The following is a 52,981-nucleotide window of genomic DNA, read 5'->3' on the forward strand; positions in this document are numbered from 1 at the left end:
CGACGACGTGCGCGACCGGCCCCGGCTTGACCGCCGGACTGGTGCGCGCGATGCCTGAGCAAGGGCATCAGGGGACGGCGGATGCGCAACCGGGGCGTGAGCAATCCTGAGCGCAACATGGCGATCTGCGGCGTGGCCGGCGTCGCCGGGATCGTCGCGGTGACGGCCGGCGCGCTTGAGATGCAGGCGCTGGGGCATGAAACCGGGCGCACCGCGGCGCTGATCGCGCTGGGGCTGCTCGTAGGCATCCTCGGCATCGCCTTCTGCTTCAACTTCTGGCGCGCCGCGCGCATCTTTCGCGACATGCGCAGCGGGCGGACCGCGATCGCGCGCTGGACACTGTCGCCGCCTGAGTTCGACCGTTTCCGCGAGATCGACCGCCGCTTCGCCGAACGCGAAGAGGGCAACGACTATAAGCTACCGCGCGCGACACCGCCCGAGGGGGTGGAGGTGATCTTCTCCGAGGACGGGGTGCTGATCGGCGGCGTTTTCTTTGGCCTGGCGACGACCGGGATCGGGCGGTTCGGCAGCGTCCGCTGGATCGACTCCAACCCGCCGATGATCGAATTCGGTACGGTACTGACCACCGCGACCAATCTCGGCGTTGCCCGCATCCACCATATCCATGGCACGCTGCGCGTTCCGGTGGCGGTGTCGGCCGCACAGCAGGGTGATCATGTCGCGCGCCGTTTCCGCGACGTCATCGAACGGCGCTTGATCGTGAAGCCGCATTTCTGGACCTGGCGATTGCGCGCCGGCCTGTGGATCGCCGGCGTCTGCGCCTGCTTCGCCGCGGTTGGTTTCGCGCTGCGGGAACGCAATCAGGAACTCGCCAACATCCCGCTCGTCCTCGCCGTCGCGGGGACGATCATCGCAGTCGGGGGTTTGGTGATGGCTTTCCTGGCCTGGAAGCTGCGCGCGCGGCAGCGCGGCGAATAAGGGGCGCAGCGGACGATACGCTGCGCCCTCTCCGGGTCAGGCCGGTTCGAACAATGTTTCCATCCGGTCGTAGCTTGCCGCCATGCCGTGCTCCATGCCCGATGCCAGCATCGCCGTGCGCGTTTCGGTATCGGGGAGCGTCATGCGCATCGTCATCAGCGTGCCCGCGCCATCGGCCTCGAAGCGCGTCTCGACGCGGTTGTCGGGCGTCGGGTCGGGCAGGTGCATCCGCTCGACATGCACGATGCGGCTGAACGGGGTCAGCTCGACATACTCGCCCGTCAGATGGAACCCGGCGCCGTTGCCGTCGCTCCATTCGTAGCGGATCTGGCCGCCGGGCCGCGCATCGTTGATGCAGACCGGCATCGTCCAGCCGTCGGGGCCGAGCATCCATTGCTGGATCAGCGCCGGTTCGGTGTGTGCGCGATAGACCTGCTCGGGCGATGCCGCGAAGCGCCGCGTCACCACCACCTGCGTGTCGCCCTCGGTCCGGATGTCAAAGCTTCCCATTCGTCTTCTCCTCATCGTCGTTCATGGCAGCGAGGACCGCGTCGAGGCGGTCGTAATTTGCGGAAAGCGCCTTGCGCAGCATCGACAGCCACGCCTCGATTCCCTCGAGCGCGTCGGGAGCCAGCCGGCACGGCCGTTTCGTTCCCTCAACACGCCGCACGATCAGGCCCGCACCTTCGAGCACCTTCAGGTGCCGCGAGATTGCCGGCTGGCTCATCGCGAAGGGCCGGGCGAGCTCCATCACCGTCGCTTCGCCCGCCGCCAGCCGCGCCACAATCGCGCGGCGGGTCGGATCGGCAAGCGCCGCGAAGCTGGTGTCAAGATTGATCATAACATCCTCACTATATAACGAATCAGTTATATAAAGGGGCGCGTGTTGTCAAGCCGGATGCGGCGGCCGCCGCTCGCGCCGCGGCCTCGCGGTCGGTTGGAAGCGCGGGAAAACGGGCTTCAGGGGTTCGGGCTGCGGAGCTCCGCCGTCAGATCGACCGCGGTGGCGAGCGCGCGGGCCAGGAACCGCTCCACGATGGCGAGTTCGGCGTGGGAGAATTGCGCCAGCACTGAGCTCCAGCGCTCGGCACCGGACACGAAGAAGGCGGCGATGGGTCTGATCGCCTCCTGATCCACAGCAACTTGAACCCGGCGCCGATCGGCCGGATCGCGTGTGCGGGACACGAAGCCACGGCGTTCCAGGCGGTCGATCATCGCTGTCACGGCGCCGCTTGTCAGGCCTGTGCCGGCCATGATTTCGCCTGCCGTGCACGGGCCGCTGAGCAGCAATATGTCAAGGCATTCGAGGTCGGTGGGGTGAAGGCCAGCCCGGCGCGCAATCGCCGCGCTGCGCAGGACATTCTGCGCACCCAGACGGCGTGCCAGTTCCACGACAGGCACTTCGGACAGCGAAGAATGGCTCACGCAGCCGCACCGGCCACCAGGGCCATCATCATCGCACCGCCGGCCGCCAGGTCCAGAACAAGGCGCCAGCGACTTCCCCTGACCCAGTGCAAGGCGTGGGTCCGGTCCAGGGTGGGGTCGCCACGTTCGAAGCGCAGGGCCTCCGGAATGAAGCGCAGCGCGGACCAGCCGCGCATCACGGCATGCGCTGCAAGCGCCGCCAGCAGCCAGTTTCGCACGCCGGGAAGCGGCCAATACAGCACAAGGCTAAGGACAAGTGCGAGTTCGAAGGCCAGATGCGCAGGAATCCAGAAGCGCGCGCGCGATATGCCGCCGCGCGCAGGTTGAATCAGGTCGAAGCGGCTCGGCCAGGTGCGATCGATCAACAGCACCTCGTAAAGGCCGCCGCCAATCGAAACAAAGCGCAGGGCGGTCGCGATGGCCAGGATCAGGAGCATGGGGCATCATTATCTTGATCATCAAGATAATCAAGCGCTGAGGCCCTGATCCCGCAGCGCGCGCGGGAGCGGGGCATCGAGCGAGGGTAGTCGCGACCAAGGCGGCTGGCGCCGTACCGGTAAGCTGGCGCTCGGAATGGGAAATGGCGGTATTTGGTGCGCCCGGCAGGATTCGAACCTGCGGCCCCAAGCTTAGCTGATTTGTGCTCTGGGCTGCTTTCTTTGCGTTTCGCGGCGCAGATGCTTCTTCGCCATTGAAATGCGAGGTGCGACTTCGGGATGATCGGCGGCGCGTGGTAAGGTTTCACGCGAATGGACGTGAACTACATCGGGCGACCGCTCGATCCAGAACGTATGAAGGATGGTGCGCGCGGCCTGCAACTCGTTCAGCAGAGCCTGAAGCTGGTAGATACCAACGACCCTTCCTCGGTCCAAAAACTCACGCGACAGGTTGATGCGGGGGCTGCCAGCCTGCTCTGCTCTGAGCATGTCGCGGGCGGCCGACGTGTACACTTCGCTAGGAAATAGCACGAGATCCTGCGGTAGCTCTTTGCAAGTTCCCCAAACGCCGTGTGCTAGTTCGTGCCGCTTTTTGGCGGGATCCGCCACCGCATTCAGGATAGCCCGCACCTCCACCTTGAACTCTGAACCGTGCCGCTCATCCGTTTCTTTGATGTATTGCTTGGTCCGGGCATCCCAGCCCCTTAGTTGCTGGAACTCTGCTAGAGCGGTTTCATCGCCGGCCAGTAGCAGAAACAGGCTATCCAGCCGTGCCTCGATGTCGCCCCATGTGGCGATGATCGGCCCAAAAAAGACCGCGCAGTGTGGACGCTCCACCAAAGCATCGGGGGTTAACACCAGCGAAGGGTTCGGCGGCAGCAAGGAGGAACTGATCAACATCCCGCCAAGTGTGAGATACATGCCAGCCTAAGTCGAGGAGTATGGAGCAGAGGGTCGGTTGCTCGATACGACGGGGGGAGATTACGAGCGATTACGTGATCAGTTTACGCGGTTGCGACATTCTGCTGCGCTGCAACCAAGCATTTGATAAAATGGCGCGCCCGGCAGGATTCGAACCTGCGGCCCCAAGCTTAGAAGGCTCGTGCTCTATCCAGCTGAGCTACGGGCGCGCGCTGGCCGTGCGTTAGCGCGGATTGTGCAGTCGCGAAACTGCATTGATAGTTTCTTTATTCGGAAAGTTTCTATTGAGTGAGCTGGCGTGCCCGGCTAATAGTTTCCAGAATTGGAAACTATATCGAGGCTCACCATGCGCTTCACTCTCTATCTCCATCCCCTCGCATCCTTCTGTCACAAGGTGCTGGTTGCGCTGTACGAGAACGACCTTCCCTTCACGCCGGTGACGGTCGACCTCGGCGATCCGGGCGAAGCCGCGCTGCATCTCGCGCGCTGGCCGGTCGGCAAGATCCCCGTGCTCCATGACGATGCCGAACGGCGGATCGTGCCCGAAACCAGCATCATCATCGAGTATTTGCAGGATCATGCGCCCGGCCCGGTGCCGATGCTTCCGGCCGATCCCGATGCCCGGCGGGAGGCGCGGCTGTGGGACCGGTTCTTCGACAATTATGTCGCGGTGCCGATGCAGAAGATCGTGCTCGACTGGATCCGGCCCGGGGACGGCCGCGATCCGCTCGGCGTCGCCGAAGCGCGCGCGGCACTCGATACCGCCTATGCGATGATCGACGGGCAATTCGCCGCCCAGCCCTGGGCCGCGGGCGACTCGTTCACGCTCGCCGATTGCGCCGCCGCGCCCGCCCTGTTCTTCGCATCAATCGTCCACCCGATTCCGCAGGCGCATGCATCCGCCCATGCCTATCTTGAGCGCCTGCTTGCGCGCCCGTCCTTTGCGCGCGTGCTCGCCGAGGCGGGGCCCTGGTTCCATCTCTTCCCCTATCGCGATGCCATGCCTGCGCGCTATCTGAAGCCCTGAGCGATCAGTGGAGGCAGCGATGGAAGTGCAGCAGCTCGACCGCGTGTTCCACGCGCTTGCCGACCCGTTGCGGCTGACGATGGTCGAGCAGCTCAGCCGCGGGCCTGCGTCGGTGAAGGAACTGGCGGCGCCGCTCGACCTCGCGCTGCCCTCGGCGGTCAAGCATCTCCAGCTGCTCGAGCAGACCGGGATCGTCCGCTCGAACAAGGCGGGGCGGGTGCGGACCTATGATCTGCGTCCCGACGGGCTCGCGCCGGTCGCGGACTGGGTGCGGCGGCGGGAGGCGGCGCTGGGCGCAGCGTTCGACCGGCTGGCACAGGCGATGCGCGACCTGCCGGAGGAGGGTGCATGACCCCCGACCATGTGAAGTTCGCTGTCGAACGCAGATTGCCGGGCAGTCCCGCACACGCCTTCCGTTTCTGGGCGGAGCCCGATCTCAAGCGGATCTGGACGGGCTGCCATGCCGATTGGGAGGAGCTGGAGAACCGATTCGCTTTTGCACCCGGCGCGGTCGAAAGCGTGCGCTGGCGGATGCCGGAGGGGCAGGAGTTCGCCGTCCGCATCCATTATTTCGAGATCCTGGCCGCACAGCGCATCGTCTATGCCTATGAGATGGCGCTCGATGCGCGCTGCATCTCGGCTTCGCTGGTGACGGTCGAGTTCGTGCCCGATGGCAGGGAGACGGTGATGCGCTTCACCGAGCAGGCGGTATTCCTCGACGGCAGCGATTCCGCCACGCGCATCGCAGGGACGCATGAGGGGTTCGACCGGCTCGCGCTGCTGATGGCCGAGGCGCATCACGCCTGAGGCTCTGGCGGCGGATTGCGCGAGCCGCGAACCGCCCGCATAGTCCCGCCGACGGCGAAGGGGTGGGCGATGCACGACGAGGCGGCACCGGTACGGATCAACGCGGGCCAGGTCGCGGGAGGACATTTCCGCTACTATGATTTCGTCATGGCGGCGTTCTGCGTCGTCCTCGTGCTCTCCAATGTGGTGGGGGCAGCGAAAGTCGCGACTCTGGGCGGTCTTACCTTCGGCGCCGGCATCCTCTTCTTTCCGCTCTCCTATGTCCTCGGCGACGTCCTCACCGAAATCTACGGCTACGCCCGCGCCCGCCGCGTGATCTGGGCCGGGTTCGGCGCGACGGTGTTCGCGGCGATCATGTGCTGGGTCATCGTCATCATGCCCCCGGCGTCCGGCTGGAAGGGGCAGGAGGTGTATGAGGCGGCGTTCGGGCAGGTCTGGCGCATCGTCGGCGCATCGGTGATCGCCTTCTGGGCGGGTGAGTTCGTCAACTCCTATGTCCTCGCGCGGATGAAGATCCTCACCGCGGGCAGGCATCTGTGGAGCCGTACCATCGGCTCGACGGTGTTCGGACAGGGCGTCGATAGCCTGATCTTCTATCCGCTCGCGTTCCTCGGGGTCTGGACGACGGAGCAGGTGGTGACGGTCATGATCACCAACTGGGGTCTCAAGGTGCTGTGGGAAGTGGTGCTGACCCCCGTCACCTATGCCGTGGTCGGTTTCCTCAAGCGACGCGAGGGCGTGGATGTGTTCGACGAAGGTACGGATTTCACTCCGTTCCGCACGCGTGTCTGAATGAAGGACAGCCTGTTCCAGATGGCCAAGTTCTGGCTCGTCGATTCGACCGGTCTCGCCAAGGATGCGCTGCACATCCATGTCGGGCTGATCGTCTTCTTTGCCGCGGCGTTGCTGTTCCGCTGGCCGCTGCGCAGCTGGAAACCCTGGGCGGCTGCACTTGCCGCGACGCTGGCGGGGGAGGCGTGGGACCTCTGGGATTCATTCCACGAGGGACGGCGCATCCTGCTTTGGGCCAATTGGAAGGATGTGTGGAACACGATGCTCTGGCCGAGCGCGATCCTGCTGCTCGCCCGCAGCACGCGATTGTTCGGCGCCGGGCGTCGATGATAACCAAATAGGTTTTACATGCACGTCGGTTCGCGGCCGGCATCGAACCGGTGCGTGGAGGATGGCATCCCGTTGTATTTCCATGCCCCGCCACCCGGATTCGGTGGCTCAAACGGGGCTGCCGCCCTCAGGGGTGACCGACGGGATTTGCACCCGCTAGCACCGGAGTCACAGACCGGCCGCGCACTGGATTGCGTTCGGCCACACCTGAAGGCGGCAGAAAAGCTTGGGTTTCTGTTGGTTTGGTCAGGGCGGCGGGATTCGAACCTGCAACCTCCCGCTTCCAAAGTGGGCGCTCTAACGCGCTTGAGCTACGCCCTGATCGACGGGCGCAGTGGGGCGGCCGTCAATGTCGGTGGTGGGACGGTCGCGGTCGCGCGAAGAGGTTCGCAGTAAACATGGGCTGCATATGACAGCATCCAATTCGCTGTGCAAGTGCCTATTTGGTGATTTGTTTGCGGGGCCTGAATTTTGACGGATCGCAAAGCGCGTCGTGACCGGCGGGTGCAAGCATCGGGCAACAAGGAGACTCACGATGCAGATGCCCCTTCACGCTCAGGCCTTCGCCGACGCCGTTCCGCTCCGTCGCAACCGCGGCGAGCATGTCTTCGACCTTCACCCCGCACTCCATATTGCGCTGTTCGGCGGCTTCTTCGCCTATCTCGGCATCATGTGGGCTGCGTTCGGGGAGAAGGGGCTGGCGATCCCGTTCGCGATCTTCGCGATCTTCGCGATCTTCCTCGCCGCTGCCTTCATCGTTCCTGCCTGGTGGGCGCGCGTCGCGCCCGGCGAGGGCCGCAAGCCCGGCTGGAACGAGTTCATGGGCGAGGGTGTGGCGTGCGAGACCGGCCGCCTCGGCGCCGGCGGCGCGATGGTCCAGATCCTGATCATGCCGGTGATGCTGATCGGCTGGGGCCTGTTCCTCGCCGTGGTCCGCGCGCTGGTCTGACCGGCTCGGCAGGCGGGCTGCAATGTTGGAATCCGCCTGCTGCAATCACCACCGGAACGACCGGCCGCTCTTTGAACCTGTCGATCGATTGATTGCCGCCGTTCGGACTCGCGCGCGCGTAGGAGTGTGACTTTTGGGACTTTTGGCCCTCAGGCGGCTGTCGCTTCGAGTGCATCCCGGTCCAGCACCACGATCCCGTGGCTGCCCTCGCGCCGAATCGCGCCTTCTCTTTCGAACGCGGTCAGCGTGCGGCTGACGGTTTCGATCGTGATGCCCAGCAGCTGCGCCATCTCGCCACGGGTCAGCGGCAGCTCGAACGCGGTCTCGTCATGGCAGGGCGCCGGGCTGGCGGCGCGGGCAAAGGCGAGGATGAGCGCCGCGACCCGCCCCTTGGCCTGGCGCTTCGAGATGAGGTCGATCAGCGCGCGGCTCTCGTCCAGTTCGCGGCCGAGTTCGCTGAGCAGCCTTGCGGCAAGAGCCGGCCGCGTGTCGCGCAGTGCCTCGAACTGGCTGCGCGGGAACAGGCAGGCTTCGCTGTCGGTCAGGGCGGTGACGTGCAGTGTCGCGGCCGGCGCGAACATCTGTCCCAGCATTCCGGCGGGATGCACCAGCGCGACGATCCGTTCGGTGCCGTCGCGGTCGATGGTGGACATCTTCGCGGCGCCGCGGGTCAGCGTGACGCAGGCCGTATTGGGATCGCCCGCCGCAACGATGGTCTCGCCCCGGGCGTAGCGGCGATGGGTACCGATCCGTGCCAGTTCGGTGCGGTCTTCGGGCGACAGGACCGAACAGACGGCGCGGTCGGCGACCGGGCAGGTTGCGCAGACAATGGGCGCCGCCTTGCTCAACCTCAGGAAACTGCTTCGAGCAGCCCTTCGAACAAGCGGCGGCCGTCGGTGCCGCCGTGCGCGGCTTCGATCTTGCGTTCGGGGTGCGGCATCATGCCGAGCACATTGCCGGCACCGTTGACGATGCCCGCGATCTGGCGCGCGCTACCGTTGACTTCCTCGCCATAGCGGAAGGCGACGCGGCCTTCGCCCTCGAGCCGGTCGAGCGTTTCCTGGTCGGCGAAATAGTTGCCGTCGTGGTGTGCGACCGGGACCGACAGCGTCTCGCCCGCGGCGTAGCGGCTGGTGAAGATCGTCTGGCTGTTGTCGACCGTCAGTGCGACGTCGCGGCACACGAAGTTGAGGCCCTCGTTGCGCATCAGCGCGCCCGGCAGCAGCCCGGTCTCGGTCAGCACCTGGAAGCCGTTGCAGATGCCGATCACCGGCGTGCCGCGCTCAGCTGCGGCGACCACCGCCTTCACCACCGGCGACCGTGCGGCGATCGCGCCGCAGCGCAGATAGTCGCCATAGGAGAAGCCGCCGGGCAGCGCGATGAGGCCGAGGCCGTCGGGCAGCTCGCTCTCGCCATGCCAAACCATGTGCGGCTTGGTGCCGGTCACGCTCTCGATCGCCACCGCGAGGTCGCGGTCGCAGTTGGAGCCCGGGAAGACGATGACCGCGGACTTCATGGTTTTTCCACCCGGTAGTTCTCGATCACGGTGTTGGCGAGCAGCTTCTGGCACATCGCGTCGATGTCCGCGTCGCTGGTGCCGTCGGCCACGTCGAGCTCGATCAGCTTGCCGACGCGGGCCTCGCCCACGCCCGTAAAGCCGAGTGAACCGAGCGCATGCTCGATCGCTTTGCCCTGCGGGTCGAGCACGCCGTTCTTGAGGGTGACGACGATGCGCAGCTTCATGGATTTTGCCTCCGGGGATTTGCCGCGCCCTATGGGCCGGGTAGCCCTCAGGTTCAAGCCCGGTGTTGGGCTTTGCTTAACCGGCACCGCCCCGCTCCCCCGCCCGGTGCCGAAACCGAACAAAGACCCAGGGCTTCATCGGTCATTTACTTGCGCGTGAGACGCTCGGCGATGCCGAGTCGCGGCCACGGGGCCGGGACCGGGGGGAGTGTGTGTAATGGCGTTTCTTGCGATCGCCCTGTTCGTGGTGCTGATGGCGTTCGGCCGCGACTATTTCGGCTGGACCGATCCTCGTGGGATGACGACGATGGCGCTGATCTGCGCCTTCGTCTTTGGGGTCATCGCCGGGCTGAAAGCCAAGGGGTAGCGGGCCGCACGCGGCCGGGGCTTATTTGCCCCGGCGCTTGCGGTGGCTTTCGAGGTCGAGCACCGCCGAGTCGGCGCCCTCGGGCATCAGGCCCAGGCGGCGCGCGACTTCCTGATAGGCTTCGACTTCGCCGCCGAGATCGCGGCGGAAGCGATCCTTGTCGAGCTTTTCGCCGCTGACCATGTCCCAAAGGCGGCAGCCGTCCGGGCTGATCTCGTCCGCGAGGATGATGCGGCTATAGTCATTGTCGAAGATCCGCCCGAATTCGAGCTTGAAGTCGACCAGACGGATGCCGATCCCGGCGAACAGGCCCGACATGAAGTCGTTCACCCGGATCGCCATGTCGGCCATGTCGTGCAGCTCTTCCTGGCTGGCCCAGCCAAAGCACAGGATATGCTCGTCGGTGACCATCGGATCGCCCAGCGCATCGTCCTTGAAATAATATTCGACGATGGTGCGCGGCAGCTGCGTGCCTTCCTCGATCCCCAGCTTCTTCGACAGCGATCCGGCGGCGACGTTGCGCACGACGACCTCGATCGGGACAATCTCGACCTGGCGGATCAACTGCTCGCGCATGTTGAGGCGGCGAATGAAGTGAGTCGGGATGCCGATATTGCCGAGCAGCGTGAAGATGTGTTCGCTGATGCGGTTGTTGAGTACGCCCTTGCCACTGATCGTGCCCTTTTTCTGGGCGTTGAACGCGGTGGCGTCGTCCTTGAAATACTGGATCAGCGTGCCGGGTTCGGGGCCCTCGTAGAGGATCTTGGCCTTGCCCTCGTAGATCTGGCGGCGGCGTGCCATCGTAGTCGCGGTCCTTCAGAAACACGGTGCCCCGGCGGCGCTTGGGTTCGCGCGGACGCCGGGGCTTCAGGCGGGAGCCTATATCGAAAGGCAGCTCCCGGTGCAATCAATCGCTGGCCGTTGCGGCGGCGGTGGTTGTGCCGGGCCTTGCGCGCCGTATGCGGGGGCGCAGCCAGCGCCACACGAACAGCCCGATCAGCAGCACAAGCGCAGGCGGGCCAAGTACAGCGATCGCGCCGAGCACGAAGGCGAGCGTCGCCTGCGCCGACGCGGCAAGCAGGTCGAGCGAGCTGGTGAGCGGCGCCCCTGCATCGAACCCGCGAACGGCGCGGCCCGAGCGATAGTCGAATACCATCGGCGTGTTGGCGAGCGATTCGCGCTGCTCGCTGGTCGCGCTGCGCCCCGCCTCGATCCGCTGGGCGATCTCGGCGCGCTGCTGCTGAAGCTCGGTGCGTTCACTGCCCGGGAGGCCCGGTCGGGCGAGCGCGCGATCGATCCGCGCCAGTTCCTCCTGCGCGCGGGCGCGCTCGGCGGCAATGCGGCTGATCTCGGCGCCTGCATCGGTTCCGGTAATCTCAGCCTCGATCAGCGTGCCCTCGGCCTTCTGGATCGCGGCGATCCCTTCCTTGCCGAACTGACGGGCGAGGGCTGGATCAAGCTTGAACGCCAGCATCGCGACGATCCGTCCCTCACCCAGCAACTGGTAGCGCAGGCCGGTGATGCGGCACCGCGCAATGCCGAGCTTCTCGCATGCCGCGGCATGCTCCTCCTGCGCGGCGGAGATCCGTTCGGCCGGGAGCGAGAAGGCGTAGTGATAGTTGAAGGCGACGCCTGGCGCCGCCGTGACCGCAACTCCCGCCGGCGCCGATGCCGTATCCTCGAGCAATGCTTCCGCAGGCGCCGCGGCCGATTGTTCGTGCGCGGCTGGCCTTGCCTGCTGAGATCCGCTGCCTTCCTCCGGTGCCCTGCTGCACCCGGCAATCGCAAATGCCAGCACCAGAAGTGCCGAACCCGATGTCCATCGCATGAAGTAGCTCCCTCTCCAGTGATGCCGTTCGTCGCTCACAATGCACGACTCATCGCGAATTGATAGAACATCACATTAGAGGGTATTGGACAATGCCCTTTTTTCGCCACATTTGATTGATGACCAATCCCTATGGATTGTCAACGCGTTGTGCGCCCTGCCTCGGCTCAGCCGATGCAATAGGTCCGTTTGCGTGCCTCGTCGCTGGAATCGGGCGGAATCACGCGACCGAGAAAGCGCCGGAGCGCCTTGCCGATCCGCCGGAAACCCCGAGCGATTCCGTTGCTCAACACCTGATGATTCTCCGCCCAGAAGCGGTCGGCATATGGTTCGTGCATCGTCTTGCTCCCAATGTTCGAGGGCTTGCTCCCGAGTGCTGAAATGGCGAATTCCGTTGCGGAGGACCAACAAAAGGATCGACGTAATACATCATTGCAGATTATGAATTCAGCATGCGCCAGCTTCCGCCTCTCGCTGCCGTCCGCGTTTTCGAGGCTGCAGCCCGGCGCGGCAACTTCACCCGCGCCGCAGAGGAGCTGGGGATGACCCAGGCGGCGGTGAGCAATCAGGTGAAATTGCTCGAGGAGCGGCTGGGAATCGCGTTGTTCCGCAAAAGCGGCCGTGGCGTGGTGCTGACGCCGGCGGGCGAGCGCATCGCGCCGCAGGTCAGCACTGCACTGGACGGGCTGGCCGAAGCGTTCGCCACGGCGCGCGCCGAGGATGAGGCGGTGATGACGATCTCGGCGCCCGGCACCTTCTCCACCAACTGGCTGGCGAGGCGGCTGGGCAGCTTTCAGGTCGCGCGGCCCGAACTTGCGGTGCGCGTGCTCGTCACCGATGCGATCATCGATCTTGCCAACAGCGATGCCGATGTGGCGATCCGCGGCGCACACGGGCCCTGGCCCGGGCTGGTCTCGCATTTCCTGATGCGCATGCCGTTCACGGTGATGGCGAGCCCGGACTTTCTCGCGGCGCATCCACCGATCCGCACGCCGGCCGACCTGCTCGGCATGCCCCGCGTGTCGCCCGACGACAGCTGGTGGCAGCTCTGGTTCGAATCGGTGTTCGGTGATGCGGTGGTGGCGTCGCAGCCAGGTGTCGACTTCCAGTCGCAGGTGCATATCGGCAACGCCGCGGTAGCCGGGCATGGCCTTGCGATGCTGTCCCCGCCAATGTGGCTGTCGACGATCGCCGAGGGGCGGCTGGTGCAGGTGGTGCCGGACATGGTGTACTACAAGAACAGCTTCTGGCTGGTCTATCCCGAGGCCAAGCGCCATCTGACCAAGATTCGCGCCTTCCGCGACTGGCTGCTCGCCGACGTGCGGGCGTCGCTGGGTGACGACCCCTATGGCGCGCTGGTTCCGCCAGCCTAGCTTGTATGGAAATGCGCCGATGGCGCATTTCGCGGTATCGGCCCGCTCCCTCACCCGGCCACCCATCAACATACACTGAAGCGGGTGGCCGGGTGGGGGAGCGGGCCGGTACAGCCTTCAAACAAGCCGTGACGCCCCTCGCAAGGGCGGAATAGCCCTGCTATCGACTCTGGATGTCCACCGACCTTTCCGACCCGTTTGACCAGATCGTCGATGCCCCATTCGATAGCGCGCTGAGCGAACGCTACCTCGTCTATGCGATGTCGACGATCACCGCGCGCTCGCTTCCCGATGTGCGCGATGGACTGAAGCCAGTGCACCGCCGCCTGCTCTGGGCGATGCGGCTGCTGCGGCTCGACCCGAGCCAGGGCTACAAGAAGTGCGCGCGCGTCGTCGGCGACGTGATCGGCAAGTACCATCCGCATGGCGACCAGTCGGTCTATGACGCGATGGTCCGCCTCGCCCAGACCTTCGCACTGCGCTACCCGCTGGTCGACGGGCAGGGTAATTTCGGCAACATCGACGGCGATAACGCCGCCGCCTATCGCTACACCGAGGCGCGGCTGACCCAGGTCGCGATCGACCTGATGGACGGGCTCGACGAGGACGCGGTCGAGTTCAAGCCGACCTATAATGGTGAGGAGAACGAGCCCGAGCTGTTCCCTGGCCTGTTCCCCAATCTGCTCGCCAATGGCGCCGCCGGTATCGCGGTCGGCATGGCGACCAGCATCCCGCCGCACAACGCCGCCGAACTGATCGATGCGGCGATCCTGCTGATCGGTCAGCCCGATGCGGACGACGCACAGATTCTGGAGTTAGTGAAGGGGCCGGATTTCCCCACGGGCGGTATCGTCGTGGACAGCCCCGCCGCGATCCACGAATCCTATGTCACGGGTCGTGGCGGCTTTCGCGTTCGCGCCAAATGGGCCCTGGAGGATCAGGGGCGCGGTACCTGGCAGATCGTCGTCACCGAGATCCCCTACGGCATCCAGAAGGGCAAGCTGATCGAGCAGATCGCTTCGCTGATCAACGACAAGAAGCTGCCGATCCTGGCCGATGTCCGCGATGAATCCGATGCGGAGATCCGCATCGTGCTCGAACCGCGCGCGCGCACGGTCGATCCCGATACGCTGATCGAGAGCCTGTTCCGCCTCTCCGACCTCGAGACGCGCGTACCACTCAACCTCAACGTACTCGATCACACGCGCACGCCGCGGGTGATGAGCCTCAAGCAGGCACTGTCCGCTTGGGTCGATCACCAGTTCATCGTGCTGCGCCGCCGCTCCGAACATCGTCTCGCCAAGATCGCGGACCGGATGGAGCTGCTCGAGGGCTACATCATCGCCTATCTCAACCTCGACCGGGTGATCCAGATCATCCGCACCGAGGACGAGCCCAAGCCGGTGATGATGGAAGAGTTCGGGCTGACGGACCGCCAGGCCGAGGCGATCCTCAACATGCGGCTGCGCGCACTGCGCAAGCTCGAGGAAATGGAGCTGCGCAAGGAGCGTGAGGCGCTGGCCAAGGAACAGGCCGAGCTCGAGGCGCTGCTGTCGAGTGATGCGCGCCAGCGCACGCGGATGAAGCGCGACCTGGGCAAGATCCGCGACCGCTATGGCCCCGAAACGGCGCTGGGCGCGCGGCGGACGCTGGTGGCGGAGGCTGCGCCGGCGCGCGAAATCCCGCTCGAGGCGATGATCGAGCGCGAGCCGATCACGGTGATCCTCTCCCAGCGCGGCTGGATCCGAGCGATGAAGGGGCATGCCGAGCTGTCGAGCGCCGAGACGGCTAAATTCAAGGAAGGTGACGGCCCGTTCATTGCCTTCCACGCGCAGACGACCGACAAGCTGCTGCTGGCCGCCGAGAATGGCCGCTTCTACACGCTGGCGGCGGACAAGCTGCCCGGCGGACGCGGGTTTGGCGAACCGGTGCGGTTGATGATCGACCTGGATGGCGGCACCGGCATTGTCAGCCTGTCGCCTGCCAGCGCATCCGCGAAGCTGATGGTCGCGGCGAGCGATGGGCGCGGCTTCCTGGTGAAGACCGAGGATGTGATCGCCGAGACACGCAAGGGCAAGCAGGTTGTGACGCCGCGCACCGGGGCGCAGCTCAAGCTTGTCAGGCCGGTAAAGTCCGAGGACGACTATGTCGCGGCGATCGGCGACAACCGCAAGCTGGTGGTATTCCCGATCACCGAGCTCGCCGAACTCGCGCGCGGACAGGGGGTGCAACTGCAGCGCTATCGCGACGGCGGGCTGAGCGATGCAGTCACCTTCCGCTTCGCCGACGGGCTCTCCTGGCGGATGGGGGGCGAGCAGGGGCGGATGCGCAGTGAGACCGACCTGGCCCCCTGGCGTGCCGCGCGCGGTGCCGCGGGCCGGATGCCGCCCATGGGCTTTCCACGCGATAACCGCTTCTGAAACGGATGCTTTTGACGGAGGGCCTTTAGCGGCTCTTAACCAAATCGCGGTAGCGCTGCATGGTGATGCTGCTGTCCCGCCGAAGCAAGGACAAGTCCACGCGCCCCTCCGTCCCGGTCGAGGGCGACGAGGCGCGTCTGCTCGGCCCCAGCGGCGCGGCGCAGATCCTCAACATGCTCCCCGTTCCCGCAGCCGTGGTCGAATGGAAGGACGGGGCGTTCGCCTTCGAGACGGTCAATCGCCCGTTCCGTCTTGCTGGGCTGGGCACGATCGCCGACCAATCGCCGCTGATCCGTCTGCTGGGCGGGCGGATCGCCGCGTTCATCGATTCCGACACGACCGAGCAGGAGTTCGACTGGGAGTTGGGCGATGCGGTCGATTGCCGCCGCTTCCGCGTCAAGCTCGCCCGGCGCGCGGCGAGCAGGGGCAGCGGACGTTGCCTGGCGACGCTGATCGACCAGACCTCCGAATTGCGCACCGAGCGCAGCCTGCGCCGCGAGATGCTCAGCGACAGCCTGACCGGCCTGCCAAACCGCGCCGGCTTTGCCGAGCGGCTGGAGGAAGAGATCGAGCGCGGCGGGATGAGCGAGTTCGCGGTGCTTGTCATCAATCTCGACCGGTTCAGCCGCGTCAACGCCTGCATGGGCGGCCTGTCGGGCGACGAACTGCTGATTTCGGTCGCGCGGCGCGTGAAGGGAGCGCTCCGCGCGCACGACGTGCTGGCGCGTACCGGAGGAGATGAATTTGCGATCCAGCTCGCGTTGGACGAGGGGACGAGCGATGCGTTCCACGTCGCAAAGCGAATCCAGAACGCGCTGACGACACCCTTCCGCCTTTCCGATTTCGAGATCCGCGTCGATTGCTCGATCGGCATTGCGGTGGGCGACGAGACGGTCTCAGACGCCGAAGAGCTGATCCGCCACGCGCAGTTCGCGATGAAGCGCGCGAAGAAGAGCGGGCGCACCGAACTCTACCAGACGCTCGCGCTCGATCTGGCGCGCCAGCAGTTCAGCATCGAGACCGAGCTGCGCCGTGCGATCGACAATGGCGGGCTGTCGCTGAGCTTCCAGCCGATCTGCGACCTTGCCACCGGCCGGATCGTTTCGTTCGAGGCGCTGGCGCGCTGGACCACCGAAGGCGGGATGGTAGTGCCGCCAAGCGACTTCATCCCGGTGGCGGAAGAATCGGGGCTGATCGTCCCGCTCGGCCGCTGGGCGATGCACGAAGCGGCGCGCGCCGTTGCGCAATGGGACGCGATCGCGGGCCGGGATTGCGGCGTCAATGTCGCGGTCAATTTGTCGGCGATTCAGCTCCAGCGCGACCAGATCGCGCCGATGGTCGAGGCTGCGCTCGCCGCCAACGGCGTGGACGGCCGCCGGATCACGCTCGAGCTCACCGAAAGCGCGCTGGTCACCGATCCGGATCATATCGCCCGCACGATGCACGCGCTCAAGGCGCTCGGTACCACGCTGGCGATGGACGATTTCGGCACCGGCTACTCGAACCTCGCCTATCTGCAGAAGTTGCCGATCGATGTGCTCAAGATCGACCGCAGCTTCGTCACCGGCATGCTCGCCGACCGCGACAAGATCGCGATCGTGCGCGCGATTCTGAGCCTGGCCCAGGCGCTGGGGATGCGGACCACGGCAGAAGGCGTCGAGACCAACGAGCTTGCCCAGACGCTCGCGGCACTCGGCTGCACCTATGGGCAGGGCTATCTTTACGCGCGGCCACTGCCGCCGGCGGACGCTTATGCGCTGTTGTCGCGCGACAACAGCTCGGCGACCACCGCATCGGCGATCTGACCCGCGCGAGCCGCGTCGGGAAACCCTTCGGCAATCCAGCGATCCTCGATCCGCCGCAGCGCCCTGGCAACGTCGGGCCCTTTTGACAGACCGCGCCCGATCAGCGCGCCGCCGCTCAAGGGCAGGCGCGGCGGCACCCAGGTTGCGACGTCGCGGGCGCCCGCAGCATCGCCTGCCAGCAGCAGCCGGTCAGCGGCGCGATCGGTGCCGATGCGATAGGCCAGCGCCAGCGGCCCCTCGGCGAAATCGGCCCGGATCGCACTGGCGAGCGCCTGACGCTCGGCGTTGGAAAGCTTGAGCCGCGCGCCGACCGCTTCATTTGCAGCAGGATCGGGCGGGAGTATTGCACCGAGGCGGCGGATCGGATCGGGGGCAAGGCCTGCTGCGGACTCGTGCCCGGCGAGCGTTGTGAGCCGATCGACGCCGTGCATGTCGATTTCCGGCACCACGGGCTTCAGAATGTCACGTTCGACCATCAGCCTCAGCACACGGACCGCATCGGGCGCGACGAGCAACTTGAGCAGCTCGTCGCGAATCCGCTCGCGCGAGAGCGCCATCAGATCGTTGGCGCGTGCGGTGCAGGCTTCGAGCGCGGCCGGATCGGGCGTGTCACCGAACCGGGCGAGGAAGCGGAAGAAGCGGAGGATACGCAAATGATCCTCGGCGATGCGCTGCAACGGATCGCCGATGAAGCGGATATGCCGTCGCTTCAGATCGGCAAGTCCGTCGAAATAGTCGAAGATCTCGCCCGTCTGCGGATCGGCATAGAGCGCGTTGATCGTGAAGTCGCGCCGCGCCGCATCCTCGCGCCAGTCGTCGGTGAAGGCGACGGTGGCGCGGCGGCCGTCGGTTGAGACGTCGCGGCGCAGCGTCGTCACCTCGACCACCGTGCCGCTGCTCACTGCGGTGATCGTGCCATGTGCGATGCCAGTGGGAATCGCCTTGATCCCGGCACCTGCCAGCAGATCGACCACATGTTCGGGCGCATGCGGTGTCGCCACGTCGATATCGGTGACGGGCAGGCCGAGCAGCGTATCGCGCACCGCGCCACCGACGAACCGGGCATTGCCGTGGCCGAGCGTCGCGGCGAGCCGGTCGAGACCGGGCTGGTGCCGCCAAGGGGCGTCGGGGAGGGTCATCGCGCCCACCTCAGGCGCCGCGAGAGGTTGACCAGCATCGCCGCCGTCGCGCCCCAGATGCGGTAGCCCTGCCATGTGATCTCATAATAATGCCGGTCCCGTCCCTGCCATTCGACGCTGGTTTCGATATGGTTCGCGGGGTTGAGTACGAAGTCCAGCGGAACCTCGAACACCGCCGCCACCTCGGCGGGTTCGGGTATGAAGACCAGATCGGGCGCGATCACGCCGACCACGGGCTGCACCTCGAAGCCGGTGATGGTGCGATAGGGGTCGGCTTTGCCGACCAACTCGACAGCCTGCGGCAACAGGCCGATCTCTTCGCAGGCTTCGCGGAGTGCTGCCGCAGCCGCATTGGCATCGCCCGGATCGATACGGCCGCCGGGAAAGGCGATCTGTCCGGCATGGCGGCGCAGCGAATCGGTGCGCTGGGTCAGGATCACGCCCGGTGAGGGACGGTTGGTGACGGCGACCAGGACGGCGGCGGGGGTCGGCACGCCGTCGCTGTCGGCGGTCACATCGCGCAGGTCGCCCGATAGCAGCACTGGCGCGTGCTCCGCTGCGAGTGCGGCGCGAAGACGCTCGGCAAGCGTCATGCCGGTTCGATCGGGAAAAAGGCGCTGCGGCTCCAGATGCCGGGCGGGCTCGAGCCGTTGTCGAGCGCCAGCGCCGCGATCTCGTAGTAGAGCGGCCGCGCGATCAACGCCTCGAGCCCGGCGCGGACGTGGAGATAGGGGTGGGGGCCGTCAGCATGTTCCTCGAACCGGATCGCGTGATCCGGCCCGGCGGGGATCAGATCGCCGGTATTGAGCCGGAAGGCGATCTCCGCATCCGGGCCCGCGCCCTCGACCTTCATCTCGACCGCGACGAAGGCGGCGTCCTCGACATCGATGTCGAGCTTCTCGACCGGAGTCACCAGCACATGGCTGCCGTCTGGCTCGCGGCGAAGGATGGTGGAGAAGAGCCGCACCATTGCCGGGCGGCCGATCGGTGAGCCCTGATGGAACCAGGTGCCGTCGCGCGCGATGCGCATGTCGCTATGCCCGCAATGCTCGGGATTCCAGCTGGCGACCGGCGGCAATTTCTGTTCGTCCGCCAGCCGAGCGATCTCCGCAAGGGAGAGGCTGGCGAGATCGGGTTGGGACGGCATCGGCATTGGCATGCCGTTAGGCGCTTTTGCGTCCGCCGGTAAAGGGTCAGCGCGGCCCGACCATCCCCGGACGGTCCGGCGCTTCGTTGCGGGCGAGCAGGCGGTGTTGCTCGAACGGACCGGGCAGGCACCACTGGCCCGTCGCCTGCGCGTCGAAGCCGAACTGGGCGTAATATTCCGGGTCGCCGATCAGCATTAGCGCTTCCCCGCCCGCCATCTCGACCGCCTTCCACATCAGTGCACGGCCGATGCCGATATTCTGGCGCGCGGGTGAGACTGCGACCGGCCCCACCATCACCATCGGGATGTGGCTTCCATCATCGGTTGCGAGCGCGACGGGCCAGCACTGGATGCTGCCGACCAGCGCGCCATCTTCGACCGCGGCGAAGCTGAGCGCGGGAATCGGGGCCATGCCCAGGCGCACGCGATAGGCGGTGCGGCCATGGCGGTCCGTGCCGAACGCTGCGTCGAGCAGCAATTCGACCGCGTCGGCAGACACATCGGCAAGCGGCACCAGGTGGAACAAGCGGCAAACTCCAGCACGCCCGGGGGTGGACGCCGGGGGCGCGCGCCTTTAGCCGCGATATTTCACGGACTCAAAGCGATTCCGATCGGAGACCCGCGATGAAGCTCTATGACGCGCCCTGGGCGCCGAGTCCGCGCCGCGTGCGCATCTTTCTCGCTGAAAAGGGCATCGAGGTGCCGCGCGAGCCGATCGACCTGCGCGGCGGCGAGCAGCTTGGCGACGCCTATCTGCAGATCAATCCGCGCGGCGCGGTCCCCGCGCTCGAGCTCGACGATGGCGAGGTGCTGTGCGAATCGGCGGCGATCTGCCGTTATTTCGAGGCGCTGCACCCTGAGCCTCCGCTGTTCGGTACCAGCGCAATCGAGATCGGGCGCATCGAAAGCTGGACCCGCCGGATCGAGGGTGATGGCTATGCCGCCGCCGTCTATGTGCTGCGCAACACGGTGCCGGCGTTCAAGGACCGTGCGATTCCCGACGCGGCGCTCGCCGTCGTTCAGATTCCCGAACTTGCAGCGCGGGGTGCCCAGATGTGGGACGGCTTCACCCAGGCGCTCGACCGGCGGCTGGCGGATCGGGAATGGATCGCCGGTGGCGGCTACAGTTTTGCAGACATCACAGCGCTGGTGACGATCGATTTCGCGCGCGCGGCGAAGCTGGCGGTGCCCGAGCGGCTGGTGCACCTTGGCCGCTGGTACGCTGAAGCATCCGCGCGGCCGAGCGCGAACGCCTAGAGGCTTTCCGCCGCCGTGCGTTCTGCTATGGGCGCGGCATCCTTCCGGAAGGCATGGTTTCTTGCACGATCTTCTCCAGCTTCAGGTCCGCGATTTCGAGGTTCAGGTTCTCACCGGCATCTATTCCGAGGAGACCCACCTGCCGCAGCCGCTGCGCATTTCGATCACCGTCGATATGACGCCGCCCGCGCATTTCGCGCCCAATACGCCGCTCAGCGCATCGAAGAGCTATATCGATCTGAAGCATGCGGCGTCCGCGGCGCTGCCGGAGGGGGTGCATTTCACGCTGATCGAGGGCGTCGCGGATCACATCGCCGACACGCTGTTCGCGGGTGACGCGCGCGTGCAGCGCGTCCAGATCGAGATCGTCAAGCTCGCCATCGCCGAGGCAGACGAGAAGATCGGCATCACCCTCGTTCGCCACCGGCGCTAGGCTGTTTTTGAGCGCCTGACGGTACCTAAAAGCAAAGAGCTCAGCGCCGGGCCTGCACCAGCCACAGTTCGATGCTCTGTCCGGGCGGAGGCAGCGGGTTGCGCGTGTCGGTGATCCACACAAGCTGGCCGCGCTTGTCGAGAATGCGCGCCGACACCGCATAGGTTCGTCCCGGCTGGATCCGTGCACGATCGTAGCTAACCGCGAAGGAAATCGGCACTTGCTGGCCCGCGGTGGTGATCTGATTCTGGGCGATCGTGACCGATGGCGCGTCCATCAGCGACACGTCGCTGATCGTGACGATCACGCGCGAATCGGGCGGCAGCGCGATCCGCTCGCGATAGGTCACGGTGCCCGTCAGCATCGTTTCATTGGAATCCGACATCGGGACGCAGGCTGCCAGGCCCGCAAGCAGGGGGATGATCGACAATGCTCGCATGGCACTTCTCCTCTCCGCCCAGCCTCAGCGGCGGCAGGCGCCGAGCTGCTGTAGCACGAATGCGTAGTCCTCGCGCGCGATAGCGGCGTTGGCCGGTTCCTCACTCTCGGTGCTCGCACGCGGGAGCGTGCGCGGGAGGCCGCAGGCGAGGCGGTACCAGAGCAGCGTGTCGCGGGGCGGTGGCGCGGCGGCGTCGTCAACCACCTCGCCCAGCGCGACGGCCCAGCGGCGCTGTTCGCCAGGGCGGCGGAGGATCGAGAGCGAGATGGGCGCCCCCGTCGCGGTCTGGACGAAAATCTGGGTCTCACCTTCACCGGGCAAAGTGCCGGGGACGTGGAAGGCATTGCCGAGGCCGGTGATTGCGGGTGGCGCATCGGGCGCCACCACTTCCTGCACCACCCGGCGCGTGAGCGCGTCGAAATCGGCCGACCAGTCGCGCTGCGAATCGAGCGTGGTGAGCTGGACCATCGATGCCTGCCCCGTAACGGGACGCGCGAACAGCAGGACGCGGCGCTTGTTGAGCTTGGGGAGCTTTCCGCGGGCGTCGAGCGGGACGTCGACGACATAGCCGACCCGCGTCGGCATGGCGCCGGGGGCGCGAATCAGCGCCAGAACATCGGCCTCGACATAGAAGCGAACACGGCCCGGAGCGACGTTCGCGGCCTCCGCGCCCTTGATTCGCGCCGCGCTCCGGACCTGCGCATCGAGCAGGACAGGGGAGCCCAGCACCAGATCCGCAACCTCCGCATAGGGCGGAGCGATCGTTGCGGACTGCGCAACGGTCTGTGCGGTGGCGGACGTTAACAATTGCGGCGAAGTTGCGGCAATCGCGGCGGAAAGCGAAATGAAACGGGTCCGGAACATGGCGGGCAGGCTAGGCGATTATGGTAGCGCCATACAGAAATATTTCTGCCACGCGCGGATTATACGTTTATTGCGTCCGACAAAGCGTTTGCGTCACGCAAATCGCCGCGATAGGACTCGCGCCTCTGCCGGTGGTCGTATGACGACCGCACGGTCGAGCCACGCCGATAAAGATGCCAAGGTGCCGGGCAACGGCGCGGCCGAATGAAGGAGTTAAGTTGCTGAATGGCCTACGCAGATCGTGATGTAGGAGGCAGCCGTGTCGTCGCGAGTGTGATCGTGGCGATCATTCTGGCGGCATTGGGTTACGTGTTCGTAACCGGCCTCGCTTACAAATTTGTCAAAGAAAAGGTGGAGAAGATGGACGTCTTCGACATCGAAGAGCCGCCGCCTCCGCCGGAGGAAGTGCCGCCTCCGCCTCCGCCGCCCGACACGCCGGTTCCGCCGCCGCCGACCACGGTCGTCGTGCCGCCCGCCGTCGTTCCGGTGCAGAGTCAGGCACCGCAGATCGCGACGACTACCGTGATCCCGCCGAGCCAGCCGCCGACGCCTCCGGCTCCGCCGGCGCCGCCTGCGCCTCCGCCTCCGCCGCCTCCCCCGGTGATCAGCAAGGCTGCAGCCGCCAAGGGCAACCCGGCGAGCTGGGTGACCAACGACGACTATCCGCCGTCCGCGCTGCGCGCAGGCGAACAGGGTTCGGTCGGCATCTCGTTCAACGTGAACGCACAGGGCCGAATCGAAGCCTGCTCGGTCAGTTCGTCGTCGGGCTCGTCCGCGCTGGATCAGGCGACCTGTCGTCTGGTCGAACGCCGCGGCCGTTATTCGCCCGCGCTCGACGCGGCCGGAAATCCCACCAATGGCGGGCGCAAGTCGCTTCGCTTCCGGTGGCAGATCCAAGAGTAGTTGAACGTGAATCCGGTCCGCCGCCCCCGCGCTGACCAACATTCTTGCAAGGGAAAGAACTAAACATGCTGACGACCATTCTCGCCGCCGGAGCCGCCGCCGGAGCCCCGCCGCCCACCAACTTCGACATCCTGCACGCGATGAACGAAGGCGGCGTGATTGCCTGGGGCACCGCCACCATCCTGACGGTCATGCTCTTCTTCTCGCTCTACATCCTGTTCACCAAGGTGTTCGAGCAGCAGAAGATCCTCAACCAGTACAAGCGCGTCCGCGCGACCTTCTGGAACACCGCCAGCCTGCGCGAAGGCGCGGCGAAGCTCGAGAAGGACTCGGCCTATCGCCAGCTGGTCGACGACGCGCTGACCGCGCAGGACCAGTACAAGGAACTGACCGATCCGATCGAAGCGCATGACTGGCTGCACGGCTCGCTCAAGCGTTCGGAAGACTCGATCAACTCGCAGCTCAACGGCGGCCTCGCGTTCCTCGCGACCGTGGGTTCGACCGCACCGTTCATCGGTCTGTTCGGTACCGTCGTCGGCATCTTCCGCGCACTGATCAAGATCGGTGCGGCGGGTGACGCGTCGATCGGCACCGTCGCCGGCCCGGTCGGTGAAGCGCTCATCATGACCGCGCTCGGCCTCGTCGTCGCCGTTCCGGCCGTGCTTGCCTACAACTGGCTGCAGCGCCGCAACAAGGCGATCCAGGAGCAGATGAGCGGTTTCGCGAACGACGTGCTCGGCTATCTGGCTTCGGACGGCCGCGTGAAGCCGTCGGGCAAGAAGGGTCCGGCCGCCGCACCGAAGGCGCCCCCGGTCGCGACCACCACTGCCAAGGCCTGACATCGACTGACGGCCGCGCGGCCAACACCGCGCGGCCGCCTTCCGGACCCAGGTCCGGGGACAGGATGCGAAAGATAGGATTGCGCCAATGGCGATGAGTACAGGCGGAGGCTCCGCCGAAGACAAACCGATGTCGGACATCAACACGACGCCCCTCGTGGACGTCATGCTGGTGCTCCTTATTATCTTCCTGATCGCGATCCCGGTGGCCATCCAGTCGGTCGAGCTGACCCTGCCCAAGGTGCAGTTCGAACCGAACGAGACCAAGCCGGAGAACGTGCTGCTCGCGGTGCGCGGTGAAGGCACCAAGTGCGAGGTCTTCTGGAACATGGCGCCGATCAACAGCACCGATCTCCTCAAGAAGAGCTCGGACAAGCTGAAGGCCGTCGTCGATCGGCTTGGTGACCAGATCACCCCGGACGATATTCCGGAAGTGCACATTCGCGGCGACGTGAACGCGCCTTATCGCTGCATCGGTGGTGTGATCTACACGATGCAGAGCGCAGGCTTCGTCAAGGTCGGCTTCATTTCGCAGCCGACGCCCGGCGTCCCGGCGCAGTAAAGTTCAGGAGTAGACATCATGGGAATGAGCGCCGGAGGTCAGGACGATGGCCAGCCGATGATGGAAATGAACACGACGCCGTTGATCGACGTCATGCTCGTGCTCCTCATCATGCTGATCGTCACCATCCCTGCACAGACGCACGCGGTGAAGGTCGATCTGCCTCAGAATACCAATCCGACGACGCCGCCGCCGGTGGAGCCGCAAAAGAACAAGATCACGATCGACCCGCAGGGCAACATCTTCTGGAACGGAAGCCAGATCGATCTGCTTACCCTGCGCCAGTATCTGGATCAGAGCGTTCAGATGCGGCCCGAGCCCGAGCTGCACTTCCAGCCCGATCCGCAGGCGCGGTATGAGGTGGTCGATGAAGCGCTCGCGGTGATCAAGCGGTCGGCCGTCACGAAGCTGGGCTTCGTCGGTAACGAGCAGTATCGCAACGACTTCTGATCGCGGTTTCCGCATCGGACTTCGATCAAGGGGCGGCTTCGGCCGCCCCTTTTTTGTTGTCCGGGCGCGTTTCTCGCGCGTGCATCCTCCGCAATCAGGACGCGCCGGATACGAGTCATAAAAGTGCAACATTCGCACTTGCCGGTTTGAAACATCAGTGACACTTTTGTGTCATTGAATTGTAACAAACAGGAGAAGATGTCGTGCGTGTTGCCCTTGCTTCAATTGTCCTTGCCGCGCCGCTGGCGCTGATCCCGGCGGCGCATGCGCAGGTTCGCGCGGACCCCTATGCCAAGGTCGCGATCCAGGCGGGGGACTATGCGACGGCGGAGCGCAAGCTGCTGGCCGAGCAGAAGATTTTCCCGGCCAAGCCCGAAGTGCTGCTTAACCTGGCCGCAGTCTATTCGAAGACCGGCCGTCACAGTGAGGCGCGAGCGATCTATGATCGCGTGCTGGTGCTCGATTCCGTCGCGATGGACGTCGCCGACGGCCAGGTCGCACCGTCGCATCTGGTCGCCAATCGTGGCTTGCGGCTGCTCGACGCCGCGCGTCAGGCGTCGCGCTAGACCCTTCGTGCGGGCGGACAGGCTCCGCCCGCGCTAATCACAACCGGGGCAGGGTAACGCCCCGCTGTCCCATATATTTGCCGGCGCGATCGGCATAGCTCGTCTCGCACGGCTCGTTCCCCTTGAGGAACAGGAACTGGCACGCGCCTTCATTCGCGTAGATTTTCGCGGGCAGCGGCGTCGTGTTCGAGAATTCCAGCGTCACATGCCCCTCCCATTCGGGTTCGAGCGGCGTGACGTTCACGATGATCCCGCAGCGCGCATAGGTGGATTTGCCGAGGCAGATTACCAGCACATCGCGCGGTACCCGGAAATACTCCACCGTCCGCGCCAGCGCAAAGCTGTTGGGCGGGATGATGCAGACATCGGTCTGGCGATCGACGAAGCTGGTCGATGCGAAGTCCTTGGGATCGACTACGGCGCTGTCGATATTGGTGAAGATCTTGAACTCGTCGGCGACACGTGCGTCATAGCCGTAGGAGGACAGGCCGTAGCTGATGCACCCCTCGCGCCGTTGCGCCTCGACGAACGGCTCGATCATGCCGTGTTGCGTGGCCTGTTCGCGAATCCAGCGGTCGGAGAGAATGCTCATCGCCAAGCTCTAGGCGAGGCACCGGGCGGGCGGCAAGATCAACCGCCGATGCCGAGATCCGCCGGGCCGAACGCGTGGGGCAGCAGGTCGGACAGGCGATGCGTTTCATACGCCTCGCCCTCGGCGCCCGCGCAATAGACCGTAAGGTCGCGGCCGCCCATCTGCGCGGCTTCGTTGAGAACCTGACGACAGCGGCCGCAGGGGCGGATCGGGTCGGTGCCGTGGGCGACGCCGCCGCGCATCATCCCGCCGATGATCCCGACCGCGACGATCTTGCGCAGCTTGCCTTCGGCGTTGGCGCGGGCGGTTGCGACCGTCTCGGCGCAGAGCGACAGGCCGTAGCTCGCATTCTCGAAATTGGTGCCGGTGACGATGCTGCCATCGGCCATCAGCAACGCAGCACCCACCGCGAAATTAGAGTAGGGAGCATGCGCGTTGCGCGCGGCCTCGCGCGCTGCCTCGATCAGGGTCCTCGCAATCTCGTCGCTCATGGCGCCACCACATTCCAGTTCACGGGCCGTTCGATCCCATCGATACGGCGGATCGTGCTGCTCTGCCACATTGCCCAGGGGCGTACGAAATATTCCGGGGCGCGGTAGAAGCCGGTGCTCCACAACGGGCGGGGAATTGCGCCGCTGACCTGATATTGTTCCTCGAATGCCGGCGCGATGCGCAGCATGGCGGGCTTGCCGCTATGCGTCTCGATCGTCGCGGCGAGGCGCCGGATTTCGCTCAGCACCACGTCGCGCGACGGGCGAGCAGGGCAATCCTCGTGGAAGCTGAGGTCGATCGCGGCGGGCAGCGCCCCGGGATCGCGGGGGACGGTTGCGACGAAGGCACCGGCCTGTTCGTCTGCGGTGCCGCAGAGCGAGAAGACATGGATCGCGCCGCGGCGGATCTGCGCGTCGCCGGCGCCCGTCCAGTTGGCGGTGAAGCTGGGGTCGCGACTGTTCGTTCCCGAGGTGGCACGGGCATAGGCGAAATCGACGTCCCGCGCTTTGACCATCGCCCAGTCGATCGCGCCATTCTCGCCGGACACGTCGATGCCCTGCACGGCATATTGGGTGCGCGGTGGCGCCCAGCTCACCGCGTACTGCCAGCAGAATATGCCCGTGATCGCCAGGATCAACAGGATGATCCCGGCCCAAATCAGCCCCCGCCGCAACGCTTTCGTCCCCCAGTCTAAGCCTTGATGTGCAACACGCAGATCAGCGTGAACAGCCGCCGCGCGGTCGCGAAATCGATCTCGATCTTGCCTTCCAGCCGTTCGATCAGCGTCCGCGCCGCATCGTCATGGATACCGCGCCGCGCCATGTCGATGGTTTCGATCTGAGCGGGCGTCGACTGGCGGATCGCCTGGAAATAACTGTCGCAGATCGCGAAATAGTCACGGATCGGGCGACGGAAGCGGGCAAGGCCGAGGATCAGCGTCTCGAGCAGAACGTCGTCGGCTCGTTTGATATCGATCTGGAGTCGCCCTTCCTGCACCGACAGGGCAACGCGGTACGGCCCGGCATAGGTATCGGGATAGGCGCGTTGCGGGGCGAAGCTGTTCTCTTCGATCAGGTCGAAGATCGCGATGCGCCGTTCCTGCTCGATATCGGCCGAGCGCCACAGGATGGTGCGCTCGTCCAGCGTGACATCGATGATCCGCGGGTCGCTCATGCCGTGCCATCTAGGGGCGGGGGGGCGCACTCGTCCACATGTTAAACAGCCGCGTGGCGCTTGAGCGCCGGGCCGGTGCGGTAGATAAGGCGCGCATGGCCACGCTTGCAACAATTCCACCCGCTCCGGCGGATGCCGCCCCGCGGCTGCCCCAGAATGTCGAGGCCGAAGCGGCGCTGCTCGGCGCAATGATGATCGACAACCGGCTGGCCGATGACATCGTCGAAGTGATTCAGGACCAGCATTTCTTCGAGCCGGTGCACGGGCGCATCTTCAAGGCGATCAAGACGCTGCGGAAGAACGACATGCTGGCGACGCCGGTGACGCTGAAGCCGCTGTTCGAGAAGGACGAGGGCATGGCGACGCTGGGTGGCCCAGCCTACCTTGCCCAGCTGACCGGATCGGGCGCGGGCCTGATCGGTGCACGGCAATTCGCGCGGCAGATCTATGATCTGGCCCTGCTGCGCGAGTTGGTGACGGTCGGCCGCAACATGGTCGACAAGGCGCTCGACACCAGCGAGGACGTCAATCCACGCGAGCAGATCGACAAGGCGGAGGAGGCGCTGTTCAAGGTCGCGGCCGATGGCGGCACCGCCAACACGGTCAAGACGTTCAACGAGGCGACCAAGATCGCGCTGGAGAACGCCAAGAAGGCGCAGAGCGCGGGCGGCGGCGTGGCCGGTGTCACCACCGGCTTCGATTCGGTCAACGGCCGGATCGGCGGCCTGCACCATTCGGACTTGATCATCCTTGCCGGCCGTCCGGGCATGGGCAAGACGTCGCTCGTTACCAACATCGCCTACAACGCCGCACGGCGGCTGATGGACGACATTCGCCTGGGCATCCCGCCGAAACAGTCGATCGGCGCGAAGGTCGCGTTCTTCAGCCTCGAAATGTCGGCCGACCAGCTGGCGCTTCGCATCCTGTCCGAACAGTCGCGGATCGCGTCGGAGGCATTGCGCATGGGCAATATCAGCAAGGCCGAGTTCGCGCAGCTCGCCGCGGCGGCGGCGGACCTGGAGCAGCTGCCGCTCTATATCGACGATACCGCGGGCCTGACGATCAGCGCGTTGCACAGCCGCGTCCGCCGCCTGCAGTCCAAGCACAATGGCGAGCTGGGCATGGTCATCGTCGACTATCTCCAGCTGCTGCAGGGATCCGGCAACAACCGCGAAGGCAATCGCGTGCAGGAGATCTCCGAGATCAGCCGCGGCCTCAAGACGCTGGCCAAGGACATCAACGTGCCGGTGATCGCGCTGTCGCAGCTGAGTCGTGCGGTCGAAAGCCGCGAGGACAAGCGGCCGATGCTGTCGGATCTGCGCGAATCGGGGTCGATCGAGCAGGACGCCGACATGGTCTGGTTCGTGTTCCGCGAGGATTATTACGTCGCGGCACGCGAACCCAAGCGTCCGCGCGAGGGCGATGATCCCAAGACGTTCGAGGATCACGCCCGATGGGCGCTCGAGATGGAGCGCGTGTTCGGCCTGGCCGAGCTGATCATCGCCAAACAGCGCCACGGTGCGACCGGCAAGGTGCTGTTGCGGTTCGAATCGAGCTTCACGCGTTTCAGCGACTATGCGGGCGATATCGAGGTGCCCTACGGCGACTGATCCCCGCGCGGAAAGTCCCAAAAGTCACACTGCCACGCGCGGGAGTGATCACCAGTGCGGCGGACGAAGTTGACGCATATGCGTGTTTTTCACGCGGATGCGTCAAGCTGGGGGATCGACAATTCAAGGAGCGGCCGAGGTTTCGGCGGCGGAATTGCAGCAGGCGAAATCCAACATTGCAACTCGCCCGCGGATTAGCCGTCGCGGCGGTAGACGTCCTTGCGGAAGCCGATGCCGGTCCTGGTGGGGGTGGCGGTGAGGTAGGTCAGATAGACCGGCACCTGCACGGGTAGTGCCACCGCCTGTTCGGGCTGGCTCGATGAAGCGCGCAAGGGTTTCTGCAACAGCCAGCGGCCCAGCGTTGCAGCGTCCTCGAGCCGGATGCAGCCATTGCTGAAATGGCGGTCGTCCTTCCTGAGCAGGTCACGCCTTGGCGTGTCGTGGAGGTAGATGCCGAGCTTGTTGGGGAACAGGAACTTGGCCTTGCCCATCGAATTGCCCGCCCAGGGCAGTTCACGTACCCGCGGGATGTTGCGGCCCGCGGCGACCGCGGTCCAGTCGATGCTGGAGGCCGGGATTTTCCCGGCTTTGCCGCCCCAGCCGTCGAGCGCCTCCATCTTCATGGATGCGAGCGAGCGCCCCGCCAGCACCTTGGGCGCGACATCGTCGCGGACCAGATAGTCGGGCACGTTCCAATAGGGGTTAAGGACTGCCCATTGCAGCATACCCGCGAGCATCGGGGTCTGCGTTTCCGGTGCGCCGACCACGACGCGCATCGTGCCGACCTGCTTGCCCGCCTGATAATACCAGAGGCGCCCGGACGAGGCATCGACGACGATGTGACGGACGGCGGGGCCGGGGAGAAGGCGTGCGCGATCGAGGTTGAGCGCGAGCCGGTCGAGCACCGCGCGCGCCGCGCCGCTGTTGTGGGCGCGCCCGGTGAGGGTCCGCAGACGTACATAATGCTCGCTCATCCAGCCCATCCCGGTGACATAGGCGGCGAAATTCCTGGGGAAGGCGGCCGCGCGCAGCACCGTGTCTTCCGACAGGTCGCGGGGACGGAGTTTCTTGTCGGCAAAGGTCATTTCCGCATCGCCGGACCTGCGCTGATCACGGACATAGGCGGCGAAGGCGGCGGACAGAGCCAGTTCGGCGCGGGCTACGTCCTGCGGAGTCCCGGCCCTGGCGGCCGCAATGAGATCGTTCAGACGGCGCAGGTCGTAGCTTGCGGGATCGAGTCCATCGAACCGGGCCGATTTGAGATAACCGAGCAACGTCCTTGCCTCCGGTCCGATCCGGCCCGTGGCTGCCCAGAGCGGGCGATAGTTGCGCGTGGCGTAGAATTTCCCGAGCTTGCCGTCGGCCTGGGTCCGGATCGCGGTGGCGACCGGGCCGATCGACGCTGCGGCCGCAGGTGCGCGTTGCGCAGCGGCGGGAGCGGCTCCGGCGGCGAAGAGCAGGGCGGTGGCGAGCGCAAGGGGAATGCGGGTGTGCCGCATTCCCCGGAGATTGGCGGTCAGCCTCGCTCTCCCCGGCGCGTCGGGCGCGGAGGCGGGGGCGGCGGAAGGGCGGGCGCATTCGGGTGGTAGATGCCGTCGGCGGAATAGTAGCCGTCGATAATGCCGTCGCCGTCGCGGTCGGCGGCGACCGACCCGGCGACTGCGCCCGGCGGAGGCGGCGGGGCGGAGGCGACGGCGTCGTCATTCTTCGAGCAGGCAGCGAGCGTGAGCGCGGCCAGGCCCGTCAGAACCAGCGTGGTTTTACGCATAGAATACTTCCCTTTTTCCGTTGCGACGGGGACTCCGGCGCATCGCGGCGGCCTGCCAACGGCCAAGGGAGGATTTGGCAGCAACCCCGGCCGCCGCGCCGCGACCAACGGTGCGCGGCGTGCGATGGCCGGGGAAACCGCGTCAGAAGCGCTGGTGGCGCGCGCCGTCGATCGTGTCGCAGCTGCCGCGGAAGCCGTAATTATAGATTCCGCGAATCTGAATCCTGCCGCTGCGCCGGTCGATCGTCACGCGCGGCTTGTTGGGGCCGTTGAGACGATAGGTGGCGCGGACCTGGCTGCGATCCTGATAGACATCGTACAGATCCCACCAGCCATCACGCGAAGTGCCGCCCGAGTGGATCGGCGGGATCAGCGAACGCGGCAGGCGGATGCGGCCGCCGCCGTCCCAGAGCTGGATCATCACCGACGCGTCGAATTGCTGAGTCGTCAGTTCGGTGCGGTTGCCGAAATCATAGCGGTTGCTGTCCCAGTTCCACTGCCAGCCCCAGCGGTTCGCGGCGGCGGGCTTCTGCCCCTCACCGAAGCAGATCAGCCCGAGCGAGATCGGGCGGCCGCCAGGCCAGCCACCACCGGGACGATCCGGCCGGCCGGGACGGTCATCCCAGCCCGGGCGGTCCGGACGTCCGGGGCGATCGTCCCAGCCGGGCCGGTCGGGGCGTCCGGGCCGGTCGCCGCCCCGGCAATCGGGCGCGGGGGCGGTGACGATCGAATCGTAGCGGCCGTTGCGGGTCACGATCGACACGCACTGGCGACGATCGGCGTTCCACCAGTTGGTCCATGTGCGGTCGCCGCCCGTCTCGGTGCGAACGGCGACATAGCCGCGCCGTTGAAGCTCCGCCTCGGCCTGTCCCGCGCGGGCATAGACCATGTCGCGCAGGTCGTTGGGGATATCCTGCGCGAGCGCGGGGGAGGCAAGCGCGCCGGTGCTGATCGCGGCGGCGGCGAGAACGCTGAGACGGTTCATCGGGATGCTCCTGTGCGAACGGTAACTATTTGAATCTTGTCGAGTCGCGGCGATGCGACGCATGATGATCCTAGAAATGCGGAGGCAGGGGCGAAAGGGGCCGCAGCGATGAACTTCATGGCGATCATCAAGTCGCTCGATGAGCTGCTCTACGAAGTGCTGTCCTGGCTGATCTTCTATCCGATCACCCTTTGGCGCACGCTCACGCGGCCGCTCAGCATGATGGACTATTCAGATCGTGAGCTGGGCCAGACCGAAGAGCAGCAATATACCGATACGCTGAGCCCGCCTTTGTTCCTGATGGTCTCGCTGTTGGTGTCGCACGGGCTGGAATTGGCGCTGATCGGCGACAGCCCGTTGATTGCGAGCAAGCGCGGACTGGCAGCGCTGGTGACCGATGACACCAGCCTGCTGATGTTGCGGCTGGTGGTGTTCGGGGTGTTTCCGCTGGTGTTCGCGGCGCGGATGGTGCGGCTGCAGAAGCACGGGCTGACGCGGGTGACGCTGCGCCGGCCCTTTTACGCGCAATGCTATGCGGTGGCGCCATTCGCATTGGTATTCAGCATCGGCAGCACGCTGGGGCAACTGCACCCGCTGTGGGTCCAGGTCGTTGCACTGGTATTGCAAACGGCGGCGCTGATCACCTTTGGGTTGGTGCAGGCGCGCTGGTTCTCCCAGCATCTGAAGCGCAGCTTCCTGCGGGGGTTCGGCTACGCCTCGCTGGCGATGATCGAGAGTCTGTTCCTGCTGGCGCTGACCACGCCCTTCCTGACCTGAAGGGTCAGAACATCGGCTGGTCGGGATCGCCGTCGGCGACGGGCGTGTGGATGCCGCATTCGGTCTTGTCCCAGCCGGCCCAGCGGCCCGAGCGGGCATCCTCGCCCGGCTTCACCTTGCTGGTGCAGGGCGCACAGCCGATCGACAGATAGCCCTCGGCCACCAGCGGATGCGGCGGCAGATCATGCGTGACGAAATAGGCGTCGAGATCGGCCTTCGTCCAGTCGGCGAGCGGGTTGATCTTGAGCTTGCCTGCACCGTCCACCTCGAACCGGGGGAGGGCGTTGCGGGTCGAAGCCTGGAACGCCTTGCGCCCGGTGAGGCTGGCGTCGAAGCCGGCCATCGCCTTCTCCAGCGGGATCACCTTACGGATCTCGCAGCAGCCATCGGGATCGTAGGACCAGCGCAGGCCCGTCTCGTCCTTCTTCGCGATCGTCTCCGCGTCGGGCGTGACGATGCGCAAATTGGTGAGGCCGAGCAGGGCCGCGAGCTGGTCGCGATAGGCGAGCGTTTCGGGGAAATGCTTGCCGGTATCGAGGAAGATCACCGGCACCGAAGGATCGACCGAGGCGACGAGGTGCAGCAGGACCGCCGATTCCGCGCCGAAGGAGGAGACGATCGCGACATCGCCGGCCATCTGCTCGGCCAGCACGGTGCGCAGCATCTCGACCGTAGGCACGCCGCGGAAGAGGTTGTTGAGGCGCAGTGCGTCGCGCTCCGTGAAGGCCGGAGCCGTATCGATGCGGTCGATCTTGCGAGCCACTGCGTTAGCCATGCCGCCGTTTCCAGACAGGGACGGCCGGATCGGCTGCGGCCTGATAAACATGGTCGTAGCGGGCGAGCGACGCGGCGAGCACGGCTTCGTCCACCGGCGCTTCGGGCGCGAAGCTGTCGAAGCCGCAGCGGCGCATCAGCGGGATCTGGTCGACCAGCACATCGCCCTGCGCGCGCAGCTCGCCGGTATAGCCGGCTTCGCGCAGGATGCGCCCGGCGGAATAGCCGCGGCCGTCGCGGAACTTGGGAAAGCTGACTTCGACCAACGACAGCCGCTCGAGGTGCGGCAGCAGCGCGCGGGCGTCATCGCTCGATTCCAGGCGGACGGCGGTCGCGTTGGACTGGCCGAGGAACGAGTCGAGCGTCACTGCCGGCTCGTCATGCGCGTCGTCGTCGCGGAAGCGGAGATGCGGATCAGCCATAAATGGCCTCCTTGAACGGGGCCATGCCGATACGGCGATAGGTATCGACGAAGCGTTCGCCGTCCTGACGCTCAGCGAGATAGACGTCGGTCGCCTTTTCGACGGCGTCGACGATGCCGTCCTCGCTGAAGCCGGGGCCGGTGATCTGGCCGAGCGAGACATCCTCCGCGCCCGAGCCGCCGAGCGAGAGCTGGTAATTCTCGACGCCCTTCCGGTCGACGCCGAGGATGCCGATGTGCCCGGCATGGTGATGGCCGCAGGCGTTGATGCAGCCGCTGATCTTGAGCTTCAGCTCGCCCAGTTCGCGCTGGCGGCCGAGATCGGCGAAGCGGGTCGCGATCTTCTGTGCCACCGGGATCGAACGGGCATTGGCGAGCGAGCAGTAATCGAGGCCGGGGCAGGCGATGATGTCGGTGATCAGATCAAGGTTCGCCTCGGCCAGGCCGGCTTCGCGCAATTGCTGCCAGACGGCGTAGAGATCGGCCTTCTTCACATGCGGCAGCACGATGTTCTGCGCATGGGTGACGCGCAGCTCGTCGAAGCTGTGCTGTTCGGCGAGGTCGGCCATGAGGTCGATCTGCGCCGAGGAGGCGTCGCCGGGGATGCCGCCGGTCGGCTTCAGGCTGATGTTGACGATCGCATAGCCCGGCGCCTTGTGCGCGGCGACATTCTGGTCGAGCCAGACGGCGAAGTCGGGGTCGGTGCGGTCGAGCTCGTCCGACAGGCCGCTCTCGAACGCCGGGTCCGCGAAATGCGCGGCGATGCGCTGGAATTCGGCATAGGGCGGGTCGATGCCGAGCTTCTTGACCTCGGCGAACTCGGCCTCGACCTCGTCGCGGTATTTGTCGGCGCCGATCTCGTGGACGAGGATCTTGATCCGCGCCTTGTACATGTTGTCGCGACGGCCGTAGCGATTGTAGACGCGCAGGCAGGCTTCCATGTAGCTGACGAAATCGTCGAACGGCACGAAGTCCTTGATCAGCGGCGCGATCATCGGGGTGCGGCCCATGCCGCCGCCGACATAGACGGCGACGCCATGGACGCCGTCGCGCTCGACGATCTGCAGGCCGATATCGTGGAGGCGCATCGCGGCGCGGTCCTCGTCCGCGGCGATGACCGCGATCTTGAACTTGCGCGGGAGGTAGCTGAATTCGGGGTGGAAGGTGCTCCACTGGCGCAGCAGCTCGGCCCAGGGACGCGGATCGGTGAGCTCGTCCGCGGCGGCGCCGGCGTACTGATCGCTGCTGATATTGCGGATGCAGTTGCCGCTGGTCTGGATGGCGTGCATCTCGACCGTCGCCAGCTCGGCGAGGATGTCGGGCGCGTCCTCGAGCTTGATCCAGTTATACTGGATGTTCTGGCGGGTGGTGAAGTGGCCGTAATCGCGGTCATACTTGCGCGCAATGTGGGCGAGCATGCGCATCTGGCGGCTGTCGAGCGTGCCATAGGGCACCGCAACGCGCAGCATATAGGCGTGAAGCTGGAGGTAGAGGCCGTTCATCAGCCGGAGCGGCTTGAATTGGTCCTCGGTGATCTGGCCGGCGAGGCGGCGGTTTACCTGATCGCGGAATTCCTCGACCCGGCTTGCCACGATCGAGTGGTCATATTCGTCGTATTTGTACATTTCAGATCACCCAGCTGCCGGCATTGGGATCGGCGGGTTTGAGCGTCAGGTCCGGGCGCACGGTCGGGCCGAGCGCGCGGATACGGTCCTTGATATGCGCGGGGCGCGGACCCTCGGGCGTGTCGGTCGCGTCGATGACATAGGGGCCGTTGACGCGGCGCGCGCCTTCCTCGGCATGGGCGATCGCCTCGCCTTGATCGCCAACGTCCGCGGCGTCTTCTACGTGGCGCGACCAGCCCGAGCCGGTCCACCAGGTGACGTCGCCCGTGGGCAGGTCGTTTCCGGTCAGCAATTTCACAAGTCGAATCCGTGCATGAGTTCGGCCTTCTTCGCCCAGCCGGCGAGCTTGTCCTGCGCGTCGGAGAGCGCGACGACTTCACCGACGACGATGATCGCGGGGCTCTTGACCTTCTCGCGCTCGACCATCGGGCCGAGATCCGCGAGCAGGGTGCGCATTGCGCGGCTGCCCTCGAGCGTGGCGCGTTCGAGGACGGCGACGGGCATGTCGGGGGCGACACCGTCGCGCATCAGCTTTTCGGCGATGTCGGGGCAGGTGGCGACGCCCATATAGATCACCAGCGTGCGGCCCTTGCCGGCGAGGCCCGACCAGTCCTGATCGGTCAGCCCCTTGCACTGGCCGGCGACGAAGGTGACCGCGCTCGACCAGTCGCGATGGGTGAGCGGGAGCATCGCCTCGGCCGCCCCGCCCAGCGCGGCGCTGACGCCGGGGATCACCTCGACGGGCAGGCCGGCGGCACGGACCGCCTCGACCTCTTCGCCGCCGCGGCCGAAGATGAAGGGGTCGCCGCCCTTGAGACGAACGACGATCGCGCCGGTCTTCACATGGGCGATGATGAGGGCGTTGATGCCGTCCTGAGGCACGGTGTGCTTCGAACGGCGCTTGGCAACCGAGATGCGATGCGCCTGGGGTGCGAGGTCGAGCACGCGCGGATCTACCAGCCCGTCATGGACGAGCACGTCGGCCGCTTTCAGCGCCTCGACGGCGCGCACGGTCAGCAGGCCCGGATCGCCGGGGCCGGCGCCGACCAGAATCACGCGGCCGCGCGCGGAGGGATCGAGCAGAGAAGCCATGGATGGCAGATGGTCTGCGGTGACGTTCGCGGCAACCGATGGTTGCTTGGGGGAAGCCTAGGGAATCTTTGGAGGGCTAGGCGGCCAGTTCTCGCGCGCGCTGGGTGAGACGCATCGCTTCGTCAATCAGCTCGGCAGCAAAGGCGAGGTCCTTCTGCCCCACCGCCAGCTTCAGGCAGTTGGTGGCTTCGCGATGGAGGCGCCGGGCACGCGCAAAACGGGAGGATGCATCGGGAAGGAAGGTCACGCCGCGCATAATCCGTGTGCGGCGCCGGGGTTCCGCGGTTCGTCGCAAGCGTTGCGGGCTATCGCGATTCGCGGCCGCTGCGTTTGTCGATGAACATCTCCGCGTCGGCGAGCTGCAGCAGAACCGCGTTGGGGCGCGGGTCAGTGCCCGCGATGGTGACCGCGCCGAGGCTGCCGCGGACCATCCAGCCGGGTGCGACCTCGATCCGGCCGAGCGCGATCCGCATCCGGTCGAGGAAGCCGGGCACCTGCGCGGGATCGATCGACGGGAGCAGCAGCACGAATTCGTCGCCGCCGATCCGTGCGATGCGGTCGCCGGGCGCGGCGACGCTGCCCAGCGCCCGCCCGACATCGACCAGGCAGGCGTCACCCCGGGCATGACCGAGTTCGTCGTTGATCCGCTTGAACGAATCGAGGTCGAGATAGACCAATGTGAAGGGGGTCTGGTTCGCCCTGGCGGCGGTGCGCGCGCGCCGGAACCGCTCGTCGAAGCCGCGGCGGTTGAGCAGGCCGGTCAGCGGATCGCGCGTCGCGGCATGCCGGGCGCGGCGCATCTCCCCGATATCCTCGATCACGGAGATGAAATAGGCGGGTTGCCCGGCGGCATCGCGGATGAGCGCGACGGTCAACGCGACCCAGACGATGTTCCCATCGGCGGCGATGTAGCGCTTTTCCATGCGGTAACGTGCCGTGTCGCCCGACAGCAGCCGCGTGACCTGAACCATATCCGATTCAAGGTCGTCGGGATGGGTGATCCGCTGAAACCCGTCGGCGAGCAGTTCTTCGCGGCTATGGCCGGTGATCTGCGTGAACTGCGCGTTGACGTCGATGAAGCGGCCGTCGGGAGCGACATGTGCGATGCCGACCGGCGCGTGATGAAAGGTCGCTTCGAACCGGTCATGCGCTTCCGGGGCGGCAGAAGGCGAAAGCGGAGGGCGCGCAGGAAGGCCGGGCTCGAACATTCCCACCGCCTAGAATGCGAGTGGTTAAGGCGGGATTGAGGCTGGCGCGGCGAGCAGGCTTCTATGCGTCGCGAATCCCCACCCCCATCGAAACGCGTGCCTGCTCTGCTTCCGACGACACCACCGGATAGGCGCAATAGTCCGCGGCGTAATAGGCGCTGGGGCGGTGGTTGCCCGACCAGCCGATCCCGCCAAAGGGCGCGGCCGAGCTGGCGCCGTTGGTCGGCCGGTTCCAGTTGACGATGCCGGCGCGAATATTGGCCCAGAATTGATCGTAGAGCTTGGGATCCTGGCTCACCAGCGACGCCGAGAGCCCGTAGCGGGTGTTGTTCGCCTCAGCGATCGCCTCTTCGAAACTCTTGGTGCGGATCACCTGGAGGATCGGGCCGAACAGCTCGACATCGGGTTTTTCCTTCGCCTCGGTCATGTCGATCATTGCGGGGGTGACGAAGGGGCGGCCGTCGATCGGACGCTCCATGTGCCGCAGCGGGCGGCCACCCAGGAACGAGAGTTCGAGGAAGCTTTCGGTGAGCAGGTCGGCGGTATCGTTGTCGATCACCGGCCCCATGAAGGGGGCGGGGTCGGCATGGGGCTCACCGATGATCAGGCGGCCGATCAGCTTGTTCACCTCTTCGAGCAGCGGATCGTAAAGCTTTTCATCGACGATCAGTCGCCGCGCGGCGGTGCAGCGCTGCCCGGCAGAAGTGAAGGCTGACTGGATGACCAGCACCGCAGCCGAATAGATGTCGGGCGTCGACCAGACGAGGATCGGGTTGTTACCGCCCATTTCGAGCGCGAGGATCTTTTCGGGCCTGGATGCGAAGGCGCGGTTGAGCGCGAGACCCGTGCGCGCCGACCCGGTGAACAGCAACCCGTCGATCCCGTCATGCCCGGCTAGCGCCTTGCCCTCGTCCGGCCCGCCGATCAGCAGGCGGATGCAGCCTTCGGGAATGCCTGCGGCATGATAGCATTCGACCAGAAAGGCGCCGGTCGCCGGGGTCTTTTCCGACGGCTTGAATACCACCGCATTGCCCGCGAGTAGCGCCGGGACGATGTGGCCATTGGGAAGGTGCGCGGGGAAATTATAAGGGCCGAGCACCGCCAGCACGCCATGCGGCTTGTGCCGCAGCGCGAGGCGGGTGTTCATCGGCGCGTCGATCCGGCGCTGGCCTGTGCGCTCCGAAAAGGCGGTGACCGAGATATCGACCTTGGCGATCACCGTCTCGACCTCGCTCCGGGCTTCCCAAAGCGGCTTGCCGGTTTCGCGCGCGATCAGGTCGGCAAAGGCATCGGACTTCTGGCGGACGACATTGGCGAAGCGGCGGAGTGCTTCGATCCGGTAGGTGAGCGGTCGCGCGGCCCAGTCGGCCCAGCTCGCGCGGGCTGCAGCAACTTCGGCATCGACGTCGCCGATCTGGCGGCGCCACAGCACTGCGCCGGTCGCGGGTTCGGTCGAAATGATTTCGGATCCGGGCATTTGTTCTTTCTTTGGATTGGACCCCTGAGGATGAGGCTGCTCTAGCACCAAGTGATTGCTGGATTCCACCTCAGCGATGTCCGGTCTGATTGCTCAGTGCGTCGCCCATGCGGCGGATCGCCGCGACCTTGGCGTTGAACGGTTCCCAGTTGTCATCGCGATCGATCGCCGACCAGATCGCCTCGACCTCGTCGATCAGCATCGAACAAGGTTCGGCGTCGGAAAAATAGGAGTGGGCGCGGCCGCCGGGCACCGGCGCATAGCCGGCGAGCGCGGCGCGGACCTTTCGCCATTCCGGGCCGTAACCTTCGGGCAGTTCACCACCGAACCCATCGAAGAAGAAGCGGTCGATCGGCCATTGGGTGGCGATCAGTGCATCGTCGATCGCATCCTTGAGCGCCCAGTCCCGATCCGCGTCGGGTTCGCCCGGCGCGAGGCCGAGGCGGCGCAGAAGGGGAGCGGTGTAATGATGGCGGTAGCGCGGCTCGAACCGTTCCAGCCGCTCGATCAGCGGCGGCGCTTCGCTGATCAGGCGCAGCGACACCGCGAGCTGGGCCACGTCCCACAGGATCGCATCGGGCTGGCGGCCATAGGCATAGAGGCCGCTATGGTCGAAATAGGCGGCGGTGAAGCCGGGGTCGAACACCGGCGCGAAGCGCCAGGGGCCATAGTCGAAGCTCTCGCCCATCACGTTGATATTGTCGGTGTTGAGCACGCCATGGACGAAGCCTGCGACCATATAGCTTGCCGCCAGCGCTGCCGTGCCATCGACCACCAGCTCGAAGAATTGGGCAACCGGATCTTCGGCCGGTTCGATGCCGAACATCTCGGCCAGACAATAGTCGACCAGCCGCCGCATATTCTCCGCATCGCTGAAATAGGCGAGGCGCTGGAAGGTGCCGATGCGGATATGGCCGAGGCTCATCCGGACCAGCACCGCTGAGCGAGTGGGCGAGGGTTCGTCGTTGCGCTGGAGTGCCTCGCCGGTCTCGATCAGCGAGAAGCTGCGCGATGTCCTGACGCCGAGTGCCTCGAGCATCTCGGTCGCCAGCACCTCGCGTACCCCGCCCTTGAGCGTCAGGCGGCCGTCTCCGAAACGGCTCCATGGCGTCTGGCCCGAGCCCTTGGTGCCGAGTTCGATCAGCGCGCCGTCGTTCCGGCGCATCTGGGCGAAGGTGAAGCCGCGGCCGTCGCCCAGGTCGGGGTTGTAGGTACGGAACTGGTGGCCGTGATACCGCAGCGCCAGCGGCTGGGAGAGGTTACCGGCGAGTGGCTGGAAGCGCCCGAAATGGGCGAGCCATTGGTCGTCGCTGAGGTTGTCCAGCCCGATTTCGGCGGCAGCGCGATCGTTGCGGAAGCGGAGGGCCGTCTGCGGGAAGTCCGCCGCCTCCACTGCATCGTAGAAGGCGTCGCCCAATTTCAGGATCGCGGGATCGGGGAGGTAGCTCGGCGCTTGCGGGAAATCGGCCATGGCGCGATATGGGGCGCGATGGCGACTGCACGCAACCTTGCTCCCTATACCGACGGCTATTGGTGGTCGGGTGACGGCCTGAGGCTTCATTATCGTGATTATCCGGGGCCGGCGGGCAAGCCGCCCTTGCTGTGCATCCCCGGCCTGACGCGCAATGCGCGCGATTACGAGGCGCTGGCCGAGCGGCTGGCGGGGCAATGGCGGGTGATCGCGGTCGAACTGCGCGGGCGCGGCGAGAGCGCCTATGCCAAGGATCCGATGAGCTATGTGCCGCTGACCTACCTCCAGGATCTGGAGGCGCTGGTCGTCGAGCTGAAGCTCGAGCGGTTCGTCGCGGTGGGCACGTCGCTCGGCGGGATCCTGACGATGCTGATGGCATCGACCCATCCCGAGCGGATCGCGGGCGCGGTGCTCAACGATGTCGGGCCGGAGATCGATCCGGCGGGCCTCAGCCGCATCCGCGGCTATGTCGGCAAGGCCAACTGGCACCCGACCTGGATGCACGCAGCGCGGGCGCTGGCCGAGGCCAATGGCGACGTCTATCCGGGCTATGACATCGAGGACTGGCTGGCGATGGCCAAGAGGCTTTACCGGTTGACCAGTGCAGGCCGCATCGTGCTCGATTACGACATGAAGATCGCCGAGCCGTTCCGCGTGCCGGGGAACGAGGCGGGGCCGGATATGTGGCGCGCCTTTGACGGGCTCAAGGACAAGCCGCTGCTGGTGGTGCGTGGCGCCAATTCGGACATCCTTTCGGCCGCGACCGCTCAGGCGATGCGTGAGCGGGTGAAGGAATGCGATCTGGTGACGGTGCCTGATACCGGCCACGCGCCCACGCTTGACGAACCCGAGGCGGTGGCCGGGATCGAGCGCCTCCTGACCCAGGTCCGCTGAACGGGGCGGGGAGTGCCCCGCCCGTCCGGCATCAGTCTCCGAGCGTTGTGCGGCGCCTGAGTTCGGCCTCGGTCGGTTCGGGCAGCTCGAACGATCCGGTCTCGACGCCGCCCGTGCGGCGATAGCTGGCGATGATCACGCCGCTCGGCGAGACCTGTGATTCGATCATCTCGAAACTGGCGGGCATCGCGTCGGTGCCGAACAGGCGCTTGCCCTTGCCGAGCGTCACCGGGAAGATGAACAGGCGCAGTTCGTCGACCAGATCGGCCGCCCAGAGCGTCTGGAGCAGATCGCTCGACCCCTGGGTGAGCAGGTCGGGGCCTTCGCCCTGCTTGAGCGCGCGCAGCGCGGCGGCGACATCGCCTTGAAGCTGATCGCTATTCTCCCAGTCGAGATCGAGCGGCGAGCGGCTGGCGACATATTTGGTGACGCGCCGGAACAGCCGGGCGATCTTCGCATGATCCTCCGCATAGCCCTCGCTGCCGGGCTCGGTCGGGACATAGGGCCAGTGCGCGGCGAAGATGTCGTAGGTCTTGCGGCCGAGCAGCAGGTCGACCGGGTTCACGAACATGGCGTCGATCGCGCGCCAGAGCATTTCGTCCCTGCCCCAGTAATTGGCGGTCCAGCCGCCGAATTCGAAGCCGCCGGTGGGGTCTTCCTCGGGGCCGCCGGGTGCCTGCATCACGCCATCGAGGCTGACGAAGGCGGTTGCGTTGATCTTGCGCATCATGGGTCTCCTTCGGTGCGCAGCGCGGAAACACGCTGTCATGATCCCGACGAGCGAGGGGCGGCGGAATCGACAGGTCCGCAGAAATTTTTCGCATGGAGGAAGATTGGGCGTTAAGCACCACGCCCACCATGGCTCTCAATATCCTCCATCTCCATTCGAGCTTCGACCTGGGCGGCAAGGAAGCGCGTGCGGTCCGGCTGATGAACGCGTTCGGCGACAAGGCGAAGCATGTCATCGTCTCCGGGGTCGAGGGCGCCTATGGCGCGCGCGACGCGATCGCGAAGGGCATCCGCTACGAGATCGCGCAGAACCCGCCGCCGCTGACCGGCAAGCCCTCGGTCGCGCGCTACGAGGCGATCGCCAAGTATATGGCGCGGTTCGATCTGGTGCTGACCTATAATTGGGGCGCGATCGACGGGGTGATGGCGAAGCGGGTCTTTGCCAAGAACATGCCGCCGGTGATCCATCACGAGGACGGGTTCAATGCCGACGAGGCGGCGCGGCTCAACCCGATGCGCAACATGTACCGCCGCATCGCGCTGGGTGCGGCGCATGCGCTGGTCGTGCCTTCGCACCTGCTCGAGCGGGTGGCGCGCAAGGCATGGAAACAGCCGGCGGAGCGGCTGCATCGCATCTCCAACGGCATCGACGTCGCCGCCTATGCGAAAAAGCCCGACCCGAAGGCGATTCCCGGCTTCAAGCGGCTGCCGGGCCATGTCGTGGTCGGCACGGTCGCGGGGCTGCGCGAGGTCAAGGATCTGCCGATGCTGGTCCGCGCGATGGGGGGCATGAAGACCCGTGCGCAGCTGGTGATCGTCGGCGAGGGGCCGGAGCGCGAGGCAATCCAGGACGCGATCGACAATATGGGGCTGGAGAAGACGGTGCTGCTGCCCGGCTTCGTGCCCGAGCCGCACCGCTATATGGGGCTGTTCGACATCTTTGTGCTGTCGTCCAAGAGCGAGCAGCAGCCGATCGCGCTGATGGAGGCGATGGCGGCGGGGCTGCCGGTCGCATCGACGCCGGTGGGCGATGTCGCGCAGATGATCGCGCCGGAGAACCGGATCCTGATTTCCGAAGACTGGAACCCGGTGCAATTGCGCGACCGGATCGAGACGCTGGCATCGATGCCCGACGTGCGCGTGTCGCTGGGCAAGGCGAACCAGGCCCGCGCCCGCGAATTGTTCGACGAGAAGTCGATGATCGCCGCCTATGCCGAACTCTATGCAGGCGCCGTGAAACGCCCCGGAATTCTGGGGTAGAATTCGGCGCTGGCTCACGCGCGCATGGGATCGTGGCGTTGAGATGGCCGGATCGCGGCGCAGACCTGATTCCCCTCGCTAAGGGGGCTGATCGCGGCTAAAGTCGCGCGAATTTTTCCGGAGGGACGCGTTGTTCAAGGGTTTGAAGCCGATCATCTACAATGGTCAGGAAGTCTGGCCGCTGGTGGAAGGCGGCAAGGGGGTTGCGGCGACCAATCATGCTTCGGCGGGGGCCTGGGCAGCGGCGGGGGGAATCGGCACCGTCAGTGCGGTCAACGCGGACAGCTATGACGCCGAAGGCAAGATCATCCCGCAGGTCTACAATGCGCTGACCCGCCGCGAGCGGCACGAGGAACTGATCGCCTACGCGATCGAGGGCGCGGTGCAGCAGGTCAAGAAGGCGTTCGAGATCGCCGGGGGCAAGGGCGCGATCAACATCAACGTGCTGTGGGAAATGGGCGGCGCGCAACGCGTGCTGCACGGCGTGCTGGAGCGCACGCGCGGCATGGTCGCCGGCGTCACCTGCGGCGCGGGCATGCCCTACAAGCTCAGCGAGATCGCGGCGTCCTATGGCGTCAGCTATCTGCCGATCGTTTCGTCGGGCCGCGCCTTCCGTGCGCTGTGGAAGCGCGCCTATTCCAAGGCATCCGAATGGCTGGCGGCGGTGGTCTATGAGGATCCCTGGCTGGCGGGCGGCCATAATGGTCTGTCGAACGCCGAGGATCCGCGCGCGCCGCAGGATCCCTACCCGCGCGTGAAGGAACTGCGCGCGGTGATGCGCGAAGGCGGGATTCCGGACAGCGTGCCGATCGTGATGGCCGGCGGCGTCTGGTATCTGCGCGACTGGAACGACTGGATCGACAATCCCGAGCTCGGGCAGATTGTCTTCCAGTTCGGCACCCGCCCGCTGCTGACGCAGGAATCACCGATCCCCGGAGGGTGGAAGTCGAAGCTGATGGAGATCGAGGAGGGCGACGTGCTCCTCCACCGTTTCTCGCCGACCGGTTTCTATTCCTCGGCGGTACGCAACCCGTTCCTGCGCAACCTTGAGGCGCGTTCGGAGCGCCAGATCCCCTATTCGACCGAGGAAGCGGGCGATCACACCTTCCAGCTCGACGCGGGCGTGAAGGGCAAGAATTTCTGGGTCACGCGCAACGATCTGCTGCGCGCGCGCGAATGGGTGGGCCTCGGCTTCACCAACGCGCTCAAGACCCCCGACAACACGCTCGTCTTCGTCGATCAGGAGGAGCAGGGCGTGATCCGCAAGGATCAGAAGGATTGCATGGGCTGTCTCAGCCAGTGCAGCTTCTCGTCCTGGGCGGATACCGAGACCAACTCGACCGGGCGCCTCGCCGATCCGCGCAGCTTCTGCATCCAGAAGACGCTGCAGGATATCGCGCATGGCGGCGATACCGACCAGAATCTGATGTTCGCGGGTCATGCCGCGTACAATTTCAAGCGCGATCCCTTCTATTCGAACGGGTTCGTGCCGACGGTGAAACAGCTGGTCGACCGCATCCTGACCGGGGACTGAGGTTTTCACCCCTAAAGCAGCGATTGGGTTCCTGAGCTTCGTGCCGCTGGCTAGGCTGGCGGCATGAAGAAGGGTCTCATCATCCGCCACGTCCCGTTCGAGGGGATCGCCGGGTTCCGCCAGCCGGTGGAGGATGCCGGCTATGTGCTCGACCGGATCGACGTCACCGATCCGGAATTCGCGCGGGTCAATTTCAACACGCCCGATCTGCTGATCCTGATGGGCGGGCCGATGGGCGTGTACGAGCGTGATGCAAACCCGTGGATCGATTGCGAGATCGACCGGCTGGCAAGCCGCATCTCGCTGGGCCTGCCGACGATCGGGGTGTGCCTGGGCGCGCAGATGATCGCAGCGGCGATGGAGGCGAAGGTCTATTCGGGGCCGGTCAAGGAGGTCGGGTTCGCGCCGGTCGCGCTGAGCGCCGCCGGGGCGGACTCGCCGCTGCGGCATGTCGAGGGCGTTCCGGTGCTGCACTGGCACGGCGATACCTTCCCGCTGCCCGAAGGCGTGGAGCTGCTGGCTTCGACCGATGCCTATCACCACCAGGCGTTCCGCCGTGGGCCTGAGGTGCTGGCGCTGCAATTCCATGCCGAGATGGGCGAGGATCCGCGCTTCGAGGAGTGGCTGGACGGGTCCGACGACTATGTCGGGCAGGCGGGACTGACGGTCGACCAGCTGCGCGGCCAGCACGACCGGCACGGGCAGGATGCGGTCGCGGCGGGGCGGGCGATGGTCGCGGAGTGGTTGCGGGGACTGTGACTTTCTTAGCCCCTCCCCTTCAGGGGAGGAATTTATATACGTGCTTGACCCAACTCTCGAAAGGCGGTAGTCAGAATGCATGACGCATAAACCCGCCCTTCAATCGTTCGATACGCTGTTCCAGATGATGGCGGCTTTTCCAGACGAGCAAACTGCAATCGACCATTTCACCGCGATTCGGTGGGCGGGCGGTGCATTTTGCCCACTGTGCGGCTCGACCAAGGTCTATCACTTTTCGGACAAGCGCACCCACAAGTGCGGTGACTGCCGCAAGCGTTTCAGCATCAAGGTCGGCACGATCTTCGAAGACAGCAAGATTGAGCTGCGCAAGTGGATGATGGCCGTTTGGCTCATCACTTCGCATAAGAAGGGTATTGCCAGCACCACGCTCGCAAAGGATCTGGGCGTCACGCAAAAGACGGCTTGGTTCATGCTGCACCGCCTGCGCCACGCCGCCCGCACGCAGTCATTCAACCGCCCGCTGGATGGCGAAGTCGAGATTGACGAAACCTATGTCGGCGGCAAGGCTTCGAACCGCCACAAGGGCGACCCGAAGAACGGCCCCGGCACCTCAGGCAAGGTCGCTGTGGTCGGCGCACTGGAGCGCGGCGGTAACGTCGTCGCTACCGTGATCGATCGCACCGACACAGCTACGCTGGACGGCTTCGCTCACGCTGTCATCGCGCCGACCGCAAGCGTCTCGACTGACGAGCACAGCGGATATCGCCACCTTGGCCGCACGTTTGCCCATGGCGTGGTTCGCCACAGCGCCGGTGAGTATGTCTCGGGCGCGACGCATACGAACGGCATCGAAGGCTACTGGTCGTTGCTCAAGCGCCAGATCGTCGGCATTCATCACTTCGTGTCGCCAAAGCATCTCAACCGCTACGTCTCGGAAAGCGCATGGCGCTTCAATCTGCGTTCTGGCGGTGAAGGCGAGCGCGTCAACGCTTTGCTGGCGGAAACGACTGGTCGCCTTCGCTACAAGGAACTGATCGCATGAAAGACGAGAGGGAAAAGCCACTCGGCTTGGATATGCCGTTTGATGAGGCACTCGCTCGATTTATCGGCACCGCTCCCGTCGAACTCCAGGGCGACGCTCGGGCACAAAAAAAGAGGCCGCCGAAGCGACCTCAAGGTGCTGATGAAACGGCCCCTACGGAGCCGACGAAACCGCTAGATTAGCGGCGGCGACAATACTGCCGCACGCGCTCAACCCGACGGTTGCGAATGCGGAAGTAGCTGCGGACGTATACCATCGCATGCTGCTCCTTGATTTTGGGCGCTAAACGTGCGATTCAATTGCCTACCACAGCGGTCTGAATCGCGGCGTATAGCGCCCGGTGAGACTACGGAGAGCCGGGGCTTTGCTCCGGCTTTTTCCGTTCTAGCGGCCTATCGTTGGTCGCGGTCCCGTTCCTTCATCACATCGCCAGTGCGCTCCTTAGCCGCCCGGATTCGCTGTCCGGTGCCAATCATCTACGCGTGTCGCCACGCCTTTGCAAGGGTCATCTGAATTGCCGGTGAAATGGATTGAACTGCCGGGCTGAAATTGCTACTGCCATCTCCATCATAGGAGATCACCCATGGTTTCGAAGCCGGTATTAACGCGCTTCCCGTTCATCAATCTCGCCAAGTCCCTAGAGCGGGCGAGGCTGATTTACGAGAACGACAAGGGGGGTAAGGGCCTCAAGATGCCGGTGGCATTCGCCGCTTGGGGGTATTCCGACAAGTCCAGCGGCGGATTCCAAACGGTCGCCGCGCTCAAGTCCTACGGGCTGCTTGAGGATGAGGGTTCCAACGACGACCGAGCCGTGAAGCTGACAAGCGACGCACGGGAATACTTCCAGACGGAGTTGGAGGAGGATCACGATCGGCTACAGGCAAAATTTGCCGGTAGGCCGCCCCTTATGGCGCATCTGCTCGACCACTGGGAAGGCAGCACCGTCGCTGATCCTGTCGCTCGCACTTACCTCAAGACCGGAATTGGGCTGAACGAGCAATCTGCGCGTAGTGCGCTGGGTATCTACAAGGACAACCTTTCTTTCATCGGAAGCAAGGGTGCCTCTAAAGATTCTGACCCGGCGCTAGAAGACGATTCCCATGTCGGCGAGGATGGTGTAGTGTTTGGCGGTGCCCGCGTCGGGGATTTAATCGACTATGAAGTCGGCGGCGCTATCGCGAACCCGAGCCCGTTGCGCGTTCGGGCGCTATCGCCGGACCAAGCGTGGGTCTTTGTCGATGGAACCGAGACAGGACTCGAAATGGAAAAAGTGATTGTGAGAGATTCGGGTGCGACCTTCCCGCCACAGGTCGCCCTGGACCAAGCGTTCGGCAAGAGACCGTTGCCGCCCACGCTGCCCTTGCAAGCCGCGCCGGACGCACCCGCTGGTGAAGCCAGCCCCGCAAAGGGCTATCGCTCAGAGACCTTTGATGCCGATGAGGGGGCCATTAAGATCACTTGGCCAGATAACCTGTCGCCGCAAAGCGTAGAGGATATGCAGGCTTGGGTGTCGTTGCTGATGAAGCGTGTGGAACGGCGGGCCAAAGCGGGCAGCGAAGACGGTAAGGCCAACTAAAGCAGAAGCCCGACCTAACCCGCCGGGCTTTCTGGCTTACCGATCAGTTCATAGGATGGAGCTTCGGTGCTGTTCCATTCCGCCATGCGATGGCCGCAAACGTTACAATCGAAGTGATCCTTGTCGCGCACCGGGAACCGGTACACCGTAACATGATATAGCGCTCTGCATTCTGGGCACGCTGTTTCGCCGCGTTCCTCTCTGCCCCAAGTCTTGACCATCCCGAGCCTCCGGTGCTTATTTGTCGGTGATAGCGTGCGCGATGCTGTTGATCGCGTTATCAAGCCCGATGAGATTATCCCCAAGTTGATCCAGCGCCCAAGCCTGTCTCATTGCCGCCCAAGCAGCCACCATCTCCACGGGAATTTCCTCATCCTGCTTTGCCTCTAGGCGGATGATTGGATAGTCCCCGCGCTCATCGTACACGAACTTTGCCACTCGCAATCTCCTTCGTGGCAAATCTGCCGCTAAACTTTCATCAAGTCTAGTGGGTCACACACGTATATAGGCCCCTTCAGGGGAGGGGCTTTTCAGCCGAGCTGTTGCTTGATCGCGGCGTCGGTCTTCTTGCCATAGGGCGGCTTGAGCCCGCCAAGGCCCGCGACGTCGAGCCGCGATTGCTTGAACACCGACTTGGCGTGGCTGAAGGTGCGGAAGCCGGGCTCGCCATGATAGGCGCCCATGCCCGAGGGGCCGATGCCGCCGAACGGCAGTTCCTCCATCGAGACATGGAAGATCGTGTCGTCGAGGCTGACCCCGCCCGAAATGGTGCGGTCGAGCACGCGCCGCCGCTCGCTTTCGTCCGATCCGAAATAATAGAGGGCGAGCGGGCGGTCACGGCGGTTCACCTCGCCGATCGCGCCGTCGATGCTGTCATACTTTTGGACGGGCAGGACCGGGCCGAAGATTTCCTCCTGCATCACGGTCATGTCGTCGGTTGCGTTGCGGATGATGTGGAGCGGCAGCTTCCGCGCGTTCGACGCCGTGAAATCCTCGTTCGCCGGGTTGACCGCGATCACCTCGGCCCCCTTGGCGCGGGCGTCATCGATCGCGGCGGTGAGGCGTGCGAAGTGCCGGTCGTTGATGATCGCGGTATAGTCCGGGTTCGACAACAGGGTCGGGTACATGGTGGTGGCGGCACGGACGAGGCCGTCGATCGCGGCCTGCTCCTGCTCGGCGGCGACCATCAGATAATCGGGGGCGATGCAGATCTGGCCGGCGTTGAGCATCTTGCCCATCGCCACCCGTTCGGTCGCCTGGGCGAGATTGGCCGAGCGGCCGAGGATCGCGGGCGACTTGCCGCCGAGTTCGAGCGTCACCGGCGTCAGATTGTCGGCGGCGGCATGGAGGATATGGCGGCCGATGCCGGTGGCACCGGTGAAGAGCAGATGGTCAAAGGGAAGGGCGGAAAAGGCCTGGCCGACTTCGGGGCCGCCGGAAACGAAGGCGAGCTCGGCCGGGTCGAAATAACGAGGGCAGAGTTCTTCGAACAGCGCGGCGGTGGCGGGCGTGAACTCGCTGGTCTTGACCATCGCACGGTTGCCCGCGGCGAACACGCCGGCGAGGGGTGACATCACCAGGTTCACCGGGAAGTTCCACGGCGCGATGATGCCGATCACGCCCTTGGGCTGATATTCGACCCACGCTCGCGCGCCGAGCAGGCCGAGCGGGAACATCACCGGCTTCCTCTCGCGCCTGGCCCAGCGCGCGGCCATCTTCTCGGCATGCTTGAGCGGCGATACCGAGGCGACGACATCGGTGATCATCGACTGGCGCGGACTGCGATGGCCGAAATCCTCGCTCAGCGCGTCGCAGAAACGGGCGGCATTGTCCTTGACCATCGCGGCGGCGCGGCGGAGGCGATCGCGGCGCGTCGCGATCGAGACGGGCAATTCGGCCATGAACGCTGTGCGCTGGCGGTCCAGAATCTCGCGCATCCCCTAAACCCCTGTTGCGTACAGCCACGCCGGAAAGGCCGCGACCGCAAGCAATGTGCCGAGCGGAAGGCGGCTCGTCATCCCAATTTCGCGGCGCGCCACCTTGAGCGCCAGCGCAACCGCAAGCCCGATGATGCTGGCGGCAAGCAGAACCGGGGCGAGCATCGACGCGCCGAGCCACAGGCCGATGCCGCCGAACATCTTGGGGTCTCCACCGCCCAGTCCCTCCCGCCCGCGAACATGGCGGTAAGTGAAGGCGACCAGCCAGAGCAGGCCGAAGCCGAACAGGCCGCCGAGAACGCGATCGGTCCAGTCGGGCGGGAAGAACAACCCATCGACCATGCCGCCGAGCGCGAGCAGGGCGGTGAGAGCATTTGGAAGCCAGAAGGCGGCGAGATCGAGGGCGGCGAGTGCGAGCAGCAGCCAGCCGAAGACGGCGCCCGCGACCCCGTGCCAGCCCGGCGCGACCAGTCCGGCGGCGATACCGACCAGCATGCCCGCGACCTCGACCGCAAGGTGGCCGGGGTGGATCGCGGTTCCGCAGCTGCGGCAGCGGCCACGCTGGAGCGCATAGCTGAGCAGCGGTACCAGCTCATGCGCGCGCAGCGCCTTGTGGCACGAATCGCATTGCGAACGGCCGCGCAAGGCGCTGCGCCCCTCGGGCCAGCGCAGTGCGACCGTCGCGATGAAGCTGCCGAAGATCAGGCCGAGCACGCCGAGCGCGGCGGGCCATATCCAGGGTTCAATCAAGGGGCGGTTCCGGATCGGGTAGCGTCATTGTCGCGTCCTGTTTTGCATTTGCGAAGCCCGGCGCCTAGATCGCGGCCAACATCCAAACTCGCGGAGAGGCGAACATGTCCACCGATCCTGTCGTCATTGTGTCCTATGCCCGTACTCCGATGGGGAGCATGCAGGGCGCATTGTCCGATGCAAGCGCGACCGACCTGGGCGCGGCGGCGGTGGGCGCGGCGGTCGAGCGCGCGGGGCTGAAGGGCGAGGCGGTCGAGCGTATCTATATGGGCTGTGTGCTGCCCGCGGGCCTCGGCCAGGCGCCGGCGCGGCAGGCGGGGCGCAAGGCCGGGCTGCCCGACCATGTCGAGGCGACCACGGTCAACAAGATGTGCGGATCGGGGATGCAGGCCGCGATCATGGGCGCCGAGGCGCTGGCGGCGGGGTCGGTCGACCTGCTGGTCGCAGGCGGCCTCGAGAGCATGACCAACGCGCCGTATCTGTCGATGAAGCACCGCGCCGGCGCGCGCATCGGGCATGACCGGCTGTTCGACCATATGTTCCTCGACGGGCTCGAGGATGCCTATGAGCCGGGCCGGGCGATGGGCACTTTCGCCGAGGAGATCGCGACCGAATACCAGTTCACCCGCGAGGCGCAGGACGAATTTGCGATCGCCAGCCTGACGCGCGCGCAGAAGGCGCAGCAATCGGGCGGGTTCGACCGCGAGATCGTGCCCGTCGAGATCAAGACGCGCAGGGGCGTCGTGACGGTGGACAAGGACGAACAGCCCGCCAAGGGCGACCCGTCGAAGATCCCGACGCTCAAGCCCGCCTTTGCCAAGGACGGGACGATCACCGCGGCCAATGCTTCGTCGATCTCCGACGGCGCGGCGGCACTGGTGTTGACGCGCGCATCGGTGGCGGAGCGACTGGGACTCGATCCCGTCGCACGGATCGTGTCGCATGCGGGTCACGCGCATTTGCCCGCACGTTTCACGACTGCGCCGGTGTTCGCGATGCAAAAGGCGCTCGACAAGGCGGGCTGGGGGATCGGCGACGTCGACCTGTTCGAGGTGAACGAGGCGTTCGCGGTGGTTGCGATGATCGCGATGCGCGACCTTTCGATCTCGCACGATGTGCTCAACGTCAATGGCGGCGCCTGCGCGCTGGGCCATCCGATCGGCGCGAGCGGCGCGCGCATCCTTGCGACGCTGCTGGCTGCGTTGCAGAATAGCGGGCAAAAGCGCGGCCTTGCCTCGCTGTGCATCGGCGGTGGCGAGGCGACCGCGATGGCGGTGGAACTGATGCACTGAGGCGATCGGGGCCGGGGCTC

The 52,981-nt window shown here is 65.6% G+C and carries 64 protein-coding genes and 2 tRNA genes; 27 read left to right on the top strand and 39 right to left on the bottom strand.

The features are described from left to right. Positions 1–81 precede the first annotated feature (81 nt). The gene (locus tag AC07TU_RS16845) at positions 82–939 is read left to right on the top strand and encodes a hypothetical protein (RefSeq protein ID WP_495189080.1); all 858 of its coding nucleotides are present in this window, start codon (positions 82–84) and stop codon (positions 937–939) included. Between the two features lie 36 nt (positions 940–975). Here AC07TU_RS16845 and AC07TU_RS16850 read toward each other — a convergent pair whose 3' ends face one another. The 6 genes from AC07TU_RS16850 to AC07TU_RS16875 all read right to left on the bottom strand — a co-directional run bounded on the left by AC07TU_RS16850 (position 976) and on the right by AC07TU_RS16875 (position 3,931). Further along, positions 976–1,449, bottom strand: coding sequence for an SRPBCC domain-containing protein (locus AC07TU_RS16850; RefSeq protein ID WP_495189081.1), 474 nt, complete (start codon positions 1,447–1,449; stop codon positions 976–978). Then, positions 1,436–1,780 (bottom strand): ArsR/SmtB family transcription factor, encoded by a 345-nt coding sequence (locus AC07TU_RS16855; protein WP_495189082.1) that lies wholly within the window; start codon positions 1,778–1,780, stop codon positions 1,436–1,438. Before AC07TU_RS16855 ends, AC07TU_RS16850 begins: the two co-directional genes overlap by 14 nt. 119 nt (positions 1,781–1,899) lie before the next feature. After that, positions 1,900–2,331 (bottom strand): MarR family winged helix-turn-helix transcriptional regulator, encoded by a 432-nt coding sequence (locus AC07TU_RS16860; RefSeq protein ID WP_495189083.1) that lies wholly within the window; start codon positions 2,329–2,331, stop codon positions 1,900–1,902. 29 nt (positions 2,332–2,360) lie between these two features. Beyond that, complete coding sequence (locus AC07TU_RS16865; RefSeq protein WP_495189084.1) at positions 2,361–2,801, bottom strand: hypothetical protein; 441 nt, start codon at positions 2,799–2,801, stop codon at positions 2,361–2,363. Between the two features lie 192 nt (positions 2,802–2,993). Next, a complete protein-coding gene (locus AC07TU_RS16870) occupies positions 2,994–3,722 on the bottom strand; it encodes a hypothetical protein (protein ID WP_495189085.1) in 729 nt (242 codons plus the stop codon). Between the two features lie 132 nt (positions 3,723–3,854). Beyond that, positions 3,855–3,931, bottom strand: a tRNA-Arg gene (locus tag AC07TU_RS16875). Between the two features lie 137 nt (positions 3,932–4,068). On the opposite strand from AC07TU_RS16875, the gene AC07TU_RS16880 reads away from it, so the two are divergent. The 5 genes from AC07TU_RS16880 (at position 4,069) to AC07TU_RS16900 (ending at position 6,678) form a co-directional block, all read left to right on the top strand. Continuing rightward, positions 4,069–4,749 (top strand): glutathione S-transferase family protein, encoded by a 681-nt coding sequence (locus AC07TU_RS16880; RefSeq protein WP_495189086.1) that lies wholly within the window; start codon positions 4,069–4,071, stop codon positions 4,747–4,749. A gap of 19 nt (positions 4,750–4,768) precedes the next feature. Then, positions 4,769–5,101, top strand: a complete 333-nt coding sequence (locus AC07TU_RS16885) for an ArsR/SmtB family transcription factor (protein ID WP_495189087.1) — start codon at positions 4,769–4,771, stop codon at positions 5,099–5,101. Beyond that, positions 5,098–5,556 carry an SRPBCC domain-containing protein gene (locus tag AC07TU_RS16890; RefSeq protein ID WP_495189088.1) on the top strand — a complete coding sequence of 153 codons (459 nt, stop codon included), beginning with the start codon at positions 5,098–5,100 and terminating at the stop codon, positions 5,554–5,556. Before AC07TU_RS16885 ends, AC07TU_RS16890 begins: the two co-directional genes overlap by 4 nt. 69 nt (positions 5,557–5,625) lie before the next feature. Beyond that, complete coding sequence (locus tag AC07TU_RS16895) at positions 5,626–6,348, top strand: queuosine precursor transporter (RefSeq protein WP_495189089.1); 723 nt, start codon at positions 5,626–5,628, stop codon at positions 6,346–6,348. Then, entirely contained in the window at positions 6,349–6,678 is a 330-nt protein-coding gene (locus AC07TU_RS16900; RefSeq protein ID WP_495189090.1) for a hypothetical protein, read from the top strand. Positions 6,679–6,921: 243 nt separating this feature from the next. On the opposite strand, the gene AC07TU_RS16905 is transcribed toward AC07TU_RS16900, so the two are convergent. After that, a tRNA-Pro gene (locus AC07TU_RS16905) sits at positions 6,922–6,999 on the bottom strand. Positions 7,000–7,213: 214 nt separating this feature from the next. On the opposite strand from AC07TU_RS16905, the gene AC07TU_RS16910 reads away from it, so the two are divergent. Then, positions 7,214–7,627, top strand: coding sequence for a hypothetical protein (locus tag AC07TU_RS16910; RefSeq protein WP_495189091.1), 414 nt, complete (start codon positions 7,214–7,216; stop codon positions 7,625–7,627). Between the two features lie 149 nt (positions 7,628–7,776). Here AC07TU_RS16910 and AC07TU_RS16915 read toward each other — a convergent pair whose 3' ends face one another. Genes AC07TU_RS16915 through purS form a run of 3 tightly spaced genes read right to left on the bottom strand, consistent with a single transcriptional unit; the run spans position 7,777 to position 9,370 of the window. Next, positions 7,777–8,475 (bottom strand): Crp/Fnr family transcriptional regulator, encoded by a 699-nt coding sequence (locus AC07TU_RS16915; protein ID WP_495189092.1) that lies wholly within the window; start codon positions 8,473–8,475, stop codon positions 7,777–7,779. Positions 8,476–8,477: 2 nt separating this feature from the next. Then, entirely contained in the window at positions 8,478–9,143 is a 666-nt protein-coding gene (purQ, locus tag AC07TU_RS16920) for a phosphoribosylformylglycinamidine synthase subunit PurQ (RefSeq protein WP_495189093.1), read from the bottom strand. After that, positions 9,140–9,370, bottom strand: a complete 231-nt coding sequence (gene purS / locus AC07TU_RS16925) for a phosphoribosylformylglycinamidine synthase subunit PurS (protein ID WP_495189094.1) — start codon at positions 9,368–9,370, stop codon at positions 9,140–9,142. The genes purQ and purS overlap by 4 nt, the downstream gene beginning before the upstream one ends. A gap of 217 nt (positions 9,371–9,587) precedes the next feature. Between purS and AC07TU_RS16930 the strand changes: the two genes are divergently transcribed. Further along, complete coding sequence (locus AC07TU_RS16930) at positions 9,588–9,737, top strand: hypothetical protein (protein WP_495189095.1); 150 nt, start codon at positions 9,588–9,590, stop codon at positions 9,735–9,737. 21 nt (positions 9,738–9,758) lie between these two features. Here the strand turns inward: AC07TU_RS16930 and purC are convergent, their stop codons facing one another. The 3 genes from purC to AC07TU_RS16945 all read right to left on the bottom strand — a co-directional run bounded on the left by purC (position 9,759) and on the right by AC07TU_RS16945 (position 11,903). Further along, the gene (gene purC, locus AC07TU_RS16935; protein WP_495189096.1) at positions 9,759–10,538 is read right to left on the bottom strand and encodes a phosphoribosylaminoimidazolesuccinocarboxamide synthase; all 780 of its coding nucleotides are present in this window, start codon (positions 10,536–10,538) and stop codon (positions 9,759–9,761) included. Positions 10,539–10,644: 106 nt separating this feature from the next. Next, positions 10,645–11,565: a hypothetical protein gene (locus AC07TU_RS16940; RefSeq protein WP_495189097.1), complete on the bottom strand. Its 921-nt coding sequence runs from the start codon at positions 11,563–11,565 to the stop codon at positions 10,645–10,647. Positions 11,566–11,732: 167 nt separating this feature from the next. Then, positions 11,733–11,903 (bottom strand): hypothetical protein, encoded by a 171-nt coding sequence (locus AC07TU_RS16945; protein ID WP_495189098.1) that lies wholly within the window; start codon positions 11,901–11,903, stop codon positions 11,733–11,735. A 114-nt stretch (positions 11,904–12,017) separates the two neighbouring features. Between AC07TU_RS16945 and AC07TU_RS16950 the strand changes: the two genes are divergently transcribed. From AC07TU_RS16950 to AC07TU_RS16960, 3 genes are all read left to right on the top strand, one after another. Next, on the top strand, positions 12,018–12,938 hold the full coding sequence (locus tag AC07TU_RS16950; protein ID WP_495189099.1) for a LysR substrate-binding domain-containing protein: 921 nt from the start codon (positions 12,018–12,020) through the stop codon (positions 12,936–12,938). Between the two features lie 173 nt (positions 12,939–13,111). Beyond that, positions 13,112–15,358, top strand: a complete 2,247-nt coding sequence (gene parC / locus AC07TU_RS16955; RefSeq protein ID WP_495189100.1) for a DNA topoisomerase IV subunit A — start codon at positions 13,112–13,114, stop codon at positions 15,356–15,358. 173 nt (positions 15,359–15,531) lie between these two features. After that, the gene (locus AC07TU_RS16960) at positions 15,532–17,163 is read left to right on the top strand and encodes a putative bifunctional diguanylate cyclase/phosphodiesterase (protein WP_495189326.1); all 1,632 of its coding nucleotides are present in this window, start codon (positions 15,532–15,534) and stop codon (positions 17,161–17,163) included. Here AC07TU_RS16960 and AC07TU_RS16965 read toward each other — a convergent pair. From AC07TU_RS16965 to AC07TU_RS16980, 4 genes are read right to left on the bottom strand one after another with little or no spacing between them, the layout of a single operon-like run. Then, on the bottom strand, positions 17,109–18,302 hold the full coding sequence (locus AC07TU_RS16965) for a CCA tRNA nucleotidyltransferase (protein WP_495189101.1): 1,194 nt from the start codon (positions 18,300–18,302) through the stop codon (positions 17,109–17,111). The two genes, AC07TU_RS16960 and AC07TU_RS16965, sit on opposite strands and share 55 nt — an antisense overlap. After that, entirely contained in the window at positions 18,299–18,895 is a 597-nt protein-coding gene (locus AC07TU_RS16970) for a CoA pyrophosphatase (RefSeq protein WP_495189102.1), read from the bottom strand. The genes AC07TU_RS16965 and AC07TU_RS16970 overlap by 4 nt, the downstream gene beginning before the upstream one ends. Then, on the bottom strand, positions 18,892–19,455 hold the full coding sequence (locus AC07TU_RS16975) for a DUF1285 domain-containing protein (protein WP_495189103.1): 564 nt from the start codon (positions 19,453–19,455) through the stop codon (positions 18,892–18,894). The genes AC07TU_RS16970 and AC07TU_RS16975 overlap by 4 nt, the downstream gene beginning before the upstream one ends. A gap of 40 nt (positions 19,456–19,495) precedes the next feature. Next, positions 19,496–19,975 (bottom strand): GNAT family N-acetyltransferase, encoded by a 480-nt coding sequence (locus tag AC07TU_RS16980; RefSeq protein WP_495189104.1) that lies wholly within the window; start codon positions 19,973–19,975, stop codon positions 19,496–19,498. A 98-nt stretch (positions 19,976–20,073) separates the two neighbouring features. Here AC07TU_RS16980 and AC07TU_RS16985 point away from each other — a divergent pair, with 98 nt between their 5' ends. Next, positions 20,074–20,706, top strand: coding sequence for a glutathione S-transferase family protein (locus AC07TU_RS16985; protein WP_495189105.1), 633 nt, complete (start codon positions 20,074–20,076; stop codon positions 20,704–20,706). A gap of 61 nt (positions 20,707–20,767) precedes the next feature. Continuing rightward, complete coding sequence (locus AC07TU_RS16990) at positions 20,768–21,139, top strand: dihydroneopterin aldolase (RefSeq protein ID WP_495189106.1); 372 nt, start codon at positions 20,768–20,770, stop codon at positions 21,137–21,139. Positions 21,140–21,179: 40 nt separating this feature from the next. Here the strand turns inward: AC07TU_RS16990 and AC07TU_RS16995 are convergent, their stop codons facing one another. Together AC07TU_RS16995 and AC07TU_RS17000 are read right to left on the bottom strand one after the other, a co-directional pair. Then, the gene (locus AC07TU_RS16995; protein ID WP_495189107.1) at positions 21,180–21,578 is read right to left on the bottom strand and encodes a YbaY family lipoprotein; all 399 of its coding nucleotides are present in this window, start codon (positions 21,576–21,578) and stop codon (positions 21,180–21,182) included. Positions 21,579–21,602: 24 nt separating this feature from the next. Further along, positions 21,603–22,442, bottom strand: coding sequence for a hypothetical protein (locus AC07TU_RS17000; protein WP_495189108.1), 840 nt, complete (start codon positions 22,440–22,442; stop codon positions 21,603–21,605). Between the two features lie 225 nt (positions 22,443–22,667). Between AC07TU_RS17000 and AC07TU_RS17005 the strand changes: the two genes are divergently transcribed. The 5 genes from AC07TU_RS17005 (at position 22,668) to AC07TU_RS17025 (ending at position 25,762) form a co-directional block, all read left to right on the top strand. Continuing rightward, positions 22,668–23,345 (top strand): TonB family protein, encoded by a 678-nt coding sequence (locus tag AC07TU_RS17005; protein ID WP_495189109.1) that lies wholly within the window; start codon positions 22,668–22,670, stop codon positions 23,343–23,345. 65 nt (positions 23,346–23,410) lie between these two features. Continuing rightward, positions 23,411–24,184: a MotA/TolQ/ExbB proton channel family protein gene (locus AC07TU_RS17010; protein WP_495189110.1), complete on the top strand. Its 774-nt coding sequence runs from the start codon at positions 23,411–23,413 to the stop codon at positions 24,182–24,184. An 88-nt stretch (positions 24,185–24,272) separates the two neighbouring features. After that, complete coding sequence (locus AC07TU_RS17015; RefSeq protein ID WP_495189111.1) at positions 24,273–24,746, top strand: ExbD/TolR family protein; 474 nt, start codon at positions 24,273–24,275, stop codon at positions 24,744–24,746. 18 nt (positions 24,747–24,764) lie between these two features. Then, positions 24,765–25,196: an ExbD/TolR family protein gene (locus tag AC07TU_RS17020; RefSeq protein WP_495189112.1), complete on the top strand. Its 432-nt coding sequence runs from the start codon at positions 24,765–24,767 to the stop codon at positions 25,194–25,196. Between the two features lie 203 nt (positions 25,197–25,399). Continuing rightward, a complete protein-coding gene (locus AC07TU_RS17025) occupies positions 25,400–25,762 on the top strand; it encodes a tetratricopeptide repeat protein (RefSeq protein ID WP_495189113.1) in 363 nt (120 codons plus the stop codon). A gap of 37 nt (positions 25,763–25,799) precedes the next feature. Here the strand turns inward: AC07TU_RS17025 and dcd are convergent, their stop codons facing one another. Genes dcd through AC07TU_RS17045 form a run of 4 tightly spaced genes read right to left on the bottom strand, consistent with a single transcriptional unit; the run spans position 25,800 to position 28,019 of the window. Then, complete coding sequence (gene dcd, locus AC07TU_RS17030; RefSeq protein WP_495189114.1) at positions 25,800–26,354, bottom strand: dCTP deaminase; 555 nt, start codon at positions 26,352–26,354, stop codon at positions 25,800–25,802. Between the two features lie 38 nt (positions 26,355–26,392). After that, positions 26,393–26,845 (bottom strand): cytidine deaminase, encoded by a 453-nt coding sequence (locus tag AC07TU_RS17035; protein WP_495189115.1) that lies wholly within the window; start codon positions 26,843–26,845, stop codon positions 26,393–26,395. Next, positions 26,842–27,483: a GH25 family lysozyme gene (locus AC07TU_RS17040; protein ID WP_495189116.1), complete on the bottom strand. Its 642-nt coding sequence runs from the start codon at positions 27,481–27,483 to the stop codon at positions 26,842–26,844. Before AC07TU_RS17040 ends, AC07TU_RS17035 begins: the two co-directional genes overlap by 4 nt. A 53-nt stretch (positions 27,484–27,536) precedes the next feature. Further along, a complete protein-coding gene (locus tag AC07TU_RS17045; protein ID WP_495189117.1) occupies positions 27,537–28,019 on the bottom strand; it encodes a UPF0262 family protein in 483 nt (160 codons plus the stop codon). Between the two features lie 95 nt (positions 28,020–28,114). Here AC07TU_RS17045 and AC07TU_RS17050 point away from each other — a divergent pair, with 95 nt between their 5' ends. Beyond that, the gene (locus AC07TU_RS17050; RefSeq protein ID WP_495189118.1) at positions 28,115–29,629 is read left to right on the top strand and encodes a replicative DNA helicase; all 1,515 of its coding nucleotides are present in this window, start codon (positions 28,115–28,117) and stop codon (positions 29,627–29,629) included. A 194-nt stretch (positions 29,630–29,823) separates the two neighbouring features. Here the strand turns inward: AC07TU_RS17050 and AC07TU_RS17055 are convergent, their stop codons facing one another. From AC07TU_RS17055 to AC07TU_RS17065, 3 genes are all read right to left on the bottom strand, one after another. Beyond that, positions 29,824–31,128 carry a L,D-transpeptidase family protein gene (locus tag AC07TU_RS17055; RefSeq protein WP_495189119.1) on the bottom strand — a complete coding sequence of 435 codons (1,305 nt, stop codon included), beginning with the start codon at positions 31,126–31,128 and terminating at the stop codon, positions 29,824–29,826. A gap of 17 nt (positions 31,129–31,145) precedes the next feature. After that, a complete protein-coding gene (locus tag AC07TU_RS17060; protein WP_495189120.1) occupies positions 31,146–31,397 on the bottom strand; it encodes a hypothetical protein in 252 nt (83 codons plus the stop codon). A gap of 142 nt (positions 31,398–31,539) precedes the next feature. Then, entirely contained in the window at positions 31,540–32,382 is an 843-nt protein-coding gene (locus AC07TU_RS17065) for a hypothetical protein (protein ID WP_495189121.1), read from the bottom strand. A gap of 108 nt (positions 32,383–32,490) precedes the next feature. Between AC07TU_RS17065 and AC07TU_RS17070 the strand changes: the two genes are divergently transcribed. Next, entirely contained in the window at positions 32,491–33,159 is a 669-nt protein-coding gene (locus AC07TU_RS17070) for a hypothetical protein (RefSeq protein WP_495189122.1), read from the top strand. A 4-nt stretch (positions 33,160–33,163) separates the two neighbouring features. Here the strand turns inward: AC07TU_RS17070 and AC07TU_RS17075 are convergent, their stop codons facing one another. The 9 genes from AC07TU_RS17075 to AC07TU_RS17115 all read right to left on the bottom strand — a co-directional run bounded on the left by AC07TU_RS17075 (position 33,164) and on the right by AC07TU_RS17115 (position 41,227). Then, positions 33,164–33,934, bottom strand: coding sequence for a phosphoadenylyl-sulfate reductase (locus AC07TU_RS17075; protein ID WP_495189123.1), 771 nt, complete (start codon positions 33,932–33,934; stop codon positions 33,164–33,166). Further along, positions 33,927–34,355 carry a DUF934 domain-containing protein gene (locus AC07TU_RS17080; protein WP_495189124.1) on the bottom strand — a complete coding sequence of 143 codons (429 nt, stop codon included), beginning with the start codon at positions 34,353–34,355 and terminating at the stop codon, positions 33,927–33,929. The genes AC07TU_RS17075 and AC07TU_RS17080 overlap by 8 nt, the downstream gene beginning before the upstream one ends. After that, complete coding sequence (locus tag AC07TU_RS17085) at positions 34,348–35,979, bottom strand: nitrite/sulfite reductase (RefSeq protein ID WP_495189125.1); 1,632 nt, start codon at positions 35,977–35,979, stop codon at positions 34,348–34,350. The genes AC07TU_RS17080 and AC07TU_RS17085 overlap by 8 nt, the downstream gene beginning before the upstream one ends. Before the next feature lies 1 nt (position 35,980). Further along, positions 35,981–36,277: a DUF2849 domain-containing protein gene (locus tag AC07TU_RS17090; protein ID WP_495163702.1), complete on the bottom strand. Its 297-nt coding sequence runs from the start codon at positions 36,275–36,277 to the stop codon at positions 35,981–35,983. After that, entirely contained in the window at positions 36,274–37,071 is a 798-nt protein-coding gene (cobA, locus tag AC07TU_RS17095; protein ID WP_495189126.1) for a uroporphyrinogen-III C-methyltransferase, read from the bottom strand. The genes AC07TU_RS17090 and cobA overlap by 4 nt, the downstream gene beginning before the upstream one ends. Before the next feature lie 76 nt (positions 37,072–37,147). Next, complete coding sequence (locus AC07TU_RS17100) at positions 37,148–37,318, bottom strand: hypothetical protein (protein ID WP_495189127.1); 171 nt, start codon at positions 37,316–37,318, stop codon at positions 37,148–37,150. Between the two features lie 58 nt (positions 37,319–37,376). Continuing rightward, positions 37,377–38,279: a GGDEF domain-containing protein gene (locus AC07TU_RS17105; RefSeq protein ID WP_495189128.1), complete on the bottom strand. Its 903-nt coding sequence runs from the start codon at positions 38,277–38,279 to the stop codon at positions 37,377–37,379. 61 nt (positions 38,280–38,340) lie between these two features. Further along, positions 38,341–39,756 carry a succinylglutamate-semialdehyde dehydrogenase gene (astD, locus tag AC07TU_RS17110; protein WP_495189129.1) on the bottom strand — a complete coding sequence of 472 codons (1,416 nt, stop codon included), beginning with the start codon at positions 39,754–39,756 and terminating at the stop codon, positions 38,341–38,343. A gap of 70 nt (positions 39,757–39,826) precedes the next feature. Further along, on the bottom strand, positions 39,827–41,227 hold the full coding sequence (locus AC07TU_RS17115) for a protein adenylyltransferase SelO family protein (protein WP_495189130.1): 1,401 nt from the start codon (positions 41,225–41,227) through the stop codon (positions 39,827–39,829). Between the two features lie 18 nt (positions 41,228–41,245). On the opposite strand from AC07TU_RS17115, the gene AC07TU_RS17120 reads away from it, so the two are divergent. Next, positions 41,246–42,121 (top strand): alpha/beta fold hydrolase, encoded by an 876-nt coding sequence (locus tag AC07TU_RS17120; RefSeq protein ID WP_495189131.1) that lies wholly within the window; start codon positions 41,246–41,248, stop codon positions 42,119–42,121. Positions 42,122–42,152: 31 nt separating this feature from the next. Here the strand turns inward: AC07TU_RS17120 and AC07TU_RS17125 are convergent, their stop codons facing one another. Further along, complete coding sequence (locus AC07TU_RS17125) at positions 42,153–42,848, bottom strand: dihydrofolate reductase family protein (RefSeq protein WP_495189132.1); 696 nt, start codon at positions 42,846–42,848, stop codon at positions 42,153–42,155. Positions 42,849–42,979: 131 nt separating this feature from the next. On the opposite strand from AC07TU_RS17125, the gene AC07TU_RS17130 reads away from it, so the two are divergent. From AC07TU_RS17130 to AC07TU_RS17150, 5 genes are all read left to right on the top strand, one after another. After that, positions 42,980–44,110 carry a glycosyltransferase family 4 protein gene (locus AC07TU_RS17130; protein WP_495189133.1) on the top strand — a complete coding sequence of 377 codons (1,131 nt, stop codon included), beginning with the start codon at positions 42,980–42,982 and terminating at the stop codon, positions 44,108–44,110. 130 nt (positions 44,111–44,240) lie between these two features. Continuing rightward, entirely contained in the window at positions 44,241–45,644 is a 1,404-nt protein-coding gene (locus tag AC07TU_RS17135) for an NAD(P)H-dependent flavin oxidoreductase (RefSeq protein ID WP_495189134.1), read from the top strand. 63 nt (positions 45,645–45,707) lie between these two features. Then, on the top strand, positions 45,708–46,403 hold the full coding sequence (locus AC07TU_RS17140; protein WP_495189135.1) for a glutamine amidotransferase: 696 nt from the start codon (positions 45,708–45,710) through the stop codon (positions 46,401–46,403). A 79-nt stretch (positions 46,404–46,482) separates the two neighbouring features. Next, positions 46,483–47,406: an IS1595 family transposase gene (locus AC07TU_RS17145; RefSeq protein ID WP_495189136.1), complete on the top strand. Its 924-nt coding sequence runs from the start codon at positions 46,483–46,485 to the stop codon at positions 47,404–47,406. A gap of 583 nt (positions 47,407–47,989) precedes the next feature. Continuing rightward, positions 47,990–48,982, top strand: a complete 993-nt coding sequence (locus tag AC07TU_RS17150) for a hypothetical protein (protein ID WP_495189137.1) — start codon at positions 47,990–47,992, stop codon at positions 48,980–48,982. A 237-nt stretch (positions 48,983–49,219) separates the two neighbouring features. Here the strand turns inward: AC07TU_RS17150 and AC07TU_RS17155 are convergent, their stop codons facing one another. From AC07TU_RS17155 to AC07TU_RS17165, 3 genes are all read right to left on the bottom strand, one after another. Next, positions 49,220–49,420, bottom strand: a complete 201-nt coding sequence (locus AC07TU_RS17155; protein WP_495189138.1) for a hypothetical protein — start codon at positions 49,418–49,420, stop codon at positions 49,220–49,222. A 92-nt stretch (positions 49,421–49,512) separates the two neighbouring features. Next, entirely contained in the window at positions 49,513–50,919 is a 1,407-nt protein-coding gene (locus AC07TU_RS17160) for a coniferyl aldehyde dehydrogenase (RefSeq protein ID WP_495189139.1), read from the bottom strand. 3 nt (positions 50,920–50,922) lie between these two features. Continuing rightward, entirely contained in the window at positions 50,923–51,669 is a 747-nt protein-coding gene (locus tag AC07TU_RS17165) for a prepilin peptidase (protein WP_495189140.1), read from the bottom strand. A 104-nt stretch (positions 51,670–51,773) separates the two neighbouring features. On the opposite strand from AC07TU_RS17165, the gene AC07TU_RS17170 reads away from it, so the two are divergent. Then, positions 51,774–52,961, top strand: coding sequence for an acetyl-CoA C-acyltransferase (locus tag AC07TU_RS17170; RefSeq protein ID WP_495189141.1), 1,188 nt, complete (start codon positions 51,774–51,776; stop codon positions 52,959–52,961). Positions 52,962–52,981: the final 20 nt, after the last annotated feature.

It is taken from the genome of Sphingomonas sp. GW821-FHT03E12, assembly GCF_059420685.1.

Coding starts and splice junctions, on each gene's coding strand:
- AC07TU_RS16845 (WP_495189080.1), top strand. CDS start 82: ATGCGCAACCGGGGCGTGAGCAATCCTGAGCGCAACATGGCGATCTGC.
- AC07TU_RS16850 (WP_495189081.1), bottom strand. CDS start 1,449: ATGGGAAGCTTTGACATCCGGACCGAGGGCGACACGCAGGTGGTGGTG.
- AC07TU_RS16855 (WP_495189082.1), bottom strand. CDS start 1,780: ATGATCAATCTTGACACCAGCTTCGCGGCGCTTGCCGATCCGACCCGC.
- AC07TU_RS16865 (WP_495189084.1), bottom strand. CDS start 2,801: ATGCTCCTGATCCTGGCCATCGCGACCGCCCTGCGCTTTGTTTCGATT.
- AC07TU_RS16870 (WP_495189085.1), bottom strand. CDS start 3,722: ATGTATCTCACACTTGGCGGGATGTTGATCAGTTCCTCCTTGCTGCCG.
- AC07TU_RS16880 (WP_495189086.1), top strand. CDS start 4,069: ATGCGCTTCACTCTCTATCTCCATCCCCTCGCATCCTTCTGTCACAAG.
- AC07TU_RS16885 (WP_495189087.1), top strand. CDS start 4,769: ATGGAAGTGCAGCAGCTCGACCGCGTGTTCCACGCGCTTGCCGACCCG.
- AC07TU_RS16890 (WP_495189088.1), top strand. CDS start 5,098: ATGACCCCCGACCATGTGAAGTTCGCTGTCGAACGCAGATTGCCGGGC.
- AC07TU_RS16895 (WP_495189089.1), top strand. CDS start 5,626: ATGCACGACGAGGCGGCACCGGTACGGATCAACGCGGGCCAGGTCGCG.
- AC07TU_RS16900 (WP_495189090.1), top strand. CDS start 6,349: ATGAAGGACAGCCTGTTCCAGATGGCCAAGTTCTGGCTCGTCGATTCG.
- AC07TU_RS16910 (WP_495189091.1), top strand. CDS start 7,214: ATGCAGATGCCCCTTCACGCTCAGGCCTTCGCCGACGCCGTTCCGCTC.
- purQ (WP_495189093.1), bottom strand. CDS start 9,143: ATGAAGTCCGCGGTCATCGTCTTCCCGGGCTCCAACTGCGACCGCGAC.
- purS (WP_495189094.1), bottom strand. CDS start 9,370: ATGAAGCTGCGCATCGTCGTCACCCTCAAGAACGGCGTGCTCGACCCG.
- AC07TU_RS16930 (WP_495189095.1), top strand. CDS start 9,588: ATGGCGTTTCTTGCGATCGCCCTGTTCGTGGTGCTGATGGCGTTCGGC.
- purC (WP_495189096.1), bottom strand. CDS start 10,538: ATGGCACGCCGCCGCCAGATCTACGAGGGCAAGGCCAAGATCCTCTAC.
- AC07TU_RS16940 (WP_495189097.1), bottom strand. CDS start 11,565: ATGCGATGGACATCGGGTTCGGCACTTCTGGTGCTGGCATTTGCGATT.
- AC07TU_RS16945 (WP_495189098.1), bottom strand. CDS start 11,903: ATGCACGAACCATATGCCGACCGCTTCTGGGCGGAGAATCATCAGGTG.
- AC07TU_RS16950 (WP_495189099.1), top strand. CDS start 12,018: ATGCGCCAGCTTCCGCCTCTCGCTGCCGTCCGCGTTTTCGAGGCTGCA.
- parC (WP_495189100.1), top strand. CDS start 13,112: ATGTCCACCGACCTTTCCGACCCGTTTGACCAGATCGTCGATGCCCCA.
- AC07TU_RS16960 (WP_495189326.1), top strand. CDS start 15,532: ATGCTCCCCGTTCCCGCAGCCGTGGTCGAATGGAAGGACGGGGCGTTC.
- AC07TU_RS16965 (WP_495189101.1), bottom strand. CDS start 18,302: ATGACCCTCCCCGACGCCCCTTGGCGGCACCAGCCCGGTCTCGACCGG.
- AC07TU_RS16970 (WP_495189102.1), bottom strand. CDS start 18,895: ATGACGCTTGCCGAGCGTCTTCGCGCCGCACTCGCAGCGGAGCACGCG.
- AC07TU_RS16975 (WP_495189103.1), bottom strand. CDS start 19,455: ATGCCGATGCCGTCCCAACCCGATCTCGCCAGCCTCTCCCTTGCGGAG.
- AC07TU_RS16985 (WP_495189105.1), top strand. CDS start 20,074: ATGAAGCTCTATGACGCGCCCTGGGCGCCGAGTCCGCGCCGCGTGCGC.
- AC07TU_RS16995 (WP_495189107.1), bottom strand. CDS start 21,578: ATGCGAGCATTGTCGATCATCCCCCTGCTTGCGGGCCTGGCAGCCTGC.
- AC07TU_RS17000 (WP_495189108.1), bottom strand. CDS start 22,442: ATGTTCCGGACCCGTTTCATTTCGCTTTCCGCCGCGATTGCCGCAACT.
- AC07TU_RS17005 (WP_495189109.1), top strand. CDS start 22,668: ATGGCCTACGCAGATCGTGATGTAGGAGGCAGCCGTGTCGTCGCGAGT.
- AC07TU_RS17010 (WP_495189110.1), top strand. CDS start 23,411: ATGCTGACGACCATTCTCGCCGCCGGAGCCGCCGCCGGAGCCCCGCCG.
- AC07TU_RS17015 (WP_495189111.1), top strand. CDS start 24,273: ATGGCGATGAGTACAGGCGGAGGCTCCGCCGAAGACAAACCGATGTCG.
- AC07TU_RS17020 (WP_495189112.1), top strand. CDS start 24,765: ATGGGAATGAGCGCCGGAGGTCAGGACGATGGCCAGCCGATGATGGAA.
- dcd (WP_495189114.1), bottom strand. CDS start 26,354: ATGAGCATTCTCTCCGACCGCTGGATTCGCGAACAGGCCACGCAACAC.
- AC07TU_RS17035 (WP_495189115.1), bottom strand. CDS start 26,845: ATGAGCGACGAGATTGCGAGGACCCTGATCGAGGCAGCGCGCGAGGCC.
- AC07TU_RS17045 (WP_495189117.1), bottom strand. CDS start 28,019: ATGAGCGACCCGCGGATCATCGATGTCACGCTGGACGAGCGCACCATC.
- AC07TU_RS17050 (WP_495189118.1), top strand. CDS start 28,115: ATGGCCACGCTTGCAACAATTCCACCCGCTCCGGCGGATGCCGCCCCG.
- AC07TU_RS17055 (WP_495189119.1), bottom strand. CDS start 31,128: ATGCGGCACACCCGCATTCCCCTTGCGCTCGCCACCGCCCTGCTCTTC.
- AC07TU_RS17060 (WP_495189120.1), bottom strand. CDS start 31,397: ATGCGTAAAACCACGCTGGTTCTGACGGGCCTGGCCGCGCTCACGCTC.
- AC07TU_RS17065 (WP_495189121.1), bottom strand. CDS start 32,382: ATGAACCGTCTCAGCGTTCTCGCCGCCGCCGCGATCAGCACCGGCGCG.
- AC07TU_RS17070 (WP_495189122.1), top strand. CDS start 32,491: ATGAACTTCATGGCGATCATCAAGTCGCTCGATGAGCTGCTCTACGAA.
- AC07TU_RS17075 (WP_495189123.1), bottom strand. CDS start 33,934: ATGGCTAACGCAGTGGCTCGCAAGATCGACCGCATCGATACGGCTCCG.
- AC07TU_RS17080 (WP_495189124.1), bottom strand. CDS start 34,355: ATGGCTGATCCGCATCTCCGCTTCCGCGACGACGACGCGCATGACGAG.
- AC07TU_RS17085 (WP_495189125.1), bottom strand. CDS start 35,979: ATGTACAAATACGACGAATATGACCACTCGATCGTGGCAAGCCGGGTC.
- cobA (WP_495189126.1), bottom strand. CDS start 37,071: ATGGCTTCTCTGCTCGATCCCTCCGCGCGCGGCCGCGTGATTCTGGTC.
- AC07TU_RS17105 (WP_495189128.1), bottom strand. CDS start 38,279: ATGTTCGAGCCCGGCCTTCCTGCGCGCCCTCCGCTTTCGCCTTCTGCC.
- astD (WP_495189129.1), bottom strand. CDS start 39,756: ATGCCCGGATCCGAAATCATTTCGACCGAACCCGCGACCGGCGCAGTG.
- AC07TU_RS17115 (WP_495189130.1), bottom strand. CDS start 41,227: ATGGCCGATTTCCCGCAAGCGCCGAGCTACCTCCCCGATCCCGCGATC.
- AC07TU_RS17120 (WP_495189131.1), top strand. CDS start 41,246: ATGGCGACTGCACGCAACCTTGCTCCCTATACCGACGGCTATTGGTGG.
- AC07TU_RS17125 (WP_495189132.1), bottom strand. CDS start 42,848: ATGCGCAAGATCAACGCAACCGCCTTCGTCAGCCTCGATGGCGTGATG.
- AC07TU_RS17130 (WP_495189133.1), top strand. CDS start 42,980: ATGGCTCTCAATATCCTCCATCTCCATTCGAGCTTCGACCTGGGCGGC.
- AC07TU_RS17140 (WP_495189135.1), top strand. CDS start 45,708: ATGAAGAAGGGTCTCATCATCCGCCACGTCCCGTTCGAGGGGATCGCC.
- AC07TU_RS17145 (WP_495189136.1), top strand. CDS start 46,483: ATGACGCATAAACCCGCCCTTCAATCGTTCGATACGCTGTTCCAGATG.
- AC07TU_RS17150 (WP_495189137.1), top strand. CDS start 47,990: ATGGTTTCGAAGCCGGTATTAACGCGCTTCCCGTTCATCAATCTCGCC.
- AC07TU_RS17160 (WP_495189139.1), bottom strand. CDS start 50,919: ATGCGCGAGATTCTGGACCGCCAGCGCACAGCGTTCATGGCCGAATTG.
- AC07TU_RS17170 (WP_495189141.1), top strand. CDS start 51,774: ATGTCCACCGATCCTGTCGTCATTGTGTCCTATGCCCGTACTCCGATG.